Origin of the sequence: Massilia sp. MS-15 (assembly GCF_020176695.1) — a bacterium.
Classification (GTDB): Bacteria; Pseudomonadota; Gammaproteobacteria; order Burkholderiales; family Burkholderiaceae_D; genus Telluria; species Telluria hydrophila.
Window position 1 is genome coordinate 167747 of the sequence record NZ_JAIWIA010000001.1, and the last position, 55602, is coordinate 223348.

A 55602-nucleotide genomic window follows, 5' to 3' on the forward strand; every position below is an offset into this window, starting at 1 on the left:
CATGTCGGTGACTCCAGTCTGTGCTTGCGGATTACGCCTTCTCGGCGTGCTTTGCCTTGTAGTCGGCCACGGCGGCCTTGATCGCGTCCTCGGCCAGGATCGAGCAGTGGATCTTCACCGGCGGCAGCGCCAGTTCCTCGGCGATCTGGGTGTTCTTGATCGACAGCGCTTCATCCAGCGACTTGCCCTTGACCCATTCCGTCACGAGCGAGCTCGAGGCGATGGCCGAACCGCAGCCATAGGTCTTGAACTTCGCGTCCTCGATCAGGCCCTGCTCGTTGACCTTGATCTGCAGCTTCATCACGTCGCCGCAGGCCGGTGCGCCGACCATGCCGGTGCCCACCGCATCGTCGCCCTTGTCGAAGGCGCCGACGTTGCGCGGGTTTTCGTAGTGGTCCAGTACTTTGTCCGAATATGCCATGGTGTTACTCCTTGAATGCTTGCGAAATTAGTGGGCTGCCCATTGGATCGAGTTGAGGTCGATCCCTTCCTTGAACATGTCCCACAGCGGCGACAGCTCGCGCAGTTTGCCGACCTTGGCCTTCAGCAGGTTGACGGCGAAGTCGATGTCTTCCTCGGTCGTGAAGCGGCCGATGGTGAAGCGGATCGAGCTGTGCGCCAGTTCGTCGCTGCGGCCCAGGGCGCGCAGCACGTAGGACGGCTCCAGCGAGGCCGAGGTGCAGGCCGAACCGGACGACACCGCGATGTCCTTGATCGCCATGATCAGGGACTCGCCCTCGACGTAGTTGAACGAGACGTTCAGGTTGTGCGGCACGCGGTGGTCCATGTCGCCGTTGATGTACACCTCTTCGATCTCCAGCAGGCCCTTGGCCAGGCGGTCGCGCAGCGCTTTCACGCGCTCCAGCTCGCTGTGCATCTCTTCCTTGGCGATGCGGAAGGCTTCGCCCATGCCCACGATCTGGTGGGTCGGCAGCGTGCCCGAACGCAGGCCGCGCTCGTGGCCGCCGCCGTGCATCTGCGCTTCCAGGCGCACGCGCGGCTTGCGGCGCACGTACAGGGCGCCCACGCCTTTCGGGCCGTAGGTCTTGTGCGCGGTGAAGGTCATCAGGTCGCACTTGGTTTTGTTCAGGTCGATCTCGACCTTGCCCGTCGCCTGCGCGGCGTCGCAATGGAAGATGATGCCCTTGGCGCGGCACAGTTCGCCGATGGCGTCGATCGGCTGGATGACGCCGATCTCGTTATTGACCAGCATGACCGAAACCAGGATGGTGTCCGGGCGGATCGCCGCTTCCAGCTGGGCGACGGTGATCAGGCCGTTGTCCTGCGGCTCGAGGTAGGTCGCTTCGAAACCCTGGCGCTCCAGTTCGCGCACGGTGTCCAGCACCGCCTTGTGCTCGGTCTTGACCGTGATGATGTGCTTGCCCTTGGTCTTGTAGAACTGGGCGGCGCCCTTCAGGGCCAGGTTGTTCGATTCGGTCGCGCCCGAGGTCCAGATGATCTCGCGCGGATCGGCGCCGACCAGGGCCGCCACGTTGGCGCGCGCTTCCTCCACCGCCGCTTCGGCGCTCCAGCCGTACATATGACTGCGCGATGCCGGGTTGCCGAACTGTTCGCGCAGGTAGGGAATCATCTTGTCGGCCACGCGCGGATCGATCGGCGTCGTCGCCGAGTAATCCATGTAGATCGGGAAATGCGGGGCAGTGACGAAGCTCTGCTCGATTTGTTTGTCCAAAGGCGCGTTCATGGGTTCACTCCGGTTTCAATTTTGTACGGCGGCGCTGGCGGCGGTACGGTGCACCACCACAACGGCTTGTTCTTTATGCTTCTGCTGGTCGACCAGGTCTTGCAGCGAGACCGAGTCCAGGTAGTCGACCATCTTGGCGTTGAGCGTGGTCCACAGTTCATGGGTCATGCAACGGGTGCCGGAAGCAGCGTCGGCGCCGTGACAGTTTTCTTTGCCACCGCACTGGGTGGCGTCGAGCGGTTCGTCGACCGCGATGATGATGTCGGCCACCGTCACCCGGTCGGCGGGGCGGGCCAGGCTGTAGCCGCCGCCGGGGCCGCGGATCGATTCGACGATCTCGTGCCGGCGCAGCTTGCCGAACAGCTGTTCGAGGTAGGACAGCGAAATGGCCTGGCGCTGGCTGATGCCCGACAACGTAACCGGACCATTGCCCTGGCGCAGGGCGAGATCGATCATCGCAGTAACAGCAAAACGGCCTTTGGTGGTCAGACGCATCGCAACCCCGGTTATTGTAAAATATTGCACTTCTTCAAGTAATCGGTGCGGCGCAACATGGTTCGCACTGCGCGTCTTGAAATAAACGGATTACCTGATTGATTTAGTCAAGTATAGCAAAATCCGGACCGCTTGTCTTGGGCCCCGGTTTTTCCCGCCCCCCCCTCCCGGCGCGCCCTTCCTGCGCCCCTCGGCGTTTATCGCAGGCGCAGCAATTCCATCGGCCCGAACAGCGCCTGCATGCCGGCGTGCTGGATGAAGGACAGGTTATAGGGATGCTCGGCCTGGATCTGTGGCAGGCGCGCCGTCTCCGGCAGCTTCTTGAGCTGCTCGGCGATCTTTCCCCAAAGCACCAGCAATGGCGGCTGCGGCCGGCTTGCCAGGGCCGCCAGCACCGCCTGCAGGAAGGGCTGCCAGGCACGCGCATCGACCGCGGGCGGCACGTGCCTGCGAAAGACCAGGGCCGCGTTCAGCAGGAGGAAGCCCTGGGCCAGCAGATTGTCCTGCAGCTGGGCCAGGGTCTGGATCGTGCCCGAGGCGGCATCGCGGGCGTGCGCGGCCACCGGCGCCAGCGCGCTGCCGCCGGTGTCGCCGGCCTCGAGCCGGCCACCTGCCACCAGCAGCATCTTCATGAAGTTGCGCAGCGAGGTGGCGCGGTTGACCGGCTTGGACAGGCCGGTCTCCGACCACAACCCGTCCACCGCCCCGTCCATGAAGCATACCCCGGTCGCGCTCTCGGCGCGCGGGTATGGCCCCTCTCCCACCAGCACGTAGCGCACCCGGTCCAGCGGCTGGGCGAAGGCGGCGAACAGGCGGCCTTGCGTCGGCAGGTAGTCGTCGCCGGCCAGCGCCGGCAGGTAGGCGGGATCGGCGGCGGCAAGCGCCTGCAGGCCCGCCTCCAGCACCGGGCGCCAGGAAGGGTCGGCCAGGTCGAGGGCGGCGCGGATCGGGTCGGGAATGGGATGCTTGGGCATGCGGGTCCGGTGTCAGGGAGGAGGCGGGATTGTAGCCTGCCGGGCCGTACGCGGGAACAGCATTCCCGGTGTCAAGCTGGCGTCCGCCTTTCGCGATTCAGGGCATGATCTTGTGCCAACCGAACAGGAGGACAGCATGCAAACGATCCGTGAAGTGATGACACCCGATGTGCAGACCATCTCGCCGCAGGAAACCATCCAGCGCGCGGCCCAGATGATGGACGACCTGAACGTGGGCGCCATCCCGGTCTGCGACGGCGAGCGCCTGGTGGGCATGATCACCGACCGCGACATCGCGGTGCGCTCGGTGGCGGCCGGCCAGGCGCCGGACCGGACCTGCGTCGGCGACGTGATGAGCACCGACGTGCGCACCTGCTTCAGCGACCAGGGCGTGGACGAAGTGATGAACACCATGGGCGACGTGCAGATCCGGCGCGTGCCGGTGATCGACGCGGCGTCGAAGCAGCTGGTGGGGATCGTCTCGCTGGGCGACATCGCCACCAAGTCGGCCGGCTCGGCGGACGAGGCGCTCGACGAGATCTCGACGCCGTCGGCGCCGGACCGGTCGCCGACCCGGCATTGAGCGTTGCGGCGCCCCGCCGGGATGGCCGGGCGCCGCCCCGCCCTACTCCGCGTCGGGCTGCCGGGACGGATGCGCAGCCTGGAAGGCCGGCAGGTCCGCGCACAGGGCATCGATGCGGGCGATGGTCGGATAGGCCGCGACGTCGATGTCGAAGCGCTTCGCGTTGAACACCTGCGGCACCAGGAAGCAGTCGGCCATGGTCGGCGTGTCGCCGTGGCAGAACGCGCCCGTGCCCGGGTTGCGCGCCAGGTGCGCTTCGAGCGAACGCAGGCCCTCGATCACCCAGTGGCGGTACCAGTCGGTCTTGACCTCTTCCGACTGGCCCAGCTGCTTGACCAGGTAGCGCAGCACGCGCAGGTTGTTGATCGGGTGGATGTCGCAGGCGACGATCTGCGCCAGCTCGCGCACGCGGGCGCGGCCGAGCGCATCCTTCGGCAGCAGCGGCGCCACCGGATAGACCTCGTCGAGGTATTCGAGGATGGCCATCGACTGGCTCAGCACCAGGCCGTCGTCCTGCAGCGCCGGCACCAGGCCGCTGGGGTTGACCGCCAGGTAGTCCGCGCCCAGCTGCTGGCCGCCGTCGCGCAGCAGGTGCACCGGCACGGCCTCGTAGTCGAGACCCTTCAGGTTGAGCGCGATGCGTACCCGGTACGCGGCCGAGCTGCGAAAGTAGGTGTAGAGCTTCATGCCGCTTCCTTTCACGACTTGCGATGGTAGCGCGCGACTTCCTGGTCGATGGCGCCGAAGATGCTGGCGCCGTCCCCGTCGACCATCTCGATGCGCACCGTGTCGCCATACGCCAGGTAGGGCGTGGCCGGCTTGCCCTGTTCAATCGTCTCGTACATGCGCACCTCGGCCAGGCAGCAGTAGCCGACGCCGCCGTTGGCGATGCTCGAGCCATGCAGGCTGCCCTGCTTGTTCGACACGGTGCCCGAGCCGATGATGCTGCCCGCGCCCAGTTCGCGCGTCTTGGCCGCATGCGCCACCAGCTGGGCGAAGCTGAAGGTCATGTCCTCGCCCGCGTTGGGGCGCCCGAAAGGACTGTCGTTGAGCGTCACCAGGAGCGGCAGGTGCAGCTTGCTGTCCTGCCAGGCCTGGCCCAGCTCGTCGGGGGTGACCGCGACCGGGGAAAAGGCGCTGGCCGGCTTGGACTGGTAGAAGCCGAAGCCCTTGGCCAGCTCGTTCGGGATCAGGTTGCGCAGCGAGACGTCGTTTACCAGCATCACCAGGCGGATCGCGGCGGCCGCTTCGTCGACGCTGGCGCCCATCGGCACGTCGCCGGTGACCACCGCCACCTCGGCTTCCAGGTCCACGCCCCAGTCTTCCGACAGCACGGCGATCGGGTCGCAGGGGCCGACGAAGGAATCGGAGCCGCCCTGGTACATCAGCGGATCGGAATAGAAGGATTCCGGCACCTCGGCATTGCGCGCCTTGCGCACCAGCTCGACGTGGTTGATGTAGGCCGAGCCGTCGCACCACTGGTAGGCGCGCGGCAGCGGCGAATGGCATTCCTCCTCGATGAAGGACTCGGCCTTGTCGGCCGTGCCGAGGTTCAGGCGCTCGTACACCTTGCGCAGCTGCGGCGCGGCTTCCTCCCAGTGGTCGAGGGCGTACTGCAGGGTAGGAGCGATCTTCGGGACGGCCTGGCAGGTAACCAGGTCGCGGCTGACGACGACCAGGGTGCCGTCGCGGCCGCCGGTCTTGAGGGTGGCGAGTTTCATGGAGTTTCCTTTGCTGGGTGGCTGCTTTTCGCCATTATGCGAACAAAAGGTACTATCATTCAAACAGTATTTTTCGCCCGATTTATCAGATTATCTTATGAATCCGACCCTGCGCCAGATGCGCGCGTTCGTGGCCCTGGCCAAGACAGGCAACTTTACGCTCGCCGCGCAGGCGATGCACGTGACGCAGTCGGCGCTCTCGGGACTGATCAAGGAGCTGGAGCAGACCCTGGGTGCCAAGGTGGTCGACCGCAGCACGCGGCGCGCCCTCCTGACCGACATCGGGCGCGAGCTCTATCCCCTGTTCAGCCAGATGATCGACGACCTTGATGGCGCGCTGGCCAACGTGGCCGACCACACCCGCCTGAAGAAGGGTATCGTGCGCATCGCCGCGCCGCAGCTGCTGTCCTGCACCCTGATGCCGGAAGCGATTGCGGCCTTCCGCAAGGACTATCCGGAGATCGAGGTGCGCCTGGGCGACACGGCGGTCGAAAGTGTGATCGCGCGCGTGCTGTCGGGCGAGGCCGACTTCGGCGTTGGTCCCGAACGCGAACCGGCGCCGCCGCTCGATGCGCGCCTGCTGTTCGAGATGCCCTTCGCGCTGGTGTTCCCGAAGGGGCACCTGCTTGAAAGCGCCGCGTGCCTGACCTGGAAGGACGTGGCGCGCCATCCCCTGATATCGCTGCAGGGCCAGTTCACCGAGCGCCTGCTGGACGAGATCCACGCCCTGCATGGCGCGCTGCGCGAGGTGCCGGTGAAGCCGGCCAACGAGGTGACCTTCATGACCACGGCGCTGGCGATGGCCGCGGCCGGGCTCGGGGTGACGGTCTGCCTGCCCTATGCGGCGCCGCTGGCCAGCCTGTACGGCCTGGTGATGCGGCCGCTGGAAGAGCCGGTGCTGAGCCGGCGCTTCTTCATCTATACGCGCCCCGGACGCTCGCTGTCGCCGGCGGCGGAGCGCTTCATCGGCTTCCTCGAACAGTTCGTGCAGCGGACCTGCGCCTGACGCGCAGGCGAGCCGCCAGGGCCGCCCTGCCACGGCGCCGCGCGAAGCCGTACCCGTGCACGGCGCGGGCGTGCGCCCTACAATACGGGCCTGCATTTCTTGTTTCCTACACCGATGTCACTCAACACCATCGCCATCAACCGCCTGATGGACCGCTTCGACCGCCATGCCAGCGTGTGGCTGTTCGGCTACGGCTCGCTGATCTTCAAGGCCGACTTCCCCTTCCTCGAACGGCGTCCGGCCAGCATCCGCGGCTGGAGCCGCCGCTTCTGGCAGGGTTCGCACGACCACCGCGGCACCGAAACCGCGCCGGGCCGCGTGGCGACCCTGGTGCCCGACGAAGGCGCCGTCTGCCACGGCATGGCCTACCTGGTCACGCCGGAAGAATTCGCCCACCTCGACCACCGCGAGAAGAACGGCTACCTGCGCCTGGCCACCGCGATGCAGTTCGCGGATGGCGGCGCGGCCGAAGGCATCGTCTACATCGCCACCGAGCAGAACGCCGCCTTCCTCGGCCCGGCCAGCGAACGCGAGATCGCGCACCAGATCGCGCGCGCGCGCGGCCCCAGCGGCCCGAACAGCGATTACCTGCTCGACCTGGCGCAAGCCCTGCGCGCGCTCGGCCACCACGACGCGCACGTGCACGCCATCGAAGGCCACCTGCTCGCCTGCCTGGGCGCCGCGCGCTGACCCGACCCCGTTTCGCCGGGTGGCGCGTGGGCCCGCCCCCCTTGTATCTAGCCCAGCCGCGCCAGGTCCAGCCGCAAGGCCTGTTTCGGCCGCAGCGAAATATTCAGCACCGCCTCGGGCGCGCCCTGGCCCGCCGGTACCGACCATGCGAATCGCTGCAGCAGCATGGCCGCCACGACCGTCATCTCCGCCTGCGCCAGGTGCTGTCCCAGGCACACGCGCGGCCCGGCACCGAAGGGCATGAAGGCGCCGCGCGGGATCGCCGGCGCATCCGGCGCGAAGCGCTCCGGCCGGAACGCCTGCGGCTCGGGAAACCAGCGCGGGTCCTGGTGCATCAGGAACACCGGAATCATGAACATCGTGCGCGCCGGGATGGTCCAGCCATCCAGCATGAAGCCGCGCGTCGCGCGCCGGCTCATCAGGACCGGCGCGGCCGGATACAGGCGCATCGCCTCGTCCAGGGTCTGGCCCAGGTAGCCGAGCTGCGCCAGGGTATCGGGCGCCGGATCGCGTCCCTGCAGCACCTTCCCGACCTCGCGCCGCGCCGCCTCCTGGGCCGCCGGGTTGGCCGCCATGCACCAGGCCCACCAGCTCAGGCTCGCGGCCGTGGTCTCGTGTCCGGCCACGAAGGCGGTCATGCATTCGTCGCGCACCGCATCGAGCGGCCAGGCCGTGGCATCGGCGCGGTGCAGCGCCAGCAGGCGGCTGAGCAGATCCTGCGGCCAGCGCGCCTCCGGCAAGTCCAGGCGCGCCTGCACATGCCGCCCGACCAGGCCGGCCAGCAGGGCGCGGGCGCGGCGCTTGCGGCGCTTCCAGGGCAGCCAGTCCGGCGCGCTGGCCGGCCAGAACATCTCGGCATTGCCCGCCACCAGCGCGTCGTGGACCGCCGCTTCCATGCTGCGCGCCTCGTCGCCGAGCGCGCTCGAGAACATCATGCGCTGGATGACGTCCATGGTGAGCGCGGTCAGCGCGCTCTCGATCGGCATGGCCGGTCCGGCCTCCCAGTGCGCCATCGCGCCGCGCGCCGCCGCCGCGATGGTCGGCACGACATCGCGCACCGACTTCGGCGCGAAGGCCGGCTGCAGCGCCTGGCGCTTGGCGGACCAGGGCGCGCCTTCCGCCACCAGCACGCTGTTGCCCTGCAGGTAGGAGAACACCCGGATGCCGCGTTCCCAGCGCACGATGGAAGCATGGTGATTCACCAGCAGTTCGCGCACCAGGCGCGGATCGCTGACCACCAGCTGATGTTCGGGCCACATGCGCAGGTGCACCAGGTCGCCGTACTGGCGACGCCAGTCGGCCAGGGCTTCGGGCAGGCCCCGCGCCATGCGGGCCAGCAGGCCCCAGCCGGTGAGGCCGGCGGGCGGGCCCGGCGGCCAGGCGCCGGGAGGCTGCAGGATGGCGTGTTCGTGCTGGCCGTCGCCGGAGGGCGCCGGGCTGGCTTCCGGATGGAAGGGGCATCGGGTCGGTGTGGTCGTGTCCATGCAGCGCATTCTTCCCGCTTGCGGGGCCGCTGTCTTGAACGCAAACGACATCGACAGGCCGGTCGCGGGTGCCTATACTGCTGGCGCATGGCCCCAGACAGTCATCAGCGCTTCGCCCCCTGCCCCGACCGATTGGCGCGCGCGCCGCGCGCACGGCTGGAGGGCAAGGCGTCGCCGGACCGTCTCACCCTGCCGCCCATCGCGCTGCAGGGCGCGCTGCTGGCACTGGTCAGCCGCGACGTCGCCCAGCTGGCCTTGAATCCGGCCCAGCGCCTGTCGCACTTTCCCGCCTCGCCGCTGGTCACCCTGTCGTGGTTCGACACCGACGACATGGGCCTGGTCGACGCGCAGGGGCAGTGGCAGCCCTTCGGCGCCCGGATCATGATCTCGGGCAGCCATTCCCATCCGACCACCAGCTGGTCGCCGCACTGCGACCGCGGCTACATGGCCTGCCTCCTGCCGGACGCCGCCGCGCGCCTGTTCGGAATCGCGCTGGGCGCCATCCAGGATCGCTTCCAGCCGGCGCACACCGTGCTGGGCGCCGCCTGGCACCCCCTGCTCGACGCGCTGCTGGGCGCGCGCGACGATGGCGCCGCGATGCGCGTGCTGGAGGCCCATCTGGCCCCGCGCTGGCGCGCGGCGCAAGGCGGCGCCGCGGACCGCCCCTCGCTGCGCCAGATGGGCCGCCATTGGGTGCAGCGCCTTGCCTGGCAGGCGCACCAGTGGCGCGACACGCACAGTGCGCGCCAGGTCGAGCGCCGCATCAAGACCTTCAGCGGCCGCTCGCTGCGCGAATGGCAGACCCTTACCCGTACCGAAGGCCTGTTCTTCGCGGCCCGCGAACGCTACGAGACCGGCCAGCCCTTCGACTGGGCCACGCTGGCGCTCGACGAAGGCTTTTCCGACCAGGCCCACCTGAGCCGCGTCACACGCCAGATCTGCGGTTTCCCGCCCACCGAGTTCGCGGAGCGCTACATCGAGGACGAATCCTTCTGGATCTACCGGCTGTGGGTCTGAGAGCCGCCCTGCGCCCGGACGAAGCTTGCTAGAATTGCGGCACAATACGCGCGGCCGTGCATCCTGCGCGGCGCGCCAGAACAGGGAGAACGGGATGTCCAGAAAGATACTGGGAACGCTTGCCTGCGCGCTGCTGTGCGCATTGCAGAGTGCCTCCGCCCAAACCACAACGCCCGCGCCGCACTACGACGCCGCACTTGCGGCATCGCTCGGCGCCGACGAGCGCGGCATGCGTCCCTACGTGTTCGTGATCCTCAAGACCGGCCCGAAGAAGGTCGAGGACAAGGCCGAGCGCGCCAAGGTCTTCGAAGGCCACTTCGCCAACATGAACCGGCTCGCGGCCGAGAAGAAACTGGTCGTCGCCGGCCCGCTGGACGGCAAGGAAGGCCGGCGCGGCATCTTCGTGATGGCGACGCCGGACATCGAACAGGCCAGGACGTGGGTGGAGACCGACCCGGTCATCACCAGCGGCGAGATGGTCGCGGAGTACCACAAGCTGTACGGCTCGGCCGCGCTGATGATGGTGAACGACATCCACGGCAGGATCGGGAAGAAGCAGTAAGCCTGCTTCGCGCACGGCGGCCGGCCGCAAGCTAGAACAGATCCAGCTGCCCCGCAGCCCTGCCCTTGCCCTTGTCCTTGGCCGGAGCGGCCGGCGCCACCAGCGGCTTGCGGAACTGCGAGCCGTCCAGTCGCCCGAAGCGTCCGCGGAATTCCCCCATGCCCAGGCGCTCGACGGCTTTCGTGAAGCGCTGGCGGATCAGGTCCGCCCATACGCCCTCGCCGTGCATGCGCTTGCCGAAGTCGCTGTCGTAGTCCTTCCCGCCACGCAGGTCGCGCACCCGGTTCATCACGCGCTGCGCCCGCTCCGGGAAATGCGCCTGCAGCCATTCCTGGAACAGCGGATTGACCTCATGCGGCAGGCGCAGCACCACGTAGTGGGCGCCGATGGCGCCGGCGTCGGCCGCCGCTTCCAGGATGCGCTCGATCTCCGGCTCCGTCACGAAGGGAATGATCGGCGCCACGCTCACGCTCACCGGAATGCCGGCCTCGGTGAGCGTGCGGATGGTGCGCAGGCGGCGCGCCGGGGCGGCCGCGCGCGGCTCCAGCGTACGCGCGATCTCCGGGTCGAGCGTGGTGAGCGTGATGGCGGCGCAGGCCAGGTTGCGCGCGGCCATCGGCGCGATCAGGTCGATGTCGCGCTCGATCAGCGCCGACTTGGTGATCAGGCCCAGCGGATGGCGGCACTCGCTCAATACCTCGAGCACCGCGCGCGTCAGGCGCCGCTCGCGCTCGCAGGGCTGGTAGGCGTCGGTATTGACGCCGATGGCGATGTGCTCGGGCAGGTAGCCGGGCCGGGCCAGTTCGCGCCGCAGCAGGTCGGCCGCGTTGACCTTGGCGAACAGGCGGCTTTCGAAATCGAGCCCGGGCGACAGGCCGAGGTAGCTGTGGGTCGGCCGTGCGAAGCAGTAGATGCAGCCGTGCTCGCAACCGCGGTAGGGGTTGAGCGAGACATTGAAGGGGATGTCGGGCGAGGCGTTGCGCGTGAGGATGCTGCGGGCCTGTTCGTCGCTGACGACGGTGCGCAGGCTGGCGCACGCCTCTTCGTCACGCTCCCAGCCGTCGTCGACGTCCTCGCGGCCATTGCGTTCGTAGCGCCCCTGCAGGTTCGAGACCGCACCGCGGCCCTTGCGCGCGAGCGGACGCGGGGCGAGCATCGGCTGCCCAGGGGGATCGCGGTCAGGCACATCGGCTCCATACTGTATATTCATACAGCATCTTACGCCCTGGCCAACGCGAATTCAAGCGGCTCCACGCTCCTGCCGCTACGGCACATACCCCGCCTGCTGTTCCACGAAGCCCGCAAACGCGTCCAGCAATGGCCCCGCCAGCGCCGGGTCGCCTTCCAGCTGCCCCAGCGCGAGCGCCCCCGCTTCCAGCGACGATAGCTGGTGCGGCGCATGCGCCTTGCGGATCCGGTAGTTCGACGGCGCCACGTCGCGCAGCGCCAGCCGCGGCAAGCGCTGCAGCGCCGGATTCAGGTACAGCATCTTGCGGCTCTTGCGCCAGGTCGCGTCGAGCAGCACCAGGCGCAGCCGCTCGGGGGCCGCCTCGTCGTCAGGCGCCGCGGCCGTCTCGCCCGGCGTTTCCGGATACAGCAGCACCGGCCGCCGCCCGCCTGCATGCAGCAGCGCATCGAGCTCGTCCGCCCCGAATGCCTCGCCCACCGCCAGCACGCTGCCCGCCACGCTCAGGTGCAGCAGGCGCGCGCTGTTCTTCGCGTTCGCCGCTTCCAGCGGATGCTGCAGCACCAGCAGCGCGGCGCGCGGCGCCACCGGCGCGATCCAGCGGCAGATGCAGGCCGATCGCGGACGCAGGCAGGCCGCGCAGCAGACCCGCCGGCCCGGCACGCCGTCCGCCGCCGCCATCGCGCCGCTCATGCGGACGCACTCCAGCCGCCGCCCAGCGCCCGGAACAGGTCCACGTGCGCCGCCAGCAGGCTGGCCCGCAGCTGCAGCACCGTGTTCTCGGCGCTGAAGGCATTGCGCTGCGCATCCAGCTCTTCCAGGTAGGAGGCGTAGCCATTGGCGTAGCGGTTGTGCGCCACGCGCAAGGTCTCGCCGGCGGCGCGGCGGCGTGCCTCGGCCTGCGCCAGCTGGCGCGTCAGGCCGTCGATGGCGGCCAGCGCGTTCTCGGTCTCGGCAAAGGCGCCGCGCACCACGTTCTCATAGGCGAACACGGCGCGGTCACGCAGCGTCCCCGCGATCTCGGCCTGGGCGCCCATCCGTCCGCCTGTCCGGCTGTCCGGCACACCGGTGTGATCACTTTTGCACGCCACGAAAATTTTGCTCCAGAACTGAACTACTTGATATTGCTCTGCCATTTCTGCGTACTTAGAATCAATTTATGCCATGTGGAAATTGTTCTGCATCGCAAGCAGCCGAGTCAGAGTCAACATGCTTCCACGTTTCACGCCACGAAACCTGATTGCCGCCGTCCTGGCTGCAGCCGCCATGATTCCCGGCATCGCGGTCCAGCAGGAGTTGCAGCTCGATTACCGCATGAACGAGCACATCGAGCAGGTGCCGGCCGGCCCGCAGGGCCGCGCCATGCTCGAGACCACGGTGTTCCAGCCGAACGGCCCCGGCCCCTTCCCGCTCATCATCATCAACCACGGCAAGGATCCGGGCCGTCCCAGCCTGCAGCAGCGCGACCGCTTCTACCACATGGCCACCGTCTTCGTGAAACGCGGCTATGCGGTGATGGTACCGATGCGCCAGGGCTTCGCCAACTCGACCGGCCGCTACCGCGACCATGGCTGCGACATGAAGGCCAACGGCTACGCCCAGGCCGAGGACATCGCCGCCACCCTGGCCTATGCGCGCCAGCAGCGCTGGGTCGACCCCAGCCGCATCGTGGTGGCCGGCCAGTCCTATGGCGGGCTGGCCACGATCGCCCTCGGCACCCGCCACCAGCCGGGCGTACGCGGCCTGATCAACTTCGCCGGCGGCCTGCGCGACGACAGCGACCGCTGCGCCTGGCGCACGGCCCTGGTGTCCGCGTTTTCCGAGTACGGCGCACGCGCCACCCTGCCCAGCCTGTGGATGTATGGCCAGAACGACTCCCTGTTCGGCCCGGAACTGGCGCAGCGCATGCATGCCGCCTTCGAGGGCAGCGGCGGGCGCGCGCGCCTGGTCGAGTTCGCGGCCTTCAAGCGCGACGCGCATGGCATGCTGGCCAGCCGCGACGGCGAGAAGGTCTGGCTGGACGAGACCATGCGCTTCCTGAAGGGGATCGGCATGCCGACCGAGGTGATCCACGAGGTGCCGGCCCCTCCCTCTCCCGCGCGCACCGACTATGCCCGGGTCGACGACGTCGAGGCCGTGCCCTACCTGTCCGAGAACGGGCGCCGCGCCTACCAGGAATACCTGACCAAGATGACGCCGCGCGCCTTCGCGGTCGCGCCCAGTGGCGCCTGGACCTGGGCCGAGGAAGGCGAAGACCCGGATGGCCGCGCGCTGGCCACCTGCACCGCGAAAAGCAGCGAGCCCTGCCGGCTGTACTCGGTGGACGACTACGTGGTCTGGACCGGCGACATCGACGCCGCCGAGAAGGCCAGCATGACCGCCGCCGTCGCTGCGCCCCCGGCCAGCGCGGCCGATGCCGGCGCGGCGCCGAGCACCTCGATCGGCTCGAACAAGGCCACCAACTAGCCCGCGCGGTCAACCACCTTGAACCCGGGCGGCCTCAGGACGCCCGCGCCCGCCCTGCCCGGCGCTGCGCAGCCCGCGCGCCAGATCGGACAGGCGATAGGGCTTGCTCACGAAGGTGTAGTCGCCCAGCTGCGCGCCCTCGAGGCCGAGCTTGGGCGGCGGATAGCCGGACGCCAGCATCAGCTTGACGCCGGGGTAGTGCGCGCGCGTGTATTCGGCCAGCTCGATGCCGTTCACGCCTTCCGGCATGACGATGTCGGTAAACAGGATGTCGACATCGCGGCTGGCCAGCACGTTCTTCGCTTCCTGGCCGCTGGCCGCGGTGGCGACGTCGTAGCCCATGCTGATGAACAGGGCCGAGGCCACGTCCAGCAGGTCCGGCTCGTCCTCGACGATGAGCACGGTCTCGCTGCCGCCGTGCGCCGCTTCGCGGTCCTGGGTGCCGGCGGCCGGCAGGTAGATCGTGATCGTGGTGCCGGCGCCAGGCGCGCTGTCGATCAGCACTTCCCCGCCCGACTGCTTGATGAAGCCGTACACCTGCGACAGGCCGAGGCCGGTGCCCTTGCCGGTTTCCTTGGTGGTGTAGAAGGGTTCGAAGGCGCGCCGCAGCGTCTCCGGCGCCATGCCGGTGCCGGTGTCGGCCACGGCCACCCGCACGTAGGGCCCCGCCGCCAGCCCCGTGACTTCGCCTTCGGCCAGGGCCACCTGGGCCGTTTCCAGCCGCAGGGTACCGCCCTCGGGCATGGCGTCGCGCGCGTTGACCACCAGGTTCAGCAGGGCAGATTCGAAGCGCGCCGCATCCACCACCGCGCTGCCGGCCTGCGAGTCGAGCTGGAATGCGAACTCGATACCCGAATGGCCGGCGCGGCGCAGCACCGACTCGAAGCCCGAGATCAGGCGGTTGATGCTGCGCGTCTCCGGCTGCAGCGGCTGCTGGCGGGCGAACGCGAGCAGCTGCTGGGTGAGCGTGGCGCCGCGGTCGATCGCGCGCCGCATGCTGTCGATCGTCTTGGCATCGCTGCCGCTTCCGCTGCGGCTCAGGCTCAGCAGCTCGAGGCCGCTGGCCAGCACCGACAGCAGGTTGTTGAAGTCGTGCGCCACGCCGCCGGTGAGCTGGCCGATCGATTCCATCTTCTGCGACTGGAACAGGGCCAGCTGGGCCTGTTCGAGCGCTTCCTGGGCCTGCTTCTTCTCGGTGAGGTCGCGCGTGATCTTGGCAAAACCAAGCAGCTTGCCGTCGTCGCCCTGGATCGCGTCGATGATCACGTGGGCCCAGAAGCGGCTGCCGTCCTTGCGCTGGCGCCAGCCCTCGGCCTCGTAGCGCCCCTCGCGCGCGGCGGTGCCGAGCGCGCGCGCGGGCAGGCCGGCGCCACGGTCCTCGTCCGTATAAAAACGCGAGAAATGGCTGCCGACGATGTCGTCGTGGGAATATCCCTTGATGCGCTCGGCGCCGACGTTCCAGTTGGTGACCACCCCTTCCGGCGACAGCATGTAGATCGCGTAGTCGGTCACGCCCTGCACCAGCAGCCGGAAGCGCTGTTCGCTCTCGCGCAGCGCATCCTCGGCCTGCTTGCGCTGGGTGACGTCGCAGGTGACCTTGGCGTAGCCGAGCAGCTTGCCCTGTTCGTCGTGGATGGCGTCGATCACCACGTTGGCCCAGAAGCGGGTGCCGTCCTTGCGCACGCGCCAGCCCTCGGCCTCGTACTTGCCGTGCGCAAGGGCATGCGCCAGCGCGCGCGCCGGCAGGCCGCCGGCCTGGTCTTCCGGCGTGTAGAAATGCGAGAAGTGCTGTCCCAGGATCTCCTGCGGCGCATAGCCCTTGAGGCTCTGCGCGCCCGCGTTCCAGCTGGCGATGCGGCCGGACGGGTCAAGCATGTAGATGGCGTAGTCGCTGATGCCCGAAATCAGGTACTGGAGGCGCTGCTCATCGGTCAAGGAAGGATTGAGGGGGTCTTGCATGGCGCGGCTGCCTGTCTGCTATCGCAAAATATGCATCATAGCGCGACTCGACAAAAAACATTCGCCCGCCTGACTCGCTGTTGACTTGTATAGACAACCCACCATCCGAATTTGTGTCTTGACTGCAGAGATATGCTGGATTTGACGTTACAATAGCGCGTTGTTCCTTTCGTAGTCCGCCCTTCCTCCATGAGCCAGGCCCCCACCGACACCCTCGATCTCAGCCGCTGTGCCGATGAACCGATCCGCACCCCGGGCAGCATCCAGCCGCATGGCTTCCTGCTGACGCTCGGGTCCGCGCTGCAGGTATTGCAGGCGAGCGCCAACCTGGCCGACTGGATCGGCGTGGCGGCGCGCGATGCCGTCGGCCTGCCGCTGGCGGCGGTGGTGGGTGATGCCGCCGTGGAACGCATCGCGGCCGAGATCGCCGCTACCGAGCTGATCGCGCGCCCGTCCTATATCGGCACCGTCACCGCCGCCAATGGCGCCCACTTCGACGTGCTGGCGCACGCCTGGGACGGGGTGACCATCCTCGAATTCGAGGGCGTGAGCCGGCGCCGCGCCGCCGACTTCCGCAACCTTTATCCACTGGTGGGCGATTTCCTGGTCAAGGTCAACCACGCCGCCACGATTCCGGAGCTGTCCGAGCTGGCGGCGCGCCGCGTGCGCGAGGTGAGCGGTTACGGCCGGGTGCTGGTCTACCAGTTCGACGCCGACGGCCATGGCCGCGTGCTGGCCGAATCGAAGGAAGACGGCTACGACTCCTACCTCGGGCAGCACTTCCCGGCCAGCGACGTGCCGGCCCAGGCACGCGCGCTGTACACACTGTCGCCGATCCGCGTGATCCAGGACGCGAACTACACGCCGGCGCCGCTGCTGCCCGAGCTCAATCCCGTGACCGGCGCACGCAACGACCTGTCCTTCGCGGCCCTGCGCAGCGTCTCGCCGGTGCATCTGCAATACATGCGCAACATGGGCACCCTGGCCTCGATGTCGGTATCGCTGGTGGTCAAGGGCAAGCTGTGGGGCCTGATCTCCTGCCACAACGCGGCGCCCTGCCCCGTGCCGGTCGACAAGCGCACCGCCTGCGAGCAGCTGGGCCAGATCCTGGCGCTGTGCATCGAATCGCGCGAGGACGCCAGCGAGCTGCAGTTCCGGCTCGAGGTGCGCCGCATCATGGTCGAGATGCTGGGCCGCCTGACCAAGGGCGCCGACTTCCTCGAAAACATGAGCACCGTGTTCCCCGAACTGCTGCGCTTCGCGCGCGCGGGCGGGGTCGCGGTCGTGGTCGACGACCGCGTGCTGACCTATGGCGATACCCCGGACGAAACGCAGATCCGCGCCCTGGCCGACTGGCTCTCGCTGCACGGCGGCCACAGCGACATCTACCATACCGACCACCTGAAGGAAGCGTATCCGCCCGGCGCCGACCTGGTGCGCAACGCCAGCGGCCTGCTCGCGCTGCCGATCTCGCGCATCCACCAGCACTACCTGCTGTGGTTCCGCCCGGAGGTGGTGCAGACCATCGAGTGGGCCGGCAACCCGCACGGCAAGCAGGCGTCGCCTTCCGACCCGGCCCAGCTGACCCCGCGCCTGAGCTTCCAGGCCTGGCGCGAGACCATCCATGGGCGCAGCCTGCCCTGGCACGTGGCCGAGATCGAGCTGACGGTGGAATTTCGCAGCGCGCTGCTGGGCATTGCCCTCGAACGCGCCGAACAGATGGCCGAACTGGCGGAAGAACTGGGACGCGCCAACAAGGAGCTGGAGGCCTTCTCGTACTCGGTCTCGCACGACCTGCGTGCGCCGCTGCGCCACATCGTCGGCTTTTCCGACCTGCTGCTCGAGCCGGGCGGCGCCGAGGACCCGGAACGGCGCCAGCGCTTCCTGAAGAACATCAAGGAATCGGCGCGCCTGGCCGGCAAGCTGGTGGACGACCTGCTGTCCTTCTCGCAGATGGGGCGCGCCGCGCTGCGTCCGACCATGGTCGACATGAACGAGCTGGTAACCGCCTGCATCGACAAGCTCGGCATGGAGATGCATGGCCGTAACGTCGACTGGCATATCGAGCCGCTGCCGTCCGTCCGGGCCGACCCGAGCTTCCTGCACCTGGCCCTGCTCAACCTGCTGTCGAACGCGGTCAAGTTCACCGGTGGCCGCGACCCTGCCGTCATCACCATCACGTCCGAAGAAGACGAGGACCATATCGTGTTCCACGTGGCCGACAACGGTGCCGGCTTCAACATGGAATACGTGCACAAGCTGTTCGGTGTATTCCAGCGCCTGCACCGGATGGAAGACTTCCAGGGTACCGGCATCGGCCTGGCCAACGTACGCCGCATCGTCGAGCGCCACAACGGCCGCGTCTGGGCCACGTCGAAGCAGGGAGAAGGCGCGACCTTCTCGTTCAGCATTCCCAAACATTCATCCCATTGAGGCAAGCGATGCTCAAGCCCATCCTGCTGGTCGAGGACAATCCCCACGACCTCGAACTGACCCTGATCGCACTGGCCAAGAGCCAGCTTGCCAACGAAGTGGTGGTCGTGCGTGATGGCGCCGAAGCCCTGGACTACCTGCACCGGCGCGGCGAGTTCGCGCAGCGCATTGCCGGCAATCCCGCCGTGATCCTGCTCGACCTGAAACTGCCCAAGGTGGACGGACTCGAAGTGCTGAAGGAAATCCGCGACACCGACGCCCTGCGCAGCATACCGGTGGTGATGCTGACCTCGTCGAAGGAAGAGCAGGACGTGCTGCGCAGCTACGAGCTGGGCGTGAATGCCTACGTGGTCAAGCCGGTGGATTTCGCCGAGTTCGTGCGCGCCATCGCCGATCTCGGGATCTTCTGGGCGGTCCTGAACGAACCGCCGCCGGGTTCGCGCCGCTACGTCAAGCCGAAGTGAGGACGCTGGCCTGAAACCGGGTACTGGGGCGTGCCGGCCTGACCCGCGGCAGCCTGCTGGGCGCGCCTGGCGTGACGCAGCAGGTGGCGGATGCGCGTGCTCAGCGCGTCCGGATGGTAGGGCTTCTGCAGCAGGTGCACCGAAGCATCCAGCTTGCCCTCGTGCGTCAGCACCCCTTCCGCATAGCCCGAGGTGTACAGCACCTGCACCCAGGGCAGCCAGCGGCGCGCAATCTCGCCCAGCTGCAGGCTGCTCACCGGCCCCGGCATGATCACGTCGGAAAACACCAGGTCTACATGGCGGCCGCTCTCGATGATCTTCACCGCGCTTTCGGCATCGGGCGCTTCCAGCACGTCGTAGCCGAGCGCGGACAGGATGCCGCAGGTCGAGGAGCGCACGTCCGGCTCGTCCTCGACCACCAAGATGGTTTCCAGGCCGCCGGTGAGCGGCGCGTGGGCCACCTGTTCGACCGGGGCCGGCGCGGCGTCGCTGCGCGGCAGGTAGATGCGCACGCTGGTGCCCTGGCCCGGCTCGCTGCGCAGCACGATCTCGCCGCCGGACTGCTTGACGAAACCATAGGCCATCGACAGGCCCAGGCCCGTGCCCTCCCCGGTCGGCTTGGTGGTGAAGAAGGGTTCGAAGGCGCGCAGCAGCACTTCCTGCGGCATGCCCCTGCCGGTATCGGCCACCTCGATCATCACGAAATGGCCGTGCGGGATCTCGGCCGGGAGAGCGGAATCGGGCCCGGCACCGGCCGGCGCATCGATATTGCAGGCGCGGATGGTCAGGGTGCCGGCCCCGCCCATGGCGTCGCGCGCATTGATCGCCAGGTTCAGCAGTACATTGTTGAGCTGGTTCGGGTCGACCATGGTGCTGCCCAGGCCGGGCGCGATCTCGGTGACCACCCGGGCGCTCGGGCCCAGCACGCGCCGCATCATGTCGTCCATGTCGCGCAGCAGGTGGCCGGGATCGATCACCACCGACTGCAGCGGCTGGCGCCGCGCGAAAGCGAGCAGGTGGGCGGCCAGCTTGGCGCCGCGCTCCACGCCTGACAGCGCCATCTCGACCCGGCTTTTCGCGCTGTCGCTCAGGTTGCCCACCAGTTTCAGCAGCTGCAGGTTGCCGCCGATGATCTGCAGGACATTGTTGAAGTCGTGCGCCACGCCGCCGGTGAGCTGGCCGATCGCTTCCATCTTCTGGGCCTGGTGCAGCGCCGACTGGCTGGCGGCCAGCTGCTCCTGGCTCACCCGCAGCGAGGCGAAGGCGGCGTCGCGCTGGCGCCGCGCGATGCAGGCGCCGCTGTGGTAGCGCACCCGCGCCACCAGTTCGCGCGGATCGGGCCACTTGACCAGGTAGTCGTTGGCGCCCACCGCGAAGGCGCGCGCCTTGATGTCGGGGTCGTCTTCGGAAGAGAGCACGATGACCGGCAGGTCTTCGGTGTCGGGATCGGCGCGCAGGCGCGCGGTGACGTCGAAGCCGTCCAGGTCGGGCATGCGCAAGTCGACCAGCACCACGGTCGCGCGCACCTCGCGCGCCACCTCCACCGCACGCGCCGGACTCGACTCGTAGCACAGGGTGTGGCGGATGCAGCCCTGCAGGCCGTGCGCAATGATGTCTTGCGCGAAGGGCTCATCGTCGATGAGGAGAACGGAACATTCAGGGCGATCGTCAATCATTGCGGCGGACTCGAAGATGCGTCACGATCTTGCAAAAAGGTAAGCGTTGATTCTACTACATTTGGGAGAGCGGCAGAAATGATGGATTTGAGGCGTGCGCCTTGCGTTTCGGGACTGCCGGCGCCATCTGGCCCCCATGTCCAAGCGCCGCGCCGAACCCCAGGAGACACCCCCTGCACAGGAAGCCCACTGCCCGCTGTGCGGCCGCGTGCTGGGAAACGTCAACATCGACCGCCACCACCTGGTTCCGAAAAGCTTCAAGGGCAAGGAGCAGTTTCCGATCCATAAAATCTGCCACCGCAAGATCCATTCCGCACTGACCGAACGCGAGTTGCTGCAGCACTACCACACCTGGGACGCGCTGCGCGGGCACGCGGATATCCGCAGCTTCATCGACTGGGTGGCGAAGAAGCCACCCGGCTTTTATGCCCGCACCGCCACAGCGAACCGCAAGAAATTCCGCTGATACGGCGCGGCATGCCGGGTACCGGGCACGCGCGCCGCACAAACAAAAAGGGCCGCGTTCACACGCGGCCCTTCGTATTCTGGCTCCCCGACCTGGACTCGAACCAGGGACCTGCGGATTAACAGTCCGTCGCTCTACCGACTGAGCTATCAGGGAAAGGAGGCCGCATTATAGCGACCCGGTCTGGATTTGCACCGGGCCTTTTATAAACTATCCGGCACCGGCCACGACAAAACAAGAAGGGCCGCGTTGACACGCGGCCCTTCGTATTCTGGCTCCCCGACCTGGACTCGAACCAGGGACCTGCGGATTAACAGTCCGTCGCTCTACCGACTGAGCTATCAGGGAAAAGAGGCCATATTATAGCAGCGCTTTCCGATTATGCGAAGAACTATGCTATCGAAAAGCAAGATTCTCAGCGCCTCGCGCGCCGCGCCAGCGCCACCAGGCTGTCCAGCACCAGCTGCGGCTCCGACAATTGCGGAAAGTGGGCGCTGCGCGTGGCCAGTATTCGCTCGCCCAGCGGCGACAGGCGCGCCAGGCCATCCTGGTTGCGCGCCCGTTCCTGCGCCGCGGCACGCGAGACGATCCAGCGCGGCAGGCGCTGTGCGCCCGACAGCACCGTCACCGGCACTGGCGGGAAGTCCGGAGCCTCGGCGATCTCGGCCACGGTCTCTTCTTCGTTGCTGACTTCGTCATCGGGGTCCAGCGGCGACACCCGGTCGAGCAGGCCGGCCGCCGCCCGCTGCAACCAGGAGCGCTGGCGCTTCAGGTGCAGCACGTCGTCCGGTGCCGTCGCTTCCAGGAACAGCACGCCGCAGGTTTCTTCCGGATACAGGCGCGCGAACAGGTTTGCATGCAGGCCGCCGAAAGCGTGGCCCACCAGCAGGAAAGGCGGCCGGGCGCCGGACTCGCGCAGCAGCGCGCGCAGCTGCAGGACCACGGTCGTGCCAAGCTGCGCTTCGCGCGCCCGGCCGCTGCCACCCACCCCGGCGCGGTCGTAGGCCAGGACCGTGCCGAGCCCCTCGATGCCCGGATACAGCTTGTGCCAGGTTTCCAGCGCACTGCCCGACCCGCCGAGCAGGACGATGGTCGGACTGCCCTGCCCCGACAGCGAAAAGCGCAGGACCTGTCCCGCGATGGCGATGCGTTTGCTCGATGGTAGATGCTTCACTGGGCGACCCCGAAAAACAAAAAAGGCCACATCCTGCGATGTGGCCTTCCGAATTCTGGCTCCCCGACCTGGACTCGAACCAGGGACCTGCGGATTAACAGTCCGTCGCTCTACCGACTGAGCTATCAGGGAATTGATTGCAGCATTATATGTTTGCAGTGCGACGCTGTCAAATTCAACGCATGTCACACAGCCACTTTTGCTGCTCTCCGGAATCGAAACTGCTGCAATTCCGAAGAGCCGCGATTTTAAAGCACCTTCGCCACGGCGTCAACGACGCGATCGAGATTGGTCGAATTCAGGGCCGCCACGCAGATGCGGCCCGTGTCCACCGCATAGATCGACTGCTCGCGCAGCTTGCCGACCTGTTCCTTGGTCAGGCCCGAGTACGAGAACATGCCGACCTGCTCGCGCACGAACTCGAAATCGTGGCCCGGCGCCTTTTCCTTCAGTTTCTCCACCATGGCGCCGCGCATTTCCTTGATACGTACGCGCATGCCGGCCAGCTCCTCTTCCCACAGCTGGCGCAGCGCCGGGGTGGACAGCACGGTGGCGACCACCTTGCCGCCATGGGTCGGCGGGTTCGAGTAGTTGGTGCGGATCACGCGCTTCAGTTGCGACAGCACGCGCGCCGATTCCTCGGCGCTGGTGGCGACGATCGACAGCGCGCCGACGCGCTCGCCGTACAGCGAGAAGGATTTCGAGAACGAGTTCGAGACCAGCAGCGGAATACCGGTCTCGGCGAAGCGGCGCACCACGGCGCCGTCTTCCGCGATGCCGGCGCCGAAGCCCTGGTAGGCCATGTCGAGGAAGGGCACCAGGCCGTTCTCGACCACCGCCTCGATCACCTGGCCCCACTGCTCCTGGCTGAGGTCGGCGCCGGTCGGGTTGTGGCAGCACGCATGCAGGACCACGATCGAGGCGCGCGGCATCGCCTTCAGGGAGGCCAGCATGCCTTCGAAGTTCACGCCGTGGGTGGCCGGGTCGTAATAGGTATAGTTGTTGACGGCGAAGCCGGCGCTCTCGAACAGGGCGCGGTGGTTTTCCCAGCTCGGGTCGCTGATGTAAACCTCGGACGCGGGCGAGAAGCGCTTCAGGAAATCGGCGCCCAGCTTGAGCGCGCCGGTGCCGCCCAGGGCCTGCACCGTGATCGCGCGCTTGTCTTGAATTACGGCGCTGCCGGCCCCAAATACCAACTCTTGCACGGCCTTGTCGTACGCCGCCAGCCCTTCGATCGGCAGGTAGGTACGCGGCGCCGGCTGCTCCATCAGCTTCGCTTCCGCCTTCTGCACGCACTGCAGCAAAGGAACCTTGCCATGATCGTCATAGTAGACGCCGACACCCAGGTTGATCTTGGCCGGGTTGGTATCGGCGTTGAACGCTTCGGTAATGCCCAGGATCGGGTCGCGAGGCGCCATGTCGATGGCGCCGAAGAGGCTGGCGGAGGCTGTGGAAGTCATCGTGATAAACTGAATTTCGTCGGTGGGTTCGCAGCGGTTGTAGAGAACGGCATTGCTTGTATAGTCATGCTGCAGCGCCGCAAGCGGACACCCATTCTAGCAAAGGTCTGAAAGTATGGCAGATTTATCCATCGCAAATGCTCCTGAACCTGGCACGGACGCGACCGTCATCACCTATCCCGGATCGCCCTTCAAGCTGCACCAGCCCTTCCCTCCGGCGGGCGACCAGCCGACCGCGATCGAAGGCCTGATCGAGGGCATCAACGACGGCCTGATGTACCAGACCCTGCTCGGGGTGACCGGTTCCGGTAAAACCTACACGATGGCGAACGTCATCGCCAAGGCCGGCCGCCCGGCCATCGTGTTCGCCCCGAACAAAACGCTGGCGGCCCAGCTGTATGCGGAGTTCCGCGAATTTTTCCCGCAGAACGCGGTCGAGTATTTCGTCTCCTACTACGACTACTACCAGCCGGAAGCCTACGTGCCGCAGCGCGACCTGTTCATCGAAAAGGACTCGTCGATCAACGAGCATATCGAGCAGATGCGCCTGTCGTGCACCAAGTCGCTGATGGAGCGGCGCGACGTCGTCATCGTCGCCACCGTCTCGGCGATCTACGGTATCGGTAACCCGAACGAATACCACAAGATGATCCTGACGCTGCGCCACAAAGATAAAGTGGCCCAGCGCGACATCATCGCGCGCCTGATCCAGATGCAGTACACGCGCAACGAGATGGATTTCTCGCGCGGTTCCTTCCGCGTGCGCGGCGATACCATCGACATCTTCCCGGCCGAGCACGCGGAACTCGCGATCCGTGTCGAGATGTTCGACGACGAGATCGAATCGCTGCAGCTGTTCGACCCGCTGACGGGCCGCGTGCGTCAGAAGATCCCGCGCTTCACGGTGTATCCGGGCTCGCACTACGTCACGGCGCGCGGCACGGTGCTGAAGGCAGTGGAATCGATCAAGGCCGAGCTGCGCGACCGCCTCGAGGAATTCCGCCAGCAGAACAAGCTGATCGAAGAGCAGCGCCTCGAGCAGCGCACCCGCTTCGACCTCGAGATGCTGGCCGAGATCGGTTTTACAAAGGGCATCGAGAACTACTCGCGCCACCTGTCCGGCTCGATGCCGGGCGAACCGCCGCCGACCCTGATCGACTACCTGCCCAAGGACGCGCTGATGTTCATGGACGAGTCCCACGTGATGATCGGCCAGCTAAACGCGATGTACAACGGCGACCGCTCGCGCAAGGTCAACCTGGTCGACTATGGCTTCCGCCTGCCGTCGGCGCTGGACAACCGGCCGCTGAAGTTCGAGGAATTCGAAAGCAAGATGCGCCAGACCATTTTTGTGTCGGCCACCCCGGCCGACTACGAGAAAGGCAAGGCCGACAACGTGGTCGAGCAGGTGGTGCGCCCCACCGGCCTGGTCGATCCGAAGGTGATCGTCAAGCCGGCCCGCTCGCAGGTGGAAGACCTGATGAGCGAGATCACCGACCGCATCGCCAGGGACGAGCGCGTGCTGGTAACCACGCTGACCAAGCGCATGGCCGAGCAGCTCACCGAATACCTGAGCGACCACGGCATCAAGGTGCGCTACCTGCACAGCGATATCGAGACCGTGGAGCGCGTCGAGATCCTGCGCGACCTGCGCCTGGGCACCTTCGACGTGGTGGTCGGCATCAACCTGCTGCGCGAGGGCCTGGACTTGCCGGAAGTGTCGCTGGTGGCGGTGCTGGACGCGGACAAGGAAGGTTTCCTGCGTTCCGAACGCTCGCTCATCCAGACCATCGGCCGCGCGGCGCGCAACCTGAACGGCGTGGCAATCCTCTACGCCGACCAGATGACCGACTCGATGAAGAAGGCGATCGACGAGACAGAACGCCGGCGCGCCAAGCAGATCGCCTTCAACGAGGCGCACGGCATCGTGCCGAAGGGCGTGAACAAGAAGATCAAGGACATGATCGACGGCGTCTACAGCAACGCCGCGCAACGGGCGATGGGCGAAGGCCTGGTCGACGAGGCCGCCACGGCCAAGGTCGAGTCGATGAGCGAGAAGCAGATCAGCAAGGAGATCAAGCGCCTCGAGAAGCTCATGGTCGACCATGCCAAGAACCTCGAGTTCGAAAAGGCGGCGCAGGTGCGCGACCAGCTGCATGTGCTCAAGCAGCAGGCCTTCGGGGCGCCCGGGGCGGACAACGTGGTGTCGATGCTGGGCAAGTAGGGTACCTGCCTGGCCCCCGGCCGGTTCTCCTACGCGGGCCGGCCGAACATCCGCGGATCGAAGCGGTAGCTGCGCGCGATGCTGAGCCTTACCTCGGCATACGCCGGATGCGCGGGATTGATGACCAGGTTGGCCCCCTCGCCCACGATCACCGAGGGCACCCGCATGTAGAGGTGGTGGCGCTGTTGCAGGAAGGCGGTGCCGAATTCGGCCGCGCTGCCGCCGTCGTCCAGGTCGTCCCAGCCGTCCGGCAGTGCTTCGCGCGCCACGTCCAGGCCCAGCGCCGGGTCGTCCGGCAGGTCCACCGCCACCAGCACCAGGTCCTCCTGGCCGCCTTCGGCGTGGACGAATTTTTCCAGCACCGCCAGCTCCACCGTCATGGCCGCGTACAGCGCCGGGCAGCCCTCGGCGTGCCAGTGTCCCCCGCTCTTGCGCGCGCCTTCGCAGCTGCGGTCGAGCGCCACGTCGCGCTCGGCGATTCTCCAGCTTCTCATGCCCTGCCCCGTTGTTGTCCCGGGCTCAGCTTACACCGGCCGCGGCCACGCGCCGCGCACGGATGGCCGGGCGTTCAGCCGCCCGTGCCGCGCACCGTGGCCAGGATGTGCAGCAGCTCGGACAGGTCGGCCGGCTTGACCAGGTGGCGGTCGAAGCCGGCTTCGCGCGCGCGTTCGCGGTCTTCGTTCTGGCCATAGCCGGTAAGCGCGATCAGGCAGGCGCCGGCGGTATCGGGCGCGGCGCGCAGGCGGCGCGCCAGCTCGTGGCCGTCCATGTCGGGCAAGCCGATATCGAGCAGCATGACCTCGGGCTGCTCGCGCAGGGCGCGTGCCAGGCCGGTGGTGCCGTCGTACTCGACGCTCACGGCGTGCCCGTGCGCCTCCAGCAGGGTAGCCAGCATCTGGGCCGCATCGGCATTGTCGTCGACCACCAGCACCCGCACCGGGCCTTCCTGTCCCTGCGCTTGCGGGCACCCCTCGTCCGGCGCGGGCGCGGCGCGCAGCAGCGGCAGGCGCACCACGAACTCGCTGCCGTGGCTGGCGCCTTCGCTGTGGGCGGCCACCCGGCCGCCATGCAGCGCCACCAGGCTTTTCACCAGCGCCAGGCCGATGCCCAGGCCGCCCTGGGAGCGGTCCGGGGTGCGTTCGGCCTGGGTGAACAGGTCGAAGATATAGGGCAGCACCTGGAGGTCGATGCCCTGGCCGTTGTCGCGCACGGCGATCACGGCTTCGCCCGCTTCGCTGCGCACGCGCAGCGTGATCTCGCCGCCGGCAGGGGTGTACTTGGCCGCGTTGTTCAGGATGTTGGACATCACCTGTACCAGCCGCGTGCGGTCGCCCGAGACGTGCAGGGCCTGGGCCGGCAGTTCCAGCCTGAGGGCGTGCCGCTTCATATCCAGCAGTGGCCGCACCTGTTCCACCGCGCCATGCACGATCGCGGCCACGTCCAGGTCTTCCTTCTCGATCTCGGCCAGCCCGCGCGTCACGCGCGAGACGTCCAGCAGGTCGTTCACCAGGTCGGTCATGTGCTCGGCCTGGCGCACGATGATCTCGCTCGCATGGCGCGCCCGCTGTGGATCGAGGCTGCCGCGCTGCAGCAGCTGGGCGGCGGTGGTGATGGGAGCCAGCGGATTGCGCAGCTCGTGCGCCAGCATCGCCAGGAACTGGTCCTTCTGGCGGTTGGCGGCGCGCAGGTCATCCTCTACCCGTTTGCGCACGGTGACATCGCTGCCTTCGACGAAGATGCCTTCCACCTCGCCCTTGGGATCGCGGATCGGCTGGTAGACGAAGTCGACGTAGCGTTCTTCGAGCGGCCCGCTGGCGTCGCGCTGCACCCGCACCGGCACCGCATGGCCGACGAAGGGCTGGCCCGAATGGTAGACCTGGTCGAGCAGCTCGAAGAAACCCTGTCCGGCCACTTCGGGCAAGGCCTCGCGCGCCGGCTTGCCGATCAGCTCGCGGCGGCCGATCAGCTGCAGGTAGGACTCGTTGGCGATCTCGAACACGTGGTCAGGGCCGCGCAGCACGGCGAAGATGCCGGGCGCCTGCTCGAACAGCGTCATCAGGCGCTGGTTCTCCTGTTCGCGATAGCGTTCCGCCAGCACTTCGCCGGTCATCTCGACGCAGGCGCAGTACATGCCAGCCACGGTGCCGTCCTCGTCGCGCACGGGCGAGTAGGAAAAGCGGAACCAGGTGTCCTCGTCGTAGCCGTGGCGGTTCATGCGCAGCGGCAGCCGGTCCATGTAGGTGGATTCGCCCTTGAGCGCGCGCACGATCAGCGGGTGGATGTCGTCCCAGATCTCGCGCCAGATGTCGTGGAAGCGCCTGCCCAGCGCCTGCGGGTGTTTTTCGCCCAGGATGGTCGCGTAGGAATCGTTGTACAGGAAGCCCAGTTCCGGGCCCCAGGCCACGAACATCGGAAATTTCGAATTCAGCATCAGCCCGACCGTCGTGCGCAGCGCCTGCGGCCAGCCGCGCGGGTGCCCCAGGGGCGAGTCCGACCAGTCATGGGCCCGCATCATGGCACCCATCTGGCCGCCCCCGCTGAGGAAGGGCAGCCATTCGGAAGGCGTCTGGTGTTCGCTTTTCATGCTCTGTTGCATAGGGCCTTGGCCGTACTGATCGTCTTGGGAAGAGTGTGCCAGAAAGAGGTCTCTTGCCTCCGCACGCCTGCGGTCATAGGCTTTGCACGAACTCGCGAATACCGCCCAGCAGCATCTCGACCGACATCGCCGTCAGGATCAGGCCCATCAGGCGCTCGAAGGCCGTCATCACCTGCGGGCCGAGCTTTTGCTGCAGGCGTTCGGCGCTGAGGAACACGGCCAGCCAGACGACGCCCACGGCGGCCAGCGCCGCCACGTGCACCATGGTTTCGGCAATGCTGCCGGAACTGAACAGCAGCACCGTGGCCAGCGCCGAGGGACCGGCCAGCGCGGGGATCGCCAGCGGCACGATGAAAGGCTCGCCCCCTTCACTGCGGCCGAGCACGCCGTCTGGATGGGGGAAGATCATGCGGATCGCGATGATCAGGAGGATCACCGCGCCGCCGATGCGCAGCGCCACCGGCGACAGGTGCAGGGCCGCCAGGAAGTGCTGGCCGAAGAACATGAATACCAGCAGCAGCAGGAAGGCGATCGCGCATTCGCGCACCACGATGCGGGGCCGGCGCTGGACCGGCACGTCCTTCAGGGCGGCCGCGAACAGGGGCACGTTACCGAAGGGATCGGTCACCAGGATCAGCAGGATGAAGGTCTGAAAAAAACTTTGGGTCATGATTGTTATTGTCGATGGTCCACCGAGGCAGGCCGCATCTTAACAGAGTGGCATGCCGCCACACGCGGTTGATCGGTTTCAGGGCTCCACCGAATGGACCCGCTTCAGGGTGCGCAGCACGAAGGTCGAGCGGCTGTGGCGGATGCCGGGGATCTTGTACAGGCGGGTGCGCAGGAAACGCTCGTAGCCTTCGGTGCCGGAGACCGCCACCTTGATCAGGTAGTCGTAGTCGCCGGTCAGCAGGTTCGCCTCCATCACCTCGGGCAGCCTGGCCAGTTCCTCGCCGAACCGGACCAGCATGTCGTCGTCGTGGCGGTCCAGCGTCACTTCGATCAGCACCGTGTCCGGCAGGCCCAGCGCGCGCTGGGACAGGATCGCGGCATAGCCTTCGATATAGCCCTGCTCTTCCAGGGCGCGCACCCGGTTCCAGCAGGGCGTGGGCGAGAGGTGCACGCGCTCGGCCAGCGCCTGGTTGGTGATGCGGCCCTCGACCCGCAGGATGCGCAGGATCTTGCGGTCGATCTCGTCGAGTTCGTCGTTTTTAGGCTTGGCGTCAAGCTGCATGAGAAGGAATCCCTAATTTTTTCACTTAATGCAGGAGATTCTCCCACATATTCGGAAATCCAGGGAAACTACGAAAGCACCTTTTTGCATGCTGTCACTATGATGAAGGGACTTTATCGAGACCCTGCCGCGTCGCCCGAACCTCCGCCACGAACGGAGCTGCATCGCGCGCCGCGGGCCCCGCTTCACGAGAGCGGCTGATCAATGCGAAACGGGCAGGAAAGGCTTGCGCCTTTCCTGCCCGTTCGCCTGCACGGATGGCGAAGCGAATTACTGTTCGAACTTCTTCATCCACGCCGCCAGCTGGTGCGGACGCAGGCCGTCGTAGTCCTCGAAGGGCTGGTGGATCCACGGATTGTGCGGCAGGTCTTCCAGGTGGTAGTCCGGCGTGAAGCTTGACGTGCCTTTCACCCAGATCACGGCCGAACGCACTTCCGAGACGTCCGGGTAGTTGGCCTGCAGGTGCTCGCGCACCCTTTGCAGGGTCACGCCCGAATCGGCCAGGTCGTCGACCAGCAGGATGCGGCCGGCCAGCGGGCCCTTGGTCATCGTCATGTACTTGGCGATGTCCAGGTTGCCCTGCTTGGTGCCGGCTTCTTCACGGTAGGAGCTGGTCGACAGGATCGCCAGCGGCACATCAAAAATGCGCGAGATCACGTCGCCCGGACGCACGCCGCCGCGCGCCAGGCACAGTACCATGTCGAACTTCCAGTTCGATTCATACACTTGCAGCGCGAGGCGCTCGACCAGGCGGTTGTACTCGTCCCACGAAACCCAGAGGTCCTTGTCGGTCGATGCAGGGGTGTTCATTTCAGGTAATTCCTATTTTTATAATGGGATCTTAGGCAGCGAACGGATGACGCAGCACGATGGTTTCTTCCCGGTCCGGGCCGGTCGACACCATGTCGATCGGCACGCCCACCAGTTCTTCGATGCGCTTGATATAGGCGCGGGCGTTGGCCGGCAGTTCTTCCATCGACTTGGCGCCGACGGTCGATTCGGTCCAGCCTGGCATCTCTTCATACACCGGCTCGCACAGCGCGGCTTCCTCGGCGCCGACCGGGAAGATGTCCACTTCGCGGCCATCGATCCTGTAGCCGGTGCACAGTTTCAGCGACTCGATGCCGTCGAGGACGTCGAGCTTGGTCAGGCACATGCCCGACACGCCATTGATCTGCACCGAGCGGCGCAGCAGCGCAGCGTCGAACCAGCCGCAGCGGCGGGCACGGCCGGTCACGGTGCCGAACTCGTGGCCCACGCGCGACAGGTGTTCTCCCACGCCGGCGTCGGTCGGCAGCTCGGCCGGGAACGGGCCCGAACCCACGCGGGTCGTATACGCCTTGGTGATGCCGAGGATGTAGTGCAGCATGCCCGGGCCGACGCCGGCGCCGGCGGCGGCGTTGCCCGCCACGCAGTTCGACGAGGTGACGAACGGATAGGTGCCGTGGTCGACGTCGAGCAGCGAACCCTGCGCGCCTTCGAACAGCAGGCTGCCGCCCGCCTTGTGCGCGGCGTACAGCTGCGACGAGACGTCGCCCACCATCGGACGCAGGCGCGGGACCAGGGCCATCGCGTCGTCGTAGGTCTGCTGGAAGTCGATCGGATCGGCGCCCAGGTAGTTCACCAAGACGTGGTTGTGGTACTCCAGGTTTTCCTTGAGCTTCTCGGCAAAACGGGTCTCGTTCAACAGGTCGGCGATGCGGATCGCGCGGCGCGCCACCTTGTCTTCGTAGGCCGGGCCGATGCCCTTGCCGGTGGTGCCGATCTTGTTCTCGCCGCGCTTGGCTTCGCGCGCCTTGTCGATGGCGACGTGGTAAGGCAGGATGACCGGGCAGGCTTCCGAGATCTTCAGGCGCGACACCACTTCGATGCCGGCTGCCTGCAACTTGTCGATCTCGCGCATCACGTCCGGCACCGAGACCACCACGCCGTTGCCGATGTAGCAGGCCACGCCTTCGCGCATGATGCCCGACGGGATCAGCTGCAGCGCGGTCTTCTGGCCCTTGATTACCAGGGTGTGACCCGCGTTATGGCCGCCCTGGAAACGGACGACGCCGGCCGCATGGTCGGTCAGCCAGTCGACGATCTTGCCCTTGCCTTCATCGCCCCACTGGGTGCCGATGACGACGACGTTCTTTGCCACGTTAGTATTTGACATCACTTAACCTAAGTTTTTGAGAATCCAATTTCCGTTTTCGAGGACGAGCACGCGGTCGCACTCGAACTCGTCCTGAACATTGTCGTGACCCGGCATGGACTGGATCACGACTTCGCCTGCCTTGCGCAGGTCAGCGATTTTTTCCTTCAGTTCCGGCGCATTGCCCCACGGTGCGCGGATGGAGTGCTTGCGCTCGGCCGTCGGCAACAGCCGCGCCAGTTCGCGCAGGTCGAGCGAAAAGCCGGTGGCCGGACGCGCACGCCCAAACGCTTCGCCCACATGGTCGTAGCGCCCGCCCCTTGCCACCGCGTTCGGCAGGCCCGGCACGTAGAGCGCGAACATGGCGCCGCTTTCGTACTGGTAACCGCGCAGGTCGGCCAGGTCGATCGCCACGACGGCGCGGCCGATGGCGCTCGCCGCCAGCGCGGCCAGTTCGGCCAGCGCACGGGTGATGCCGGGCAGCGCCGGCAAGGCTTCTTTCGCGCGCGCCAGCACCTCGACGTCGCCGTACAGGTGCGGCAGCGCCAGCAGGGCCTTGCGGGTCGCGGGGTAATAATTTTGCGTGATGGCGTCCAGGCCCGGCGCATCCTTGGCACGCAGCATGGCGATGAGCTGGGCTTCGTCGCGGCGCGCGGCCGGGTCTTCGGCCAGCAGGGCGCGCAGGATGCCCACGTGGCACAGGTCGAGGCGGACGCTGTCGAAGCCGGCCAGCGCCAGCGCACCGAGCGCCAGCTCCTGGATCTCGGCGTCGGCTTCCAGGCCGGCGTGGCCGTAGATCTCGCAACCGATCTGGATCGGCTCGCGGGTGGCGTGCAGGCCCGAGGGACGGGTATGCAGCACGCTGCCGGCATAGCACAGGCGGGTAACGGTGTCGCGGTTGAGCAGGTGCGCATCGATGCGCGCCACCTGCGTGGTCATGTCGGCACGCAGGCCGAGCAGGCGGCCGGAGATCTGGTCGACCACCTTGAAGGTGCGCAGCTCGGTGTCCTGCCCTGCTCCGGCCAGCAGCGACTCGACGTACTCGAGCAGCGGCGGCATCACCAGTTCATAGCCGTACAGGCGGAAGGTATCGAGCATCTTGCGGCGCAGATCCTCGATCTTGCGCGCCTCGGACGGCAAGACATCGGCGATATTTTCAGGCAGTAGCCAGTTCGGCATGGGCAGACAGCTTACGGGTTGTTTGTAAAGAGCAATGCAATAGGCACAGGCGTGCTGGCGCACGGTGCGCGCGCCGAATCGGCAATTTTACCCGAAAATGACAAGGCGTAGGCGGGGGATGGTGGTTTGACGGGCTGGATAGCTTGTCAGAGTGCCATGTTGCAACGCTTGTATAGACCGATATGTAGGGTGGGCGGGGGAATTTCGCCCAGTGGAATAAATTCCCGCCCACGCGGTCAAATCACGTATTCTGGCCCGCTCCGTGGCTTTGCATACGGTGGTGGACCGCGCGGGCGTTTGTAATTCCGGGCATTGCCCTAAATTACAAACGCCCACCTTACGGCAAGCCGGTACTTATTTGGACCCGGGCTGCTTGAAGTACTTGAAGAACTCCGAGTTCGGATCCACCACCATCACGTCGCCGCGGTTCTTGAAGGTCGCGCGGTAGGCTTCCAGCGAACGGTAGTACCTGGCGAACTCCGGGTTCTTGCCGAAGGATTCCGCATAGATCGCGGTGGCCTTGGCATCGCCCTCGCCCTTGACCTTCTCGGCCTCGCGGAAGGCTTCGGCGATGATCACGGTGCGCTGGCGGTCGGCGTCGGCGCGGATCTGCTCGGATTCGGCGGCGCCGGTCGAACGCAGTTCGTTGGCCACGCGCACGCGCTCGGCCTTCATGCGTTCGTACACCGAGTTGTTGATCTGCTCGATGTAGTCGACGCGCTTGAGGCGCACGTCCACCACGCCCACGCCGATCTCCCTGGCCTCGGCGATCACCTTCTGCTTCACCGCTTCCATCACGCGGCCACGCTCGCCGGAGATCACTTCGCGCACGGTACGCTTGGTGATCTCGTCGTTCAGGGCCGCCTTGATGATCTGCGACAGGCGGTCGCGCGCGCGGTTCTCGTCGCCGCCGAAGCTGACGTAGTACAGGCGCGGATCGGTGATGCGCCATTTCATGAAGGCGTCCACCAGGATGTTCTTCTTCTCGGCCGTGATGAAACGGTCGGCGTCAGGGGTATCCAGGGTCAGGATGCGCTTGTCCAGGTAGATCACGTTCTGGAACGGCGGCGGCAGCTTGAAGTGCAGGCCCGGCTCGGTGATCACATCCCCGACCTTACCCAGGGCGAACACGATGGCGAAGCGGCGCTGGTCCACCACGAACACGGTCGAGGACAGCAGCATGAGGGCAATGAAGCCCGCCACAAATAAAGTTACGAGGCGGTTCATTAACGGCTCTCCCGGTCACGTGAGGAATCGCGGCTGCGGCTGTCGCGCTGGCGCACCGAATCCATGGCTTGCATGACGTCCGCCGGCGGCGCCGACTGCGGCACCGGCACCGGACCCGATTTGCCGCCGACGCCGTCGGCACCGGCGTTCTGGCCGATCAACTTGTCCAGCGGCAGGTAGATCATCGGATTGCCGGCGCGCGAATCGACCATCACCTTGCTGGTGCTGGAGAAGATCTGCTGCATGGTGTCGATGTACATGCGGTCGCGCGTGACGGCCGGGGCCTTGGCATAGGCCGCCACCACCTGGTCGAAGCGCGAGGCGTTACCAGTCGCGTTTTCCACCACCATCGAGCGGTAGGCTTCGGCGTCCTGCTGCAGGCGGAAGGCCTGGCCGCGCGCCTGCGGAATCACCTGGTTGGCATAGGCTTCGCCTTCGTTCCTGGCGCGGGCACGGTCCTGGCCGGCCTTGACGGCGTCGTCGAAGGCTTCCTGCACCTGCTCCGGCGGCTGCACGCCCTGCATGGTCACGTTGGTGACCAGGGCGCCCAGCGCGTAGCGGTCCAGGATCTGCTGCATCATCTGGTGCACGTCCACCGCCACCTTCTCGCGGCCCTCGTACAGCACGAAGTCCATCTTGCTGCGGCCGACCACTTCGCGGATCGCGGTCTCGGCCACCTGGCGCACGGTCTCGTCGTTCTCGCGGTTGTTGAACAGCCACTGGACCGGGTCCTTCAGCGTGTACTGCACCGCGAACTGGATGTCGATGATGTTCTCGTCATCGGTCAGCATCAGCGATTCCTGCGGCTGCTTGTTGCGCACGTTCGCGCGGTAGCCGATCTCGGCGGTACGGATCTGCGACACGTTCACCGTCTCGTGGGCCTGGATCGGATACGGCCAGCGCCAGTTGAAGCCGGAGCCGGTCGTATGGCTCAGCTTGCCGAAGGTGGTGACCACGCCGGTCTGGCCTTCCTGCACGATGAAGGCGCCGCTGGCGAGCCAGATCAGGGCCACGATGGCCGCGACCACGCCGGCCGTGACGCCGGCGCCGCGCATGTCGCCGCGGCCCGCGCCGCCATTGCCGCCGTCGCCGCCGCCATTGTTGCGGCCGCCGAACATGCGGTTGAGGCGCGCATTGAAGTCGCGCCAGAGTTGATCGAGGTCGGGCGGGCCTTCACCCGGCCGGCGGCCCTCCTGGGCCTTGTGGTCGCCCTGTGGCCGGTGGCCCCAGCGCGGGTCGTTGAGCGACAGCTTGATGCCGCAACGCTTGAGTAAAGAAACGAGCATAGGCTAGTGTGGCCCGAGATGGGTGGAGTTGGTCATATTGTTTTCTGTGGGATTGACCGGGGAGCCGCCCACCGCCGGTTCTTCCCCATCGCGCATAGCTTCCGAGCGTGCCGCCTTCGCCGCCTCGACGATGGCTTCGCGCAGCAGGTCCAGGCCCGCTCCGCTGTGGGCACTGACGAAAACGCGGCTGATCTTATCATACTCATCACGCTCGACTCCAGGCTCGAGCCCGGCCGCGTCGATCTTGTTCCAGACCAGGATCTGCGGGACGTGGTCGGCGCCGATCTCGCGCAGCACCTCGTTGACCTGCTCGATCTGTTCCATGCGCACCGGCGAATTGCCGTCGACCACGTGCAGCAGCAGGTCGGCATGGATGGTCTCTTCCAACGTGGCGCGGAAGGCCGCCACCAGCTGGTGCGGCAGTTCGCGCACGAAGCCGACCGTGTCCGAGATCACCACGCTGCCCACCTCGTCGCCCAGGTACAGGCGGCGGCTGGTGGTGTCGAGGGTGGCGAACAGCTGGTTCGCCACGTACACGCCGGCCTTGGTCAGCGTGTTGAACAGGGTCGACTTGCCGGCGTTGGTATAGCCGACCAGGGACACGGAAAACGTCTGGTTGCGTCCGCGCTGGCGGCGCTGGGTCTCGTGCTGCTTGCGCAGCTTGGTGAGCTTGACGCGCAGCTGCTTGACACGTTCGCCGATCAGGCGGCGGTCGGTCTCGAGCTGGGTTTCACCCGGACCGCGCAGGCCGATACCGCCCTTTTGCCGTTCCAGGTGGGTCCAGCCGCGGATCAGGCGCGTGGCCAGGTGCTGCAGCTGGGCCAGCTCGACCTGCAGCTTGCCCTCGTGGCTCTGGGCGCGCTGGGCGAAGATGTCGAGGATCAGGCTGGTACGGTCGACCACGCGCACTTCCAGGCGGCGCTCGAGGTTGCGCTGCTGGGCCGGCGACAGGGCGTGGTTGAAGATGACGATATCGATCGCGTCGAGCTGGCAGGCCAGCTTGATTTCGTCGGCCTTGCCGCTGCCGACGAAGTGGGCGGGATCGGGACTGCTGCGCCGGGCCGTGATCGTGGTGATCGGGTCGGCGCCGGCGGAGCGCGCAAGCAGGGACAGCTCTTCCAGGCTGGCGGCGAAGTCGCCAGTACCGAAGTCGATGCCGACCAGCGCTGCGCGCATGGTGGTGTTGCCGGGGGCGTCAGCCATCGGCCTTACTCTGCTTCGGAGTCGAGGTTAAGGTTGACGGCGCGAGCCGGGACGACGGTGGAAATGGCATGCTTGTAGACCATCTGGGTCACGGTGTTACGCAGCAGGACGACGTACTGGTCGAAGGATTCGATATGGCCTTGCAGTTTGATGCCGTTGACCAGGTAGATGGAGACGGGGACATGCTCCTTGCGCAGTGCGTTCAGGAATGGGTCTTGTAACAGTTGCCCTTTGTTGCTCATAACAGCTCCGTAATGTTGTTGTAGTTAAAAAGTCGAGGCGATTTGCCAAATTTCAAGTGCTTGGGCCCGATTCAGCTCGGCGAATGAAAGCCCTAAGCTACTGTAACCTGTTTCGCCACTCTTTGTCGTACTGCACTGGCTATTTCTGCTCCTTGGCAAACGGGTTCTTGCCGGTACGCAGCTCCAGGCGCACGGGGGTCCCGACCAGGTTGAAGGTGTCGCGGAAGTGCCGCTCCAGGTAGCGCTTGTAAGGCTCGCTGACGGCTTCCAGCGCATTGCCGTGGATGACGATGACCGGCGGATTCTGGCCGCCCTGGTGCGCATAGCGCATCTTGGGACGGGTGCTGCCTTTGCGCTTGGGCTCCTGCTTCTCGATCGCTTCCTGCAGCGCGCGCGTCAGACGTGGCGTCGACAGGTTGGCGGTCGCCGCGGCGTAGGCCGCATCCACCGACTTCATCAACTGGCTGATGCCGGTACCCTTCAGGGCCGACACGAAGTGGGTCTTGGCGAAGGACAGGAAATCGAGCTTGCGGTCGAGGTCCGTCTTGACCTGGTCGCGCTGGTCCGACTGCAGGCCGTCCCACTTGTTGACGGCCACGACCAGCGCCCGGCCCGACTCCAGGATGAAGCCGGCGATGTGCGCGTCCTGCTCCGAGATGTCCTGCTGGGCGTCGAGCAGCAGGATGATCACGTTGGCGTCCGAGATCGACTGCATGGTCTTGACCACCGAGAACTTCTCGATCGCTTCGAAGATCTTGCCGCGGCGGCGGATGCCGGCGGTGTCGATCAGCGTGTACTTCTTGCCTTCGCGCTCGAACGGCACTTCGATCGAATCGCGGGTGGTGCCCGGCATGTCGAAGGCGATCACGCGCTGCTCGCCGACCAGGGTGTTGATCAGGGTCGACTTGCCGACGTTCGGGCGGCCGACGATGGCGATCTTGATGCCGTGATCGGGGTGCTCGGGCTCGTCTTCCTCGTCGGGACGGTTTTCGAACGCGAAGTCGAGCGCCTCGTTGACCAGGTCGTGCACGCCGTCGCCGTGGGCGGCGGAAATCACGTACGGGTCGCCCATGCCGAGTTCGTAGAAGTCGGCGGTGACCGAGGTGTATTTCATGCCTTCCGACTTGTTCACCACCAGCATCACCTTGCGGTTCTGCTTGCGCAGGTAGTCGGTGATGGTCTTGTCGTGCGGGGTCAGTCCCTGGCGGCCATCGACGATGAACACGACGACGTCGGCTTCCGCCACCGCCTGGCGCGTCTGCAGCGCCATCTCGTGCATGATGCCCTCCTTGGCGACCGGTTCGAAACCGCCCGTGTCGATGACCAGGAACGGCCGTTCGCCGATCCGGCCTTCGCCATAGTGGCGGTCGCGGGTCAGGCCAGGGAGGTCGGCCACCAGCGCGTCCCGCGAGCGGGTCAGGCGGTTGAATAGGGTCGACTTCCCGACGTTCGGGCGACCAACGAGTGCAATTACCGGCTTCATTGTTTTATTCTATTCGACCGCGATCGCGGCCACAGTTCCGTTTTGTGTTTGAAAGATCAGGTGCGATCCGGCCACCAGCGGCGTGCCCACGATCGGGCTGCCATCGGTGGCGGCGCGCGCCAGGAAAGCGCCATCCTCGCGCGACAGGAAGTGCACGATGCCCTGGTAGTCGCCCACCGCCACGGCGCGGCCGTAGGAGACGGGCGTGGACAGGCGGCGGAAGGCCAGCTTGTCGTTCTTCCAGGCGCTGGCGCCGGTGTCGCGGTTGTAGGCATACAGTGCGCCCTTGTCGTCCGGCGCGAACACGAAGCGCTGGTCGACCGCCACCCCGACTTCGGACGACATGTCGCGGGTCCACTTGGTCGAACCGGCGGCGGCGTCGAAGCAGCCGATCCGGCCCTGGTAGGTGACGGCGCAGACGTCGCCCTCGAACAGCACCGGGTAGCCGCCGATGTCGGTCACGCGTTCGAGTTCGGTGGCGCCGCGGCCCACGCCCACTTCGACGTCCCAGCGCGGTGCGCCGGTGGCCAGCAGGAAGGACGACAGGCGGCCGGCCGGCTGGGCGATGACGACGTCGCTGCCGTTGACCACCATGCCCGGCGCGGTGCGCAGGGTCAGCGCGGGCGAGGTGCGCTGCACGGTCCATTTCTTGTCGCCGGTCCTGGCGTCCAGGCCGACGATGCGGTTGTCCAGGCTGCGCGCGACGACGATGCCCTGCCCCACGGCGGGCGCCGACAGCAGCTCGCTCGACAGCTGCGAGGTCCACAGCTTGTTGCCGTCCATGTCGAAGGCGATCAGGCTGCCCTTGGCGCCGCCGACCACGATCAGGTTGCCGTCGGTGCCGACGCCGCTCGTCAGTTCGCTGCCGGCCTTGGTGCGCCACAGCAGGCGGCCGGTCGTGGCCTCGACCCGTGCGATGTCGCCGCCGGCGCTGGCCACCACCACCGTGTTGCCGGCCAGCGCGGGCGAGAACTGGTAGGCGCCGGCCTTGCCGATGTCCAGCTTCCACGCGGTGCGCACCGCCATCGTCGCCTGCAGTTCGACCAGCGCGGCCGGCTGCTCGGCCTTCGACTTCGACGAGAACGGATTCAGGCCGCTGAGTTTGTTGATCGCGCTGGACGGGCTCAGGCTCGAACAGCCCGTCATCAGGGCCAGTACACCAACACCGACAAGTTTGCTGCTAATACGCATATTCTTTAACCTTGTTCCTGGACTGTAGAGGACGCAAAGCCCGCGCTCGCCGCAGGGGCGGGCGCGGGCCTGTCGATCGGGATCTTAAGCGGCGGCCGCGGGCGCTTGCGCCTCTTTCGCCCCATCCGCCGCGGCCGGCACGGTGCCGCCGATGGCTTCGAGCTTCACCTGGACCAGCTGGCGGCCCGGATGATCCTTGTGCATGGCGGCCAGCGCGGCCACGTAGGCCTGGCGTGCTTCGGCCAGCTTGTTCTGCGCCGCCAGCACGTCGCCCTTGCGGTCCGCCACTTCGGCCGCGTACTGCGCGGGGAACTTGTCGTTCAGCAGCTTGAGGGCGGCGTCATAGGCTTTTTCGTCCAGCAGCACGCCGGCCAGGCGCACCTTGGCGATGGCCTGGTATTCCTCGCCGCCCTTGTCCACCACCCATTGCAGCTGGGTCTTGGCGGTCTTCAGGTCGTTCGCCTCGAACGCGGTCTTGGCCGCGCCCAGGGCCGCCATCTGCGCATACACGGTGCCCGCGTATTTTTGCTGCATGTCGCCGGCGATGCGCTGGACCTTGGCATTGTCGTTCGCGGCCAGCGATTCCTGCAGGCTGTCGTACAGGGCCGAGGCCTCCACCGCCTGGTTGCGCTGGTGCGACTTCCAGTAGTTGTAGCCGGCGTAGGACAGCAGCGCGACGATCAGCACGCCCATGATGAGGTTGCCGAAACGGGCCCAGAAGGCCTTGAAGTTCGCTATCTGTTCCTGTTCTTCGAGGTCGTATGCCATGGTCTGCTCTATGTTGTTCTAGTGGTGGTGGATCGGGTCTGTTGCTGGGTCAGGGACGGTGATGGTGGCCGTGCTCGTTGCAGTTCTCGTCATCGCAATCGTGTCCGCCGCCGACGATCTGGTCGACCACGTGATCGACCACCGCCTCGAAGGCCACTTTCGACTGCTGCTGTTCGCTCGCCGCCTTGTCGACGTCCGCGCGCATGGCTTTCACCACGGCGTGGCCGGACGCGATCTCGTCCTCGCCGATGATCACGGCGAAGGCGGCGCCGCTGCCGTCGGCCTTCTTCATCTGGCTCTTGAAGCTGCCCGCGCCGGCCGGCGTTGCGCAATGTAACACAACATCCAGGCCGGCATCCCGCAGGCGCTCACCCAGGATGAAGGCCTGCTGCTGGGCTTCCTCGCCCTGGTGCACCAGGTAGACGTCGCACTGGGCCGGCGCCTGGGTGTCGCCCAGGCCCTTCATCAGCTCGATGATGCGCTCGATGCCCATCGCGAAGCCCACCGCCGGCGTCGGCTTGCCGCCGAACTGCGCGATCAGCGGATCGTAGCGGCCGCCCGCGCAGATCGTGCCCTGCGAGCCCAGCTCGTCGGTAACCCACTCGAACACGGTGCGGTTGTAGTAATCCAGGCCGCGCACCAGGCGCGGGTTGATGGTGTACTGCACCGCATTGCGGTCGAGGATCTTCTTCAGGCCTTCCAGGTGGGCCAGCGACTCTTCGCCCAGGTAGTCGAGCAGCTTCGGCGCGCCATTGACCATCTCCTGCATGGCCGGGTTCTTGGTGTCGAGGATGCGCAGCGGATTGCTGTGCAGGCGGCGCTTGGCCTCAAGGTCGAGGATGTCCTCGTGCTTCTCGAGATAGGCGATCAGGTCGGCGCGGTGGCGCAGGCGTTCGTCGGCGTTGCCGATCGAATTCAGTTCCAGGCGCACGTTCTGCAGGCCGAGGTCGTCCCACAGGCGGCGGCACAGCATGATCAGCTCGGCGTCGATGTCCGGGCCCGAGAAGCCGACGGCTTCCGCACCCATCTGGAAGAACTGGCGGTAGCGGCCGCGCTGCGGACGCTCGTGGCGGAACATCGGGCCCTTGTACCACAGGCGCTTCGGGCCGTCGTAGACGAGGTTGTGCTCGATGACGGCGCGCACCGCGCCGGCCGTACCCTCGGGACGCAGGGTCAGCTGGTCGCCGTTCATCGCATCCTCGAAGGAGTACATCTCCTTCTCGACGATGTCGGTCACGGCGCCGATCGCGCGCGCGAACAGGCTGGTGTCTTCCACGATGGGAGTGACGATCTTCTGGTAGCCGTAGCTTTTGAGGATGGTCTCGGCGGTGTTCTCGAACAGCTCCCACATCGGTGCGTCTTGCGGGAGGATGTCGTTCATGCCTTTGACGGCGACGATTTTTTCTGGTTTGGACATGTTGTTAGCTCTCTTTCGTAGGGTGGGCGGCGTTGCCGCCCACGCGTTCAAACAGTGCATGCACGCGTTGAACGCGTGGGCGGGGGACCCGCCCACCCTACGGATATCTTATTGCGCCACTGCCTCTTGGCTGTAGTTCTTCCGCACGTAATTCAGCACGATGGTCTTGAACTCCTCCACGATGCGCTCGCCGCGCAGGGTGGCGAACTTCTGGCCGTCGACGAACACCGGCGCTGCCGGCGACTCGCCCGTGCCCGGCAGGCTGATGCCGATGTTCGCATGCTTCGATTCGCCCGGACCGTTGACGATGCAGCCCATCACGGCCACGTTCATCGCTTCCACGCCCGGGTAGGTCTTCTTCCACTCCGGCATCTGCTCGCGCAGGAAGGTCTGGATATTGTCCGCCAGTTCCTGGAACACGGTGGACGTCGTGCGCCCGCACCCCGGGCAGGCGATCACCATCGGCGTGAACTTGCGCAGGCCCATGGTCTGCAGGATTTCCTGGCCGACCACGACTTCCTTGCTACGGTCGCCGCCCGGCTCCGGGGTCAGCGAGATGCGGATGGTGTCGCCGATGCCCTCCTGCAGCAGCACCGACAGGGCCGCGGTCGAGGCGACGATGCCCTTGCTGCCCATGCCGGCCTCGGTCAGGCCCAGGTGCAGCGGGTAGTCGCAGCGGCGCGCCAGTTCGCGGTACACCGCGATCAGGTCCTGCACACCCGAGACCTTGCACGAGAGGATGATCTTGTCGCGCGCCAGGCCCACTTCCTCGGCCCGCACCGCGTTCTCGATCGCGGAAGTGATGAGCGCTTCGTACATCACGGCCTGCGCGCTCCACGGATGCGCACGCGACGCGTTTTCGTCCATGATGCGGGCCAGCAGCGACTGGTCGAGCGAGCCCCAGTTGACGCCGATGCGCACCGGCTTGTCGTATTTCGCGGCGATTTCGATCATCTGGGCGAACTGGGTGTCGCGCTTGGCGCCCTGCCCCACGTTGCCCGGGTTGATACGGTATTTGGAAAGCGCCCGCGCGCATTCCGGATAGTCGCGCAGCAGCAGGTGGCCGTTGTAGTGGAAGTCGCCCACCAGCGGCACGTCGATCTCCATGCGGTCGAGCTGCTCGCGGATCGCCGGCACGGCGGCCGCCGCTTCCGGCGTGTTCACCGTGATGCGCACGATCTCGGAACCGGCGCGCGCCAGTTCCTTCACCTGGATCGCGGTGCCGATCGCGTCGGCGGTATCGGTATTGGTCATCGACTGCACCACCACCGGCGCGTCGCCGCCGACCCAGACGGTGCGCCCGCCGTGCGAGACCGCCACCTTGCGGCTGGCGCGGCGCGCCAGCGGGCCGGAGGGAATCGGTCCTGCCGGCGCTGCCGGGCAGGCGTCGTTGACGATCATGTTCTGTTCCATGCTCTGGCTGTCCAATGCTTATTTCAGGGAGACGCGGGCGATGGTCTTGCCCGGCACCTGCGGCAGGCCGACGGCCGCGCCGCGCAGGGTGGCCGACACGCCGCCCGGGTTGCCGACCACGAGGTTGACCGGCTCGGCCACCTCGAGCGTCTCGGTGCTGCCGCCCTTGACCAGGCGCGAAAGCAGCGGCTTGCCGCCGCGGGCCGGACGGACTTCAATCCACGAATCCTCGCGCACTTTCAGCACCAAGGGATTCGCGCCGGCGGCGACCGCGGTAATGGTGGCAGCGGTGGCAGCGGTGGCCGGCGGCGTGGCCAGGCTGGCGGCGGGAGGCGCCGCGGGCGTGGCCGGCGGCGTCGTGCCGGGTGCGGCGTCCGGGGCCGGGGTAGCGGCCGGGGCCGGCAGCGTGCTGCCCGGGGCCGGCACCGAGATCAGGGGCACGGACGGGTTCTGCAGCGAATCAGGGACGGCCGGGGCGGCCGGCGCTGCCGGACTCACGATCGGCGTCTCGAGCACGGCGCCGGCGGCGGCATCCTCGCGCTGGCTGCCCGGCAGCAGGCCGAAATGCCAGAGCGCGGCGCCGGCCGCGATCACGGCGATGGCGCCGGCGATCAGGCCGGCGGGCACGCGGTTGCGCTTGCCGCCGATCGGGAAGCGGCTCTGCGAAAACGAGGTCGGACGCTGTTCGCGGCGCGGCAGGGTCGCGGTGGCGCCGGCGCGGGCTTCCGGCGGCATGTTCATCTCGATCTTGGCCACCAGCGGGGCGGCGTCGATCTTCAGCAGCTTGGCATAGGCGCGCACGAAACCGCGCGTGACCGCGGGGCTCGGCAGCGAGGCATAGTCGCCCGCTTCCAGCGCCACGACCTGGCGCGGCGCCAGTTTCAGCTGGTCGGCCACCTGCTCCACGCTCCAGCCCATCGCCTCGCGCTGGGACTGCAGGGTGATGCCGGGAATGCCGGCGTCCTTGCCAGGCGTGGCCGGCTGGTCTGCATGCTCGTTCATGGTACTTGTCTCACTCATCAAATGCGCCGCGCTCGAAAGCCGCATATTCGGGCGAACCGGGGAAGCGGCGCCGCAACTGGGCAGCCAGGCTCGGCTCCAGGCTGCGCTCGCCGGTCTTGCGTTGCACCCGCAGCGCCAGCCAGAGCGCATCCGCCGACAGCGTGTCGAGTTTCGAAGTCTCGATCAGGCGGTTAATGAAAAAACCGGCGCGCGTGTAGTCGCGCCGCTCGTAATAAATCCGCGCCAGCCCGGCATTAATGGCCTGCAGGTCGGGGTTGTAGCGCAGGGCGTCGAGCAGATAGCGCTCGGCGGCCTGGAAATTCTTGCCGCGGATACTGCACACGCCCGCATTCACCAGCGCGCTCACCGGCGTCTGGTAGGCCGGATTGCGCAGCGCGGCGTCGAAATACGACATCGCCTGCGCCGGCTTGTTCAGCGACTGGCACAGGAAGGAACCGTAATTGTTCGACAGGTCCGGGTTGCGCGGCTCGATGCGCAGGGCATGCTGGTAGTTGTCGTCGGCCAGCTGGAGCTGGCCTATCGCCGTGTAGATGAGCGCGCGCAGGCCATAGGCTTCGGCATTCGAGGGATCGACGGCGATCGCCTGCTTCACCTCGTCCAGCGCGGTCTCGTAGCGGCCGTTCTGGTAGTAGCCGACCGCCAGCTGCAGGCGGATCGCGGCGCGCTTTTCCGTCGCGGTCACGTCGGACGCGGTCTTCAGTTCGCCGCCGCTGCCGGCGCCATTGCTGGCGCAGCCGGCCAGCAGGGCCAGCAGGCCGAACGCGAGGACGGGCGCCAGGGACACGGCGCGGCCGGCTGCGCGCACCATCAGGACGGGATCTCCACGATGCGCCCGAAATCGGCACCGAATTTTTTCTGGTACTCGGCCATCTTTTCCATGCGCTCGGCCACGCGGGTGCGGTCCTTGACCTCCCCTGCCAGCTGGCCGCAGGCGGCGTCGATGTCATCGCCGCGCGTCTTGCGCACGGTGGTCACGATGCCGGCATTCATCAGGACTTCGGCAAACGCCTTGATGCGCGGGTTCTTCGAGCGCGTCAGGCCCGATTCCGGGAAGGGATTGAACGGGATCAGGTTGAACTTGCAGTTCACGCCGACCACCGGGTCGTTCACCAGCGCGATCAGTTCGCGCGCGTGCTCGTCGGAATCGTTGAAGCCGTCGAGCATGCAGTACTCGAAAGTGATGAAGTCGCGCGGGGCGAATTCCAGGTAGCGCTTGCAGGCGGCCAGCAGTTCGCGCAGCGGATATTTCTTGTTCAGCGGCACCAGGATGTCGCGCAGGGCGTCGTTCGACGCGTGCAGCGACACGGCGAGGGCCACCGGCACGTCCTGCGCCAGCTTGTCGATGTTCGGCACCACGCCCGAGGTCGACAGGGTGACGCGGCGGCGCGACAGGCCATAGGCATTATCGTCGAGCATCAGCTTGAGCGCGGTGACGGTCGGCTCGTAGTTGAGCAAGGGCTCGCCCATGCCCATCATGACCACGTTGGTGATCTGGCGCTCGCCCTTCGGGCCCGGCTCGATGCCCTTGGTACGGCGCAGCTCGAACTCGGCCATCCACAGCTGGCCGATGATCTCGGCCACGGTGAGGTTGCGGTTGAAGCCCTGCTTGCCGGTCGAGCAGAAGCGGCAGTTGACGGCGCAGCCGGCCTGGGTCGAGATGCACAGCGTGCCGCGGTTTTCTTCCGGGATGAACACGGTTTCCACGGCATTGCCATTGCCGACGTCGACCAGCCACTTGCGGGTGCCGTCGCTCGACGTGTGATCGCTGATGATGCCCGGCGCACGGATCTCGGCGCGGGTCTTGAGCTTTTCGCGCAGCGACTTGGCCAGGTCGGTCATGTCGTCGAAATTCGACGCGCCGAACTGGTGGATCCAGCGCTGGAGCTGCTTGGCGCGGAACGGTTTCTCACCCAGCTCGGCGCAGTACGCAACGAGTTGCGCGGGATCGAAGTCCAGCAGGTTGGTGAGCGTCGTCATGGCAGAATCCTTTATTTCTTGAAGCCACCCGTGCCAGCCCTGGGCTGCGCACGCGTGGCTCAACTCTTCAATTAGTCCGGGAGAGTATCAACCGGGGCGCGCCCGGACTGCGCTCCCCCATCCTAATTAACGCGAGTAGACGTTCAGTGCCGGGAAGAAGTACGCGATTTCCACGGCAGCGGTTTCAGCGGCGTCCGAACCGTGCACGGCGTTGGCGTCGATCGAGTCGGCGAAGTCGGCGCGGATGGTGCCGGCGTCGGCTTTCTTCGGATCGGTGGCGCCCATCAGGTCGCGGTTCTTCAGGATCGCGCCTTCGCCTTCGAGCACCTGGATCATCACCGGACCCGAGATCATGAAGTTGACCAGGTCCTTGAAGAACGGACGTGCGGCGTGCACGGCGTAGAAGCCTTCGGCTTCGGCCTGCGACAGCTGGGTCATGCGGGCAGCAACGATTTTCAGGCCAGCGCCTTCGAAGCGGCTATAGATTTGGCCGATCACGTTTTTTGCAACTGCGTCCGGTTTGATGATCGACAGGGTGCGTTCGATTGCCATGTAAAACTCCAATATTAAAAATGATTTTTTTCAAGAACTTGAAGGGGTTCTTGCGACCCGATTTGGAACTGAATCAACCTTTAATTTTACCATACATCCCTCATATAGCCGATATTGCGGCACTGGCAAGCAAAGTGGTAGAGTTGCCGCGTAAAATCGTCCCGATTTAAGGCTGTGCTAAGCATTTGCTTGTATGGTTTTAAGTGAGGCTCATCCACCAACCGGAGGCACCATGTTCCCTAATTCGCAACCCCGCAGTACGATCGACCTGACCAAGGCAGGCCGTGGCCAGGTCGCGCGCAACAATGTCCTGCGCAACACCTACTGGCTGCTCGCGCTGTCGATGATCCCGACCGTGCTGGGCGCCTTCGTCGGCGTATCGCTGCAGCTGGGCGGTCTCGGCCTGATCCTGTTCATGGTCGTGGCATTCGGCTTCATGTTCGCGATCCAGAAATTCAAGGATTCGGCCATCGGCGTCGCCCTGCTGCTCGGCTTTACCTTCTTCATGGGCCTGATGCTGGCGCCGCTGCTGACCCATACGCTCGGCTATAGCAATGGCGGCACCCTGATCATGACCGCCTTCGGCGGCACGGCCTGCGTGTTTGCCGTTATGGCCAGCATCGCCACCACCACCAAGCGCGACTTCTCGGGCATGGGCAGCTGGCTGTTCGCCGGCGTGATCGTGATCCTGCTGGCGGCCGTGGCCAACATCTTCCTGCAGATGTCGGTGCTGTCGATCGTGATCTCGATGCTGGCGATCGGTATCTTCTCGGCCTTCATCCTGTACGACGTGCAGCGCATCGTCAACGGCGGCGAGACCAACTACATCTCGGCCACGCTGTCGATCTACCTCGACGTGTACAACATCTTCACCAGCCTGCTGCACCTGCTGGGCATTGCCGGCGGCGACCGCGACTGAGCGGCTCCAGCCGAAACGAAAAAGCCGACCGCTGGTCGGCTTTTTTATTGCCCGCGTCGCTGAAGCGGGTTTCGTAGCGTGGGCGGGTCCCCCGCCCACGCAGTGATCGTTTTGATGTGAACAGCTGCGCGGGCTGCAGTACCGTGCGTTGACCGCGTGGGCGGCAAAGCCGCCCACCCTACGCTTATACGGCTTCGGCGGGAAGCTCGAATGCGGCAGACTCCACCGGCTTCGAACCGAGCTCGAACACCGCGATCGACTCCACGTGCGAGGTATGCGGGAACATATTGCACACCCCCGCCTTCTGCAGCACATAGCCCGCCTTGTGCACCAGGATGCCGGCGTCGCGCGCCAGCGTGGACGGGCTGCAGGATACGTACACGATCCGCTGCGGCATCAACTCCTCGTGCGTCTCGCGCAGGTCGGCCAGCGCCAGCGCCAGGGCCATCGCGCCGTCGCGCGGCGGGTCGACCAGCATGCGATCGAAACGGCCGAGGGCGACCAGGTCGTCCTTGGTCACCTCGAACAGGTTGCGGGTCGAGAACGAGGTCTTGGCCGCCAGGCCGTTGGCCTGCGCGTTTTCCAGCGCGCGCGTGGTGAGCGCCGTACTGCCTTCGATGCCGACCACCTCGCGCGCCTGGGTCGCCAGCGGCAGCGTGAAGTTGCCCAGGCCGCAGAACAGGTCGGCCACGCGCTCGCCCGGCTGCACGTCCAGCAGGCGCAGGGCCTTCGCCACCAACACGCGATTGATCTGGTGGTTCACCTGGGTGAAGTCGGTCGGCTTGAAGGGCATGCGGATGCCGAATTCCGGCAACGTGTAGTACAGCTCCTTGCCGAGGGGGTAGTACGGGTAGGCGGTGTCCGGGCCCTTCGGTTGCAGCCACCACTGGATGTCCCACTTGTCGGCAAAGGCTTTCGCCAGCGCCTCGTCAGCCGCGGTAAGCGGCGCCATGATGCGCATCACCAGCACCGTGACGGCTTCGCCGATGGCGACCTCGATCTGGGGCATCTGGTTGTAGATCGACAGCTGGCCGACGAACTCGCGCAGCGGCACGATCAGGCGCGCCACGTGGTCCGGCAGGATCTCGCAATAGGTGATGTCGGCCACGTAGGACGAGGCGCGCTCGTGGAAGCCGACCAGCACCCCGCCCTTCTTGGCCACGTGGCGCACCGACAGGCGCGCGCGGTAGCGGTAGTCCCAGGTCGGGCCATACATCGGGCGCATGATCATCCCGGACTTCACCTTGCCCAAGTGCCAGAGGTTATCTTCGAGCACGCGCTGCTTCATCGCCACCTGGGCCGAAGGTTCGAGGTGCTGCATCGAGCAGCCGCCGCAGTAGCCGAAGTGTTGGCATTTCGGCTCCACCCGCATCGACGAGGCGCGCTGCAGCGTGAGCATGCGGCCCGACTCCCAGTTCTTCTTCTTGCGCAGGGTCTCGAAGCTGACGCGTTCGCCGGGCAGCGCGCCTTCGACGAAGATCACCTTGCCGGGGCTGCCGTCTTCGTTCTCGAGGTGGCCGACGCCGCGCGCGTCCGCATCCAGGGATTTGATGTCGATGAAAGTTTCTTGCATGGTGGTCAAAAGAAAATAGGGAGTGGGCACAGGACTGGCTGTGCGGGGAGTTCGCAAATAAAAAATGGGCGCAAGCGGCCCGGCGGGCATGATAGCAAGGAAACCGGGTGGGCGCCACCTGGCGCCGGCCGGGCCGGTCAGAGCAGCGAGTCGCGCACCACGCCGCGCGCCGCCATCGAGCGCTTGAGCTTGACGAGGGCTTCCTGCTGGATCTGGCGCACCCGCTCGCGCGTCACGCCCATCTCCTCGGCCAGGGTTTCCAGCGTGGCCGGGTCGTCGTTGTCCAGCCCGAAGCGGCGGGTGACGACCAGGCGCTGCTTGTCCGGCAGGCGCGCCATCCAGTCGCGCACCAGCTCGGTCATCTCGTGCTGCTCGGCGCGCGTGTCCGGACTGGCCCCGCCATCGTCGGGCAGCATGTCCATCAGGCTCGACCCCGGGTCGCTGTCGAGCGGCGCATCGAGCGAGGCGGCGTGTTCCGACAGGGCCAGGATGTCCTGCACCTCTTCCACCGGACGGCCGACCAGGCTGGCGATGTCCTCGGCCGACGCCTCCTTGCCGTCGCGCTCCTTGGCCTCGAGGTGGTACTTGGCGCGCAGCACGGCGTTCAGCTCGCGCACCATGTGCACCGGCAGGCGCACCGTGCGTGCCTGGTTCATGATGGCGCGCTCGATGCTCTGGCGGATCCACCAGGTGGCGTAGGTGGAAAACCGGAACCCGCGCTCCGGCTCGAACTTGTCGATGGCGCGCATCAGGCCGATGTTGCCCTCCTCGATGAGGTCGAGCAGCACGACGCCGCGGTTGATGTAGTGCTTGGCGATCGAGACCACCAGGCGCAGGTTGTGCTCGATCATCTTCTGGCGCGCCGCGAAGTCGCCCGCCTTGGCCTGGGTGGCGATGCGGGCTTCCTCGCTTGCCGTCAGCAGCGGGCGGGTACCGATCTGGTTCAGGTAGTGCTGGGTGGTGTCGGTGGCGAGCTCGGCCTGCAAGACCTTGCGCAGCTCGTCCACCGAGGCGACTTCGGGATGGGGGGGCGCGAGTTCCTCCTCGTCAGCCGCAGGCGCTCCCTCGCGCTCCGGATCGTCCGGAAACTCGTCTGTATCCTGCTGGTCCAGCGAGTGCGGAGCTTGCGTCATACCCTTCCTATCGGCCGGGCAGGAACCTCGACGGATCGACGGGTTTGCCCTGTTGGCGTATTTCGAAATGCAGCTTCACCGAATCGGCATCCGAATCGCCCATTTCCGCGATCAGCTGGCCCTTGGCCACGTTGTCGCCTTCCTTGACGACGATCTTGCGGTTGTGCGCGTATGCCGACAGCAAATTGTTGTTGTGCTTGACGATAACAAGATTACCATAACCACGGATACCACTGCCAGCGAAGACCACCTTGCCGGCGCCGGCCGCCACCACCTGCTGGCCTGGACGCCCGGCGATATCGATCCCCTTGTTGCGCGCCTCATCGAAGGTGGCGACGATGCGGCCGTCGGCCGGCCACATCCAGCTCAGTTTCTCGTCGTCGCTGGCAGTGACGATCGTGCCCGCCGCGATGGCGGGCGCCGGCGCTGCCGGCGCCGGAGCGGCCGGGACCGTGGCGCTGCGCGGCTCGGTGCGGGAACCCGATTCGGGCTGGGCCTGGGCGACGCTGTCGTTGTAGGGCTGCTTGTCGGCGCGCGGCGCGGTCTTGCGCGGCGGGGTCGCGCTCGGCGGCGTCGGCACCGGCTGGGTCTGCACGCTGGCGGCGCGCGCGTTGCGCTCCGGCCCGGCCACGCGCAGGGTCTGGCCGACCTTGATGTCATCCGGATTGGCCAGGTTGTTCCAGGCCACCAGGTCGCGGTAGTCCTGGCCATGGTCCAGCGCGATGCGCAGCAGGGTGTCGCCGCGGCGCACCGTGTACATGCCTTTCTCGTCCTTCGGTTCTTCCGCGCGCGCGGCCTGGTTCGGACGGGGACGCTCGGCCGCCGGCCGCGTGGTGCGTTCGACCACCGGGGCCTCGCGGGTGAGGGAATTGCAGCCGGCCAGCAGGCCGAGGGCGAGGGTGAGCAGTGCTAATCGGGGTGCTTGGTTCATTGTCTTTCTATTTTCCGTTCATGTTCTGGCGCGCGCCTCCGGTCCACGGGGACAGGACGGGACGCGCCGGCGGACATCGTCGACCATGCACCGTCAAGGTGCGGCCATGCCAGGCGGACCAGGCTCTTCAACGCCGGCCGCGCCGGCGGGGTTGACCCGGCAGTGGCCAACAGGCCACCCGCGCGCAGCGCGCTAGACGGTGCCGGGGCGCAGCGGCACGAAATGGCAGGCTTCCAGCGTCTCGCTGGCCCATTCGTTCTTGCCGATGCGGGTGATGCGTTGCAGGTGCTGGACCTGGGCGCCAACCGGCGCGACCAGGTGCGCGCCGATGGCCAGTTGTTCAAGCAGGGCGCGCGGCACTTCGAGCCCCGCCGCGGCGAGGATGATGCCGTCGAAGGGCGCAACCTGCGGCAAGCCTAGCATACCATCGCCATATTGCAAACGCAGGTTCGCCATCCTCAGCGGCCGCAGGTTGTTCTTGGCCAGCTCGTGCAGGGGTCGGATGCGCTCGATCGAATACACCTCGCGCGCGACCAGGGCCAGCACCGCGGCCTGGTAACCGCAGCCGGTGCCGATCTCGAGCACCCGGCCCAGCTGGCCGCCGGCCGGCAGCGCTTCGCGCATCGCCTCGATCATGCGCGCCACGATGTAGGGCTGCGAAATGGTCTGGTTGTGCCCGATCGGCAGCGAGGCGTCGACATAGGCCTGGGCCGACAGGGCCGGCTCGATGAACAGGTGGCGTGGCACCGCTTCCATCGCGCCCAGCACGGTCCCGTCGCGCACGCCCTGGCGCGCCACGCGCGCCACCATGGCGCGCCGCACGGCCTCCGATGCCATCAGCTCGGAACGCGGCGCGACCGGGGCGCTGGCCGGATGGGCCTGGGCATAGCCGGGCGGGCGCGGCGAGGGCAGCGGCGCCGCCGGCGGCAGCGCGGCGCCCTTGCCGGCCGCCGTGTGGGCGGCGTTGCGGGTGGCGGTCTGGGGCGTGGCAACCGGCGCCGGCGCTCCCGGGCGGCGCGTGCCGGATCCGGTCACCGAGGACAGCGGCAGCGGGAAGGTGCTGCGCTTGTCGTCACCGCTGCCGCTCACAGGATGCCCCGCAGCAGGTCGAGCTGGGCCCGGTGGGTGAGGTCGACCTGCAGCGGCGTGATCGCCACCCGGCCCTGCGCGGTGGCATGGAAGTCGGTGCCCTCGCCCGCATCGCGGCAGGCGCCGGGTGCGCCGATCCAGAAGATCTCGCGGCCGCGCGGATCCTGCGCGCGCACCACCGGCTCGGCCTGGTGGCGGCGGCCGAGCCGCGCCGGCGTCAGCGGACCGATCTTTTCGTACGGCAGGTTCGGGATGTTCACGTTGAACAGGAAAGGCAGCTCGAGCTTGTCGAAGCGGCGCTCGACGATCTCGCGCGCGACCCGGGCGGCGGCGTCGACATGGGCCCAGCCCGGATCCACCTGCGAAAAGGCGATTGCCGGGATGCCGAACAGATACGCCTCGGTCGCGGCCGCGACGGTACCGGAGTACAGGGTGTCGTCGCCCATGTTCTGGCCATTGTTGATGCCGGAGACGACCAGGTCGGGCGGGGCGTCGCCCATCGCGGTCAGGGCGATGTGCACGCAGTCGGTCGGCGTGCCGTTCACGAAATGGAAACCATTGGCAGCCTTCTGCACCGTCAGCGGACGGTCCAGCGTCAACGAATTCGACGCGCCCGAGCGGTTGCTGTCGGGCGCGACCACCACGATGTCCGCGATCGCGGACAAGGCCTCGGCCAGCGCGCTGAGACCAGGCGCCAGGTAGCCGTCATCGTTACTGATAAGAATTCGCATGTCTGGGATTTTACCTGAAGCAACCCCACCTTCGTTCGCCCAGGCTGCGTTTTTTGTTGCCCAAAGGCGACTTTATCTCACCGAAGATGTTGCAATTGTATTGCCACGCAAGCCATTCCGGTAGCGGGCGCCCTTCAGGCATAATGCGCCCGCTAACGAACCTGAGGAGAAACAACATGAAAGCCGTGCGTTGCAAGGACTGGGGCCCGATCGACCATCTCGTCATCGAGGACCTGCCCGACCTGGTGCCCGGTCCGGGTGAAGTGGCGGTGGACGTGAAGGCGGCCGGGGTCAACTTCCCGGACGTGCTGACGGTCCAGGGCAAGTACCAGGTGCGGCCCGAACTGCCGTTCACGCCGGGGAACGAATTCGCGGGCACGGTGCGCGCGGTGGGCGAAGGGGTAACCGGCTTCGCGCCGGGCCAGGCGGTGATCGGCTTCACCCGCACCGGCGCCTTCGCCGAACAGGCACTGGCCCCGGCCGCGGCCCTGATGCCGATCCCGCCTGGCATGGACTTCGATACCGCGGCCGCGATCACCCTCACCTACGGCACCTCGCACCATGCGGTGGTGGACCGCGCCGCCCTGCGGCCGGGCGAGACCCTGCTGGTGCTGGGCGCGGCCGGCGGCGTGGGCCTGGCGGCGATCGAGATCGGCAAGGCCGTGGGCGCGCGCGTGATCGCGGCCGCCTCGAGCGATGACAAGCTGGCGGTGTGCCGCGCCCATGGCGCGGACGTGCTGGTCAATTATGAACGGGAAGACCTGCGCGAGGCGCTGAAGGCCGCCACCGGCGGCCGCGGTCCGGACGTGATCTACGACCCGGTCGGCGGCAAGTACAGCGAACCGGCACTGCGCTCGATCGCCTGGCGCGGGCGCCACCTGGTGGTGGGCTTCGCGGCGGGCGAGATCCCGAAGCTGCCGTGGAACCTGATGCTGCTGAAAGGCGCCTCGGTGGTCGGCGTGTTCTGGGGCGACTTCGTGCGCAAGGAGCCGGCGGCGAACCTGGCGGCGATGCGGCAGATGCTGGGCTGGATGGCGGAAGGCAAGCTCAAGCCGCTGGTGTCGGCGCGCTATCCGCTGGCGGAGACGGCGCAGGCATTGACGGACATGGCGCAGCGCAAGGTGACCGGGAAAGTAGTGATCTGCCCTTGATGTAGGGTGGGCAGGTTTCCTGCCCACGCGGTCAAATCACGTATCCTGGCCCGCTCCGTGGCTCCCTGCTGTTCGCTGAACGCGTGGCGTTTGTATTTCAGGCCACTGGCCTGAAATACCCCGCCCACCCGACCAAAGCCCGGTCAGGCGTTCAGGTCCGCCGCGTCGGCCAGGGCCCCGGGGTTGAAGAAGTCGATCACCTCTTCCTGCACCCGCGTGCGCTTGAAGGGCGGCAGGCTCTGCCAGATGCGGCGCCCGTAGGGCTTGGTGATGATGCGCGGATCGCAGATCATCAGCACGCCACGGTCGTCGACGTCGCGGATCAGGCGTCCCGCGCCCTGCTTCAGGGTGATGATCGCCTCCGGCAGCTGGTGGTGCATGAAGCCGTTCAGGCCCTGTTTTTCCATCACCTCGATGCGCGCCGCCAGCACCGGGTCGTCGGGCGGGGCGAAAGGCAGCTTGTCGATGATGACCAGGGACAGCGCATCGCCGCGCACGTCCACGCCTTCCCAGAAGCTCTGGCTGCCCACCAGCACCGCATTGCCGGCGTTGCGGAAGGAATCGAGCAGCTCGGTGCGTCCCCGTTCGCCCTGCACGAACAGGGGGAAGTCCAGCCCGCGCGCGGCGAATTCCTCGCGCAGGCGCTCGGCCACCTTGTTCACGGCGCGGATGGTGGTGCACAGGAAGAAGGTACGCCCGCCGGCCGCCTCGATCACCGGCAGCGCCTTGTCGACGCAGGCGTCGGTGTACTGGAAGGAATTCGGCTCCGGCAGCCCGGTCGGCACGTACAGGATGCCCTGCTCGCCGTAATTGAAGGGGCTGGGCCAGGTCATGGCCGGCTCGCCGGTCAGGCCCATCTGGTCGGAGAAATGCTTGAAGTCGTTCTTCACCGCCAGCGTCGCCGAAGTGAAGATCCAGCTGCGCGGCGTGCCTTCGCGCTGGCCGGTGAAGATCGGCGCGATCGACAGCGGCGTCTTGTGCAGCTGCAGCGAGGAATTGAACGCCTCGACCCACAGCACGGCCGCGTCGTCCCCTTCCACGACCTTGCCTTTCTTCGTATCCGGCTTCCAGGCGTCGAAGGACGCCGCCAGCTCCTGGGCGCGGACACGGCAGGCCTCGACCGTTTCGGCGCGCGCGGCGTGCTCTTCCAGCACCGTGATCATGCCGGCCAGTTCTTCCTTGAGCTTGTCCAGCGCCGGGAAGAAGCTTGACGTCGGCAGGATCTGCGGCAGCGACAGGCGGGTGCCGCCTTCCGGGAAGGTCAGGCGCAGGTCGCGCGCGGCCTTTTCCACCACGGTGACGACCTTGGCCCAGTCCGGCCCGCGGGCATGGGCCAGGCCCTCGGCCAGCACGTCACGGCACAGTTCCAGTACTTGCGACGTCGAGACCGACTGGCCGAAGA

The 55602-nt window shown here is 66.7% G+C and carries 53 protein-coding genes and 3 tRNA genes (2 of these 56 only partly in view); 12 read left to right on the forward strand and 44 right to left on the reverse strand.

Annotated elements, in window-relative coordinates:
* From iscA to LCI23_RS00825, 5 genes are all read right to left on the reverse strand, one after another.
* Positions 1-3, reverse strand: partial view of an iron-sulfur cluster assembly protein IscA gene (gene iscA / locus LCI23_RS00805; protein WP_027867668.1) — the 5' end (the start) only. 321 nt of this gene lie to the left of the window's left edge; 3 of the gene's 324 nt are visible here — the first part of the coding sequence; the start codon lies at positions 1-3; its stop codon lies beyond the left edge, outside the window.
* A 28-nt stretch (positions 4-31) separates the two neighbouring features.
* The gene (gene iscU, locus LCI23_RS00810) at positions 32-421 is read right to left on the reverse strand and encodes a Fe-S cluster assembly scaffold IscU (RefSeq protein ID WP_224942540.1); all 390 of its coding nucleotides are present in this window, start codon (positions 419-421) and stop codon (positions 32-34) included.
* Positions 422-448: 27 nt separating this feature from the next.
* The gene (locus LCI23_RS00815) at positions 449-1705 is read right to left on the reverse strand and encodes an IscS subfamily cysteine desulfurase (protein WP_224942541.1); all 1257 of its coding nucleotides are present in this window, start codon (positions 1703-1705) and stop codon (positions 449-451) included.
* Positions 1706-1720: 15 nt separating this feature from the next.
* Complete coding sequence (iscR, locus tag LCI23_RS00820) at positions 1721-2200, reverse strand: Fe-S cluster assembly transcriptional regulator IscR (RefSeq protein WP_224942542.1); 480 nt, start codon at positions 2198-2200, stop codon at positions 1721-1723.
* Positions 2201-2397: 197 nt separating this feature from the next.
* Positions 2398-3174 (reverse strand): uracil-DNA glycosylase family protein, encoded by a 777-nt coding sequence (locus LCI23_RS00825; protein WP_224942543.1) that lies wholly within the window; start codon positions 3172-3174, stop codon positions 2398-2400.
* A 136-nt stretch (positions 3175-3310) separates the two neighbouring features.
* Between LCI23_RS00825 and LCI23_RS00830 the strand changes: the two genes are divergently transcribed.
* The gene (locus tag LCI23_RS00830) at positions 3311-3757 is read left to right on the forward strand and encodes a CBS domain-containing protein (RefSeq protein ID WP_224942544.1); all 447 of its coding nucleotides are present in this window, start codon (positions 3311-3313) and stop codon (positions 3755-3757) included.
* A 42-nt stretch (positions 3758-3799) separates the two neighbouring features.
* On the opposite strand, the gene maiA is transcribed toward LCI23_RS00830, so the two are convergent.
* Together maiA and LCI23_RS00840 are read right to left on the reverse strand one after the other, a co-directional pair.
* Positions 3800-4444 (reverse strand): maleylacetoacetate isomerase, encoded by a 645-nt coding sequence (gene maiA, locus LCI23_RS00835; protein ID WP_224942546.1) that lies wholly within the window; start codon positions 4442-4444, stop codon positions 3800-3802.
* Positions 4445-4455: 11 nt separating this feature from the next.
* The gene (locus LCI23_RS00840) at positions 4456-5478 is read right to left on the reverse strand and encodes a fumarylacetoacetate hydrolase family protein (RefSeq protein WP_224942548.1); all 1023 of its coding nucleotides are present in this window, start codon (positions 5476-5478) and stop codon (positions 4456-4458) included.
* A 97-nt stretch (positions 5479-5575) separates the two neighbouring features.
* On the opposite strand from LCI23_RS00840, the gene LCI23_RS00845 reads away from it, so the two are divergent.
* Positions 5576-6484 carry a LysR family transcriptional regulator gene (locus LCI23_RS00845; RefSeq protein WP_224942549.1) on the forward strand — a complete coding sequence of 303 codons (909 nt, stop codon included), beginning with the start codon at positions 5576-5578 and terminating at the stop codon, positions 6482-6484.
* A 114-nt stretch (positions 6485-6598) separates the two neighbouring features.
* Positions 6599-7174 carry a gamma-glutamylcyclotransferase gene (locus LCI23_RS00850; RefSeq protein ID WP_224942550.1) on the forward strand — a complete coding sequence of 192 codons (576 nt, stop codon included), beginning with the start codon at positions 6599-6601 and terminating at the stop codon, positions 7172-7174.
* Between the two features lie 47 nt (positions 7175-7221).
* Here the strand turns inward: LCI23_RS00850 and LCI23_RS00855 are convergent, their stop codons facing one another.
* A complete protein-coding gene (locus tag LCI23_RS00855; protein WP_224942551.1) occupies positions 7222-8658 on the reverse strand; it encodes a cytochrome P450 in 1437 nt (478 codons plus the stop codon).
* Positions 8659-8745: 87 nt separating this feature from the next.
* Here LCI23_RS00855 and LCI23_RS00860 point away from each other — a divergent pair, with 87 nt between their 5' ends.
* Both LCI23_RS00860 and LCI23_RS00865 read left to right on the forward strand, forming a co-directional pair.
* Entirely contained in the window at positions 8746-9675 is a 930-nt protein-coding gene (locus LCI23_RS00860; protein ID WP_224942553.1) for an AraC family transcriptional regulator, read from the forward strand.
* A gap of 94 nt (positions 9676-9769) precedes the next feature.
* Complete coding sequence (locus LCI23_RS00865; RefSeq protein ID WP_224942554.1) at positions 9770-10237, forward strand: YciI family protein; 468 nt, start codon at positions 9770-9772, stop codon at positions 10235-10237.
* A gap of 31 nt (positions 10238-10268) precedes the next feature.
* On the opposite strand, the gene LCI23_RS00870 is transcribed toward LCI23_RS00865, so the two are convergent.
* The 3 genes from LCI23_RS00870 to LCI23_RS00880 all read right to left on the reverse strand — a co-directional run bounded on the left by LCI23_RS00870 (position 10269) and on the right by LCI23_RS00880 (position 12460).
* Positions 10269-11393, reverse strand: coding sequence for a PA0069 family radical SAM protein (locus LCI23_RS00870; protein WP_224943011.1), 1125 nt, complete (start codon positions 11391-11393; stop codon positions 10269-10271).
* Between the two features lie 108 nt (positions 11394-11501).
* A complete protein-coding gene (locus tag LCI23_RS00875; RefSeq protein ID WP_224942555.1) occupies positions 11502-12116 on the reverse strand; it encodes a tRNA-uridine aminocarboxypropyltransferase in 615 nt (204 codons plus the stop codon).
* Positions 12113-12460 (reverse strand): TolC family protein, encoded by a 348-nt coding sequence (locus LCI23_RS00880; RefSeq protein ID WP_235584283.1) that lies wholly within the window; start codon positions 12458-12460, stop codon positions 12113-12115. Before LCI23_RS00880 ends, LCI23_RS00875 begins: the two co-directional genes overlap by 4 nt.
* Before the next feature lie 172 nt (positions 12461-12632).
* Here LCI23_RS00880 and LCI23_RS00885 point away from each other — a divergent pair, with 172 nt between their 5' ends.
* A complete protein-coding gene (locus tag LCI23_RS00885; RefSeq protein ID WP_224942557.1) occupies positions 12633-13889 on the forward strand; it encodes a dienelactone hydrolase family protein in 1257 nt (418 codons plus the stop codon).
* A 9-nt stretch (positions 13890-13898) separates the two neighbouring features.
* Here LCI23_RS00885 and LCI23_RS00890 read toward each other — a convergent pair whose 3' ends face one another.
* A complete protein-coding gene (locus LCI23_RS00890; protein ID WP_224942559.1) occupies positions 13899-15848 on the reverse strand; it encodes a PAS domain-containing sensor histidine kinase in 1950 nt (649 codons plus the stop codon).
* 189 nt (positions 15849-16037) lie between these two features.
* Between LCI23_RS00890 and LCI23_RS00895 the strand changes: the two genes are divergently transcribed.
* Positions 16038-18281, forward strand: a complete 2244-nt coding sequence (locus tag LCI23_RS00895; protein ID WP_224942560.1) for an ATP-binding protein — start codon at positions 16038-16040, stop codon at positions 18279-18281.
* Positions 18282-18289: 8 nt separating this feature from the next.
* Entirely contained in the window at positions 18290-18745 is a 456-nt protein-coding gene (locus tag LCI23_RS00900; RefSeq protein ID WP_224942561.1) for a response regulator, read from the forward strand.
* Here the strand turns inward: LCI23_RS00900 and LCI23_RS00905 are convergent.
* Entirely contained in the window at positions 18727-20421 is a 1695-nt protein-coding gene (locus LCI23_RS00905) for a response regulator (RefSeq protein WP_224942562.1), read from the reverse strand. The two genes, LCI23_RS00900 and LCI23_RS00905, sit on opposite strands and share 19 nt — an antisense overlap.
* Before the next feature lie 136 nt (positions 20422-20557).
* Here LCI23_RS00905 and LCI23_RS00910 point away from each other — a divergent pair, with 136 nt between their 5' ends.
* Positions 20558-20887 carry a hypothetical protein gene (locus tag LCI23_RS00910; RefSeq protein WP_224942563.1) on the forward strand — a complete coding sequence of 110 codons (330 nt, stop codon included), beginning with the start codon at positions 20558-20560 and terminating at the stop codon, positions 20885-20887.
* 80 nt (positions 20888-20967) lie between these two features.
* On the opposite strand, the gene LCI23_RS00915 is transcribed toward LCI23_RS00910, so the two are convergent.
* The 5 genes from LCI23_RS00915 to LCI23_RS00935 form a co-directional block, all read right to left on the reverse strand.
* Positions 20968-21043: transfer RNA gene (locus tag LCI23_RS00915), tRNA-Asn, on the reverse strand.
* A gap of 116 nt (positions 21044-21159) precedes the next feature.
* Positions 21160-21235, reverse strand: a tRNA-Asn gene (locus LCI23_RS00920).
* 67 nt (positions 21236-21302) lie between these two features.
* Positions 21303-22061 carry an alpha/beta fold hydrolase gene (locus LCI23_RS00925; protein WP_224942564.1) on the reverse strand — a complete coding sequence of 253 codons (759 nt, stop codon included), beginning with the start codon at positions 22059-22061 and terminating at the stop codon, positions 21303-21305.
* 56 nt (positions 22062-22117) lie between these two features.
* Positions 22118-22193, reverse strand: a tRNA-Asn gene (locus LCI23_RS00930).
* Between the two features lie 116 nt (positions 22194-22309).
* Positions 22310-23521, reverse strand: a complete 1212-nt coding sequence (locus tag LCI23_RS00935) for an amino acid aminotransferase (protein WP_224942568.1) — start codon at positions 23519-23521, stop codon at positions 22310-22312.
* Positions 23522-23636: 115 nt separating this feature from the next.
* On the opposite strand from LCI23_RS00935, the gene uvrB reads away from it, so the two are divergent.
* Positions 23637-25745 (forward strand): excinuclease ABC subunit UvrB, encoded by a 2109-nt coding sequence (gene uvrB / locus LCI23_RS00940; protein WP_224942569.1) that lies wholly within the window; start codon positions 23637-23639, stop codon positions 25743-25745.
* A gap of 29 nt (positions 25746-25774) precedes the next feature.
* Here the strand turns inward: uvrB and LCI23_RS00945 are convergent, their stop codons facing one another.
* From LCI23_RS00945 to ndk, 20 genes are all read right to left on the reverse strand, one after another.
* Positions 25775-26239: an RES family NAD+ phosphorylase gene (locus LCI23_RS00945; protein ID WP_224942570.1), complete on the reverse strand. Its 465-nt coding sequence runs from the start codon at positions 26237-26239 to the stop codon at positions 25775-25777.
* 74 nt (positions 26240-26313) lie between these two features.
* Entirely contained in the window at positions 26314-28329 is a 2016-nt protein-coding gene (locus LCI23_RS00950; RefSeq protein ID WP_224942571.1) for a PAS domain-containing protein, read from the reverse strand.
* A gap of 85 nt (positions 28330-28414) precedes the next feature.
* Complete coding sequence (locus LCI23_RS00955; RefSeq protein WP_224942572.1) at positions 28415-29011, reverse strand: MarC family protein; 597 nt, start codon at positions 29009-29011, stop codon at positions 28415-28417.
* Positions 29012-29089: 78 nt separating this feature from the next.
* Positions 29090-29575 carry an Lrp/AsnC family transcriptional regulator gene (locus LCI23_RS00960; RefSeq protein WP_224942573.1) on the reverse strand — a complete coding sequence of 162 codons (486 nt, stop codon included), beginning with the start codon at positions 29573-29575 and terminating at the stop codon, positions 29090-29092.
* 270 nt (positions 29576-29845) lie between these two features.
* Positions 29846-30385 carry a phosphoribosyltransferase gene (locus LCI23_RS00965; RefSeq protein WP_224942574.1) on the reverse strand — a complete coding sequence of 180 codons (540 nt, stop codon included), beginning with the start codon at positions 30383-30385 and terminating at the stop codon, positions 29846-29848.
* 31 nt (positions 30386-30416) lie between these two features.
* Positions 30417-31733, reverse strand: coding sequence for an adenylosuccinate synthase (locus LCI23_RS00970; protein ID WP_224942575.1), 1317 nt, complete (start codon positions 31731-31733; stop codon positions 30417-30419).
* A 3-nt stretch (positions 31734-31736) separates the two neighbouring features.
* Positions 31737-32891, reverse strand: a complete 1155-nt coding sequence (locus tag LCI23_RS00975; protein WP_224942577.1) for an ATP phosphoribosyltransferase regulatory subunit — start codon at positions 32889-32891, stop codon at positions 31737-31739.
* 354 nt (positions 32892-33245) lie between these two features.
* Positions 33246-34118 (reverse strand): protease modulator HflC, encoded by an 873-nt coding sequence (hflC, locus tag LCI23_RS00980; RefSeq protein WP_224942579.1) that lies wholly within the window; start codon positions 34116-34118, stop codon positions 33246-33248.
* Positions 34118-35404 (reverse strand): FtsH protease activity modulator HflK, encoded by a 1287-nt coding sequence (gene hflK / locus LCI23_RS00985; RefSeq protein ID WP_224942581.1) that lies wholly within the window; start codon positions 35402-35404, stop codon positions 34118-34120. The genes hflC and hflK overlap by 1 nt, the downstream gene beginning before the upstream one ends.
* 3 nt (positions 35405-35407) lie before the next feature.
* The gene (gene hflX, locus LCI23_RS00990; protein ID WP_224943014.1) at positions 35408-36580 is read right to left on the reverse strand and encodes a GTPase HflX; all 1173 of its coding nucleotides are present in this window, start codon (positions 36578-36580) and stop codon (positions 35408-35410) included.
* 32 nt (positions 36581-36612) lie between these two features.
* Positions 36613-36849 carry an RNA chaperone Hfq gene (gene hfq / locus LCI23_RS00995; protein ID WP_026354376.1) on the reverse strand — a complete coding sequence of 79 codons (237 nt, stop codon included), beginning with the start codon at positions 36847-36849 and terminating at the stop codon, positions 36613-36615.
* Positions 36850-36988: 139 nt separating this feature from the next.
* Positions 36989-38332, reverse strand: a complete 1344-nt coding sequence (gene der / locus LCI23_RS01000) for a ribosome biogenesis GTPase Der (RefSeq protein WP_224942583.1) — start codon at positions 38330-38332, stop codon at positions 36989-36991.
* A 9-nt stretch (positions 38333-38341) separates the two neighbouring features.
* Entirely contained in the window at positions 38342-39523 is a 1182-nt protein-coding gene (bamB, locus tag LCI23_RS01005) for an outer membrane protein assembly factor BamB (RefSeq protein WP_224942585.1), read from the reverse strand.
* An 84-nt stretch (positions 39524-39607) separates the two neighbouring features.
* Positions 39608-40291, reverse strand: a complete 684-nt coding sequence (locus tag LCI23_RS01010; RefSeq protein WP_224942586.1) for a tetratricopeptide repeat protein — start codon at positions 40289-40291, stop codon at positions 39608-39610.
* 49 nt (positions 40292-40340) lie between these two features.
* On the reverse strand, positions 40341-41708 hold the full coding sequence (gene hisS, locus LCI23_RS01015; protein ID WP_224942587.1) for a histidine--tRNA ligase: 1368 nt from the start codon (positions 41706-41708) through the stop codon (positions 40341-40343).
* A 108-nt stretch (positions 41709-41816) separates the two neighbouring features.
* Positions 41817-43109, reverse strand: a complete 1293-nt coding sequence (ispG, locus tag LCI23_RS01020) for a flavodoxin-dependent (E)-4-hydroxy-3-methylbut-2-enyl-diphosphate synthase (RefSeq protein ID WP_374041131.1) — start codon at positions 43107-43109, stop codon at positions 41817-41819.
* 30 nt (positions 43110-43139) lie between these two features.
* On the reverse strand, positions 43140-44123 hold the full coding sequence (locus tag LCI23_RS01025) for a helix-turn-helix domain-containing protein (protein WP_224942593.1): 984 nt from the start codon (positions 44121-44123) through the stop codon (positions 43140-43142).
* A 10-nt stretch (positions 44124-44133) separates the two neighbouring features.
* Entirely contained in the window at positions 44134-44952 is an 819-nt protein-coding gene (gene pilW, locus LCI23_RS01030) for a type IV pilus biogenesis/stability protein PilW (protein WP_224942612.1), read from the reverse strand.
* Complete coding sequence (gene rlmN, locus LCI23_RS01035) at positions 44952-46121, reverse strand: 23S rRNA (adenine(2503)-C(2))-methyltransferase RlmN (RefSeq protein ID WP_224942621.1); 1170 nt, start codon at positions 46119-46121, stop codon at positions 44952-44954. The genes pilW and rlmN overlap by 1 nt, the downstream gene beginning before the upstream one ends.
* A 126-nt stretch (positions 46122-46247) precedes the next feature.
* Positions 46248-46673, reverse strand: a complete 426-nt coding sequence (gene ndk, locus LCI23_RS01040) for a nucleoside-diphosphate kinase (RefSeq protein ID WP_224942622.1) — start codon at positions 46671-46673, stop codon at positions 46248-46250.
* 232 nt (positions 46674-46905) lie between these two features.
* Here ndk and LCI23_RS01045 point away from each other — a divergent pair, with 232 nt between their 5' ends.
* On the forward strand, positions 46906-47592 hold the full coding sequence (locus LCI23_RS01045) for a Bax inhibitor-1/YccA family protein (RefSeq protein ID WP_224942623.1): 687 nt from the start codon (positions 46906-46908) through the stop codon (positions 47590-47592).
* 184 nt (positions 47593-47776) lie between these two features.
* On the opposite strand, the gene rlmD is transcribed toward LCI23_RS01045, so the two are convergent.
* The 5 genes from rlmD to surE form a co-directional block, all read right to left on the reverse strand.
* Complete coding sequence (rlmD, locus tag LCI23_RS01050; RefSeq protein ID WP_224942624.1) at positions 47777-49165, reverse strand: 23S rRNA (uracil(1939)-C(5))-methyltransferase RlmD; 1389 nt, start codon at positions 49163-49165, stop codon at positions 47777-47779.
* 137 nt (positions 49166-49302) lie between these two features.
* Positions 49303-50298: an RNA polymerase sigma factor RpoS gene (gene rpoS / locus LCI23_RS01055; RefSeq protein ID WP_224942626.1), complete on the reverse strand. Its 996-nt coding sequence runs from the start codon at positions 50296-50298 to the stop codon at positions 49303-49305.
* Between the two features lie 7 nt (positions 50299-50305).
* The gene (locus LCI23_RS01060; RefSeq protein WP_224942628.1) at positions 50306-51229 is read right to left on the reverse strand and encodes a peptidoglycan DD-metalloendopeptidase family protein; all 924 of its coding nucleotides are present in this window, start codon (positions 51227-51229) and stop codon (positions 50306-50308) included.
* Positions 51230-51421: 192 nt separating this feature from the next.
* The gene (locus LCI23_RS01065; RefSeq protein WP_224942631.1) at positions 51422-52318 is read right to left on the reverse strand and encodes a protein-L-isoaspartate(D-aspartate) O-methyltransferase; all 897 of its coding nucleotides are present in this window, start codon (positions 52316-52318) and stop codon (positions 51422-51424) included.
* Positions 52315-53049 carry a 5'/3'-nucleotidase SurE gene (gene surE / locus LCI23_RS01070; protein WP_224942633.1) on the reverse strand — a complete coding sequence of 245 codons (735 nt, stop codon included), beginning with the start codon at positions 53047-53049 and terminating at the stop codon, positions 52315-52317. Before surE ends, LCI23_RS01065 begins: the two co-directional genes overlap by 4 nt.
* 176 nt (positions 53050-53225) lie before the next feature.
* Between surE and LCI23_RS01075 the strand changes: the two genes are divergently transcribed.
* Positions 53226-54200, forward strand: coding sequence for an NADPH:quinone oxidoreductase family protein (locus LCI23_RS01075; RefSeq protein WP_224942635.1), 975 nt, complete (start codon positions 53226-53228; stop codon positions 54198-54200).
* A 143-nt stretch (positions 54201-54343) separates the two neighbouring features.
* Here LCI23_RS01075 and LCI23_RS01080 read toward each other — a convergent pair whose 3' ends face one another.
* Positions 54344-55602, reverse strand: the 3' portion of a protein-coding gene (locus LCI23_RS01080) for an ATP-dependent DNA helicase (RefSeq protein ID WP_374041129.1). The gene runs 811 nt beyond the window's last position; 1259 of the gene's 2070 nt are visible here — the last part of the coding sequence; the start codon falls outside the window, past its right edge; it ends in the stop codon at positions 54344-54346.

Bases quoted from the DNA above. Each gene is read 5' to 3' on its own strand.
- iscU (WP_224942540.1), bottom strand. From the start codon at position 421: ATGGCATATTCGGACAAAGTACTGGACCACTACGAAAACCCGCGCAAC.
- LCI23_RS00815 (WP_224942541.1), bottom strand. From the start codon at position 1,705: ATGAACGCGCCTTTGGACAAACAAATCGAGCAGAGCTTCGTCACTGCC.
- iscR (WP_224942542.1), bottom strand. From the start codon at position 2,200: ATGCGTCTGACCACCAAAGGCCGTTTTGCTGTTACTGCGATGATCGAT.
- LCI23_RS00825 (WP_224942543.1), bottom strand. From the start codon at position 3,174: ATGCCCAAGCATCCCATTCCCGACCCGATCCGCGCCGCCCTCGACCTG.
- LCI23_RS00830 (WP_224942544.1), top strand. From the start codon at position 3,311: ATGCAAACGATCCGTGAAGTGATGACACCCGATGTGCAGACCATCTCG.
- maiA (WP_224942546.1), bottom strand. From the start codon at position 4,444: ATGAAGCTCTACACCTACTTTCGCAGCTCGGCCGCGTACCGGGTACGC.
- LCI23_RS00840 (WP_224942548.1), bottom strand. From the start codon at position 5,478: ATGAAACTCGCCACCCTCAAGACCGGCGGCCGCGACGGCACCCTGGTC.
- LCI23_RS00845 (WP_224942549.1), top strand. From the start codon at position 5,576: ATGAATCCGACCCTGCGCCAGATGCGCGCGTTCGTGGCCCTGGCCAAG.
- LCI23_RS00850 (WP_224942550.1), top strand. From the start codon at position 6,599: ATGTCACTCAACACCATCGCCATCAACCGCCTGATGGACCGCTTCGAC.
- LCI23_RS00855 (WP_224942551.1), bottom strand. From the start codon at position 8,658: ATGGACACGACCACACCGACCCGATGCCCCTTCCATCCGGAAGCCAGC.
- LCI23_RS00860 (WP_224942553.1), top strand. From the start codon at position 8,746: ATGGCCCCAGACAGTCATCAGCGCTTCGCCCCCTGCCCCGACCGATTG.
- LCI23_RS00865 (WP_224942554.1), top strand. From the start codon at position 9,770: ATGTCCAGAAAGATACTGGGAACGCTTGCCTGCGCGCTGCTGTGCGCA.
- LCI23_RS00870 (WP_224943011.1), bottom strand. From the start codon at position 11,393: ATGCTCGCCCCGCGTCCGCTCGCGCGCAAGGGCCGCGGTGCGGTCTCG.
- LCI23_RS00875 (WP_224942555.1), bottom strand. From the start codon at position 12,116: ATGAGCGGCGCGATGGCGGCGGCGGACGGCGTGCCGGGCCGGCGGGTC.
- LCI23_RS00880 (WP_235584283.1), bottom strand. From the start codon at position 12,460: ATGGGCGCCCAGGCCGAGATCGCGGGGACGCTGCGTGACCGCGCCGTG.
- LCI23_RS00885 (WP_224942557.1), top strand. From the start codon at position 12,633: ATGCTTCCACGTTTCACGCCACGAAACCTGATTGCCGCCGTCCTGGCT.
- LCI23_RS00890 (WP_224942559.1), bottom strand. From the start codon at position 15,848: ATGCAAGACCCCCTCAATCCTTCCTTGACCGATGAGCAGCGCCTCCAG.
- LCI23_RS00895 (WP_224942560.1), top strand. From the start codon at position 16,038: ATGAGCCAGGCCCCCACCGACACCCTCGATCTCAGCCGCTGTGCCGAT.
- LCI23_RS00900 (WP_224942561.1), top strand. From the start codon at position 18,290: ATGCTCAAGCCCATCCTGCTGGTCGAGGACAATCCCCACGACCTCGAA.
- LCI23_RS00905 (WP_224942562.1), bottom strand. From the start codon at position 20,421: ATGATTGACGATCGCCCTGAATGTTCCGTTCTCCTCATCGACGATGAG.
- LCI23_RS00910 (WP_224942563.1), top strand. From the start codon at position 20,558: ATGTCCAAGCGCCGCGCCGAACCCCAGGAGACACCCCCTGCACAGGAA.
- LCI23_RS00935 (WP_224942568.1), bottom strand. From the start codon at position 23,521: ATGACTTCCACAGCCTCCGCCAGCCTCTTCGGCGCCATCGACATGGCG.
- uvrB (WP_224942569.1), top strand. From the start codon at position 23,637: ATGGCAGATTTATCCATCGCAAATGCTCCTGAACCTGGCACGGACGCG.
- LCI23_RS00945 (WP_224942570.1), bottom strand. From the start codon at position 26,239: ATGAGAAGCTGGAGAATCGCCGAGCGCGACGTGGCGCTCGACCGCAGC.
- LCI23_RS00950 (WP_224942571.1), bottom strand. From the start codon at position 28,329: ATGAAAAGCGAACACCAGACGCCTTCCGAATGGCTGCCCTTCCTCAGC.
- LCI23_RS00955 (WP_224942572.1), bottom strand. From the start codon at position 29,011: ATGACCCAAAGTTTTTTTCAGACCTTCATCCTGCTGATCCTGGTGACC.
- LCI23_RS00960 (WP_224942573.1), bottom strand. From the start codon at position 29,575: ATGCAGCTTGACGCCAAGCCTAAAAACGACGAACTCGACGAGATCGAC.
- LCI23_RS00965 (WP_224942574.1), bottom strand. From the start codon at position 30,385: ATGAACACCCCTGCATCGACCGACAAGGACCTCTGGGTTTCGTGGGAC.
- LCI23_RS00970 (WP_224942575.1), bottom strand. From the start codon at position 31,733: ATGTCAAATACTAACGTGGCAAAGAACGTCGTCGTCATCGGCACCCAG.
- LCI23_RS00975 (WP_224942577.1), bottom strand. From the start codon at position 32,891: ATGCCGAACTGGCTACTGCCTGAAAATATCGCCGATGTCTTGCCGTCC.
- hflC (WP_224942579.1), bottom strand. From the start codon at position 34,118: ATGAACCGCCTCGTAACTTTATTTGTGGCGGGCTTCATTGCCCTCATG.
- hflK (WP_224942581.1), bottom strand. From the start codon at position 35,404: ATGCTCGTTTCTTTACTCAAGCGTTGCGGCATCAAGCTGTCGCTCAAC.
- hflX (WP_224943014.1), bottom strand. From the start codon at position 36,580: ATGCGCGCAGCGCTGGTCGGCATCGACTTCGGTACTGGCGACTTCGCC.
- hfq (WP_026354376.1), bottom strand. From the start codon at position 36,849: ATGAGCAACAAAGGGCAACTGTTACAAGACCCATTCCTGAACGCACTG.
- der (WP_224942583.1), bottom strand. From the start codon at position 38,332: ATGAAGCCGGTAATTGCACTCGTTGGTCGCCCGAACGTCGGGAAGTCG.
- bamB (WP_224942585.1), bottom strand. From the start codon at position 39,523: ATGCGTATTAGCAGCAAACTTGTCGGTGTTGGTGTACTGGCCCTGATG.
- LCI23_RS01010 (WP_224942586.1), bottom strand. From the start codon at position 40,291: ATGGCATACGACCTCGAAGAACAGGAACAGATAGCGAACTTCAAGGCC.
- hisS (WP_224942587.1), bottom strand. From the start codon at position 41,708: ATGTCCAAACCAGAAAAAATCGTCGCCGTCAAAGGCATGAACGACATC.
- ispG (WP_374041131.1), bottom strand. From the start codon at position 43,109: ATGATCGTCAACGACGCCTGCCCGGCAGCGCCGGCAGGACCGATTCCC.
- LCI23_RS01025 (WP_224942593.1), bottom strand. From the start codon at position 44,123: ATGAACGAGCATGCAGACCAGCCGGCCACGCCTGGCAAGGACGCCGGC.
- pilW (WP_224942612.1), bottom strand. From the start codon at position 44,952: ATGGTGCGCGCAGCCGGCCGCGCCGTGTCCCTGGCGCCCGTCCTCGCG.
- rlmN (WP_224942621.1), bottom strand. From the start codon at position 46,121: ATGACGACGCTCACCAACCTGCTGGACTTCGATCCCGCGCAACTCGTT.
- ndk (WP_224942622.1), bottom strand. From the start codon at position 46,673: ATGGCAATCGAACGCACCCTGTCGATCATCAAACCGGACGCAGTTGCA.
- LCI23_RS01045 (WP_224942623.1), top strand. From the start codon at position 46,906: ATGTTCCCTAATTCGCAACCCCGCAGTACGATCGACCTGACCAAGGCA.
- rlmD (WP_224942624.1), bottom strand. From the start codon at position 49,165: ATGCAAGAAACTTTCATCGACATCAAATCCCTGGATGCGGACGCGCGC.
- rpoS (WP_224942626.1), bottom strand. From the start codon at position 50,298: ATGACGCAAGCTCCGCACTCGCTGGACCAGCAGGATACAGACGAGTTT.
- LCI23_RS01060 (WP_224942628.1), bottom strand. From the start codon at position 51,229: ATGAACCAAGCACCCCGATTAGCACTGCTCACCCTCGCCCTCGGCCTG.
- surE (WP_224942633.1), bottom strand. From the start codon at position 53,049: ATGCGAATTCTTATCAGTAACGATGACGGCTACCTGGCGCCTGGTCTC.
- LCI23_RS01075 (WP_224942635.1), top strand. From the start codon at position 53,226: ATGAAAGCCGTGCGTTGCAAGGACTGGGGCCCGATCGACCATCTCGTC.